Consider the following 57,671-nt stretch of genomic DNA (forward strand, 5'->3'; position numbering starts at 1 on the left):
TGCATGAATTGGCCGATGGCTTCGTCGTCGTTGTTGTCGGCCAGCGGCTGCTGCAGGCGCTGGCATTCCTCCCTCAGGTTGCTGTGCAACTCCTCCAGCAAACGCCTGATCAGGCTCGGATCGGCGCCGGCCAGGCCCTCCAGATGGCTCAGGTCAAAGCCCGGGGGGGTGCCGGGCCGCAGTCGTTGGGGCTGTGCCGCTTGCCCGGCGAGGGCTTCGCGCAGGCGGGCCAGGGTCACGGGTTTGATCATCAGCTCGTTCATGCCGGCGTCGTGGCAACGTTGGTTTTCTCCGGTCAGGGCGCTGGCGGTGTAGCCGATGATCGGGCGCGGCACCAGGCCCAGGACCTGCTCGCGCTGGCGAATGGTCCGGGCCAGGGTGTAGCCGTCCATGCCGGGCATGTTGCAGTCGCTGATCAGCAGGTCGAAGGGCTCGCGCTCCCAGGCCTCCAGGGCCGCCGCGCCGCTGCAGACGAAGGTCGCGCGGTGGCCAAGACTGGCCAGTTGCTGCTGCAACACCAGGCCGTTGGTCGAGACATCGTCCACGATCAGCACCTTCAGCGCCTGGCTCAAGGCTTGCGGCAGATGGTGCTGTGGATCGCTACCCAGCGCCGGCGCCGGCTGCCAGGTCAGGGGCAGTTCGACACTGACCTGGCAGCCCTGGTTGGGCTGGCTGTCGAGCCAGATCCGGCCCCCCATCAATTGCACCAGCTGGCTGCAAATGTTCAGCCCCAGCCCGGAGCCGCCATACAGGTGCGCGACCTCGGCATGGGCCTGCATGTAGGGTTCGAAGATCCGTGGCTGGATGGCCTTGGAGATACCGATGCCAGTGTCGCTGACCTGCAGGGTCAATAAACTCTTGTCGCCCCCCAGGTCCAGCTCTTCGACGCTGAGCCGGATCTGGCCGCGGGCGGTGAACTTCAACGCGTTGCCCAACAGGTTTTGCAGCACCTGGCGCAGGCGCATGGGGTCCAGCCAGTAGTGGCGCTGGGGCGTCAGGCCGGAGCAGTCGAGGCTCAGGGCCAGGCCGCTCTGCCGGGCCTGGGCGGCAAACAGATCGAGGCAGTCTTGCAGCAGCGGCGCCAGGGCCACCGGCTGCGGCGCCAATTGCATCTGTCCGCTCTCGATCTTGTCGAGGTCGAGGATATTGCCGATCAGGTCGATCATCGAATGGGCCGACTGTTGGGCGATCCGCAGGTTTTCCGACGGTGCCCGTTCGCTCCGGCTTTCCAGTTCCAGCAGGCCGACCAGGGCATTGAGCGGGGTGCGCAGTTCGTGGCTCATGGTGGCCAGGAACTCGCCCTTGGCGGCGCTGGCATCGACCGCGGTCTGTTGCGCCTCGCGCAGTTTGAGTTCCAGGTCCTTGCGTTCACTGATGTCGATCCAGCCGCCGAGCAGGCCCTGCAACTTGCCGCGCGCGCTGTAGAACGGCACCAGCCAATGGTAGATATGCCGCCGCTCGCCGTTGACCTCGATGCAACCGTCGAAAAACTGCGGCTGACGGTTGTCCAGCAGCAGCCGGTACTGCTCTTCCAGATTCAGCGCCAGGCTGTGGGGCGCCATGCCCTGCTGCTGCGGGGTGGTGCCTTGCAGCTGTTCCAGGGCGCTGCCGAAGAAGCTTTCGTAGGCGCGGTTGCAGGTGCTCAGGCGCAACTCCAGGTCGCGCACGTACAGCGGCGTCGGCAAGCCGTTGAGCAGGGAGAACTGGAAGGCCAACTGGTCGCTCAGCTGATGCTGGGCGGCACGCCGTTGGCGCACCTGGACCTTGAGCCGCCAGTTCCACAGCAGCGACAGCAGGACCACCACCAGCGCCAGGACCACGGCGTGCCAGAAGCCATCCGGCAGTTGCTCCCAGGGTGCGTGATCGGCCTGGGGGCTGGTCAGCAGCTTGACCCGGCCATTGAGCTCGCCGGCCACCGACCCGAGCAACTTATCGAGAATGCCGCGCAGCTCGGGGGCGCTGGGGCTGATGGCGAACACTTGGGGCAGGGACATGGCCTGGATCGTCTGCCCGGCCCGCAGGTCGCGTCCGCTCAGCCACGGCTGGCGTCCACGGGTGCAGAGCGCGGTGTACAGGGTGGCGTCGACCTTGCCGCTTTCCACCAGGGCCAGAGCCTGCTCGGTGGTTTGGGTGCGCACCACCTGGACGCGCGGGTAGCGGGTCTGCAACCAGCTGTCCAGGGGGTGATTGAACGGCAAGGCCAGGCGGCGGCCGACCATGGCCTCCAGGGAGCTCGGCGAACTGGCGTCGCGGCGAATCACGAAGGTCCAGGCCTGGGCGCCGAAGGGTTCGCTGAAGGCCAGGGTCTGCCGGCGTTCGGCGGTGGCCGGCAGGCTGGTGGCCAACTGCGCGCGGCCGCCTTGCAGCAGTTGCTGGTCGGCGGCGGGCGACTGGCTGGCGAGCACTTCCAGTTGCAGGGGGTAGACGTCGCCCAGGCCCCGCAGAATCTCCATGCCCAGGCCGATCCACTGGCCCTCGTTATCGCGATAGAAGTAGGGCGGTTGCTCGCTGGCAATCAGGGTCAGGGTTGGATGCTGGTGCAGCCACTCACGCTCTTTGGGGGTCAGGGCAAAGGCGTCCGCCGGGGCGAACAGCCGGGTGGACTGGGTACGCTGCTCGATGATCTCGCGATTGCGCGCCTCGGAGATGCTTTCCAGGGTCACGTTGATCAGGGTAATCAGGTCGTGCTCGTTTTCCCGGGCGGCGAAGGAGAAACCTTCGCTGCTCAGGTGCGCGGCGAACTTGTTTTGCAGCTTCATCTCGGGCAGGGCAAGCATGTGGAAATTGGCCCGTACCTTGTCGCCGATAAACGCGTCGACTTCGCCCTCCGCCAGGCGCCGCAGGCCTTCGGCGGTGTTCGCAACCGTGCTCAGCTTGGCGTGCGGGTAGGCCTGGAGCACGGTGGCCAAGTCCATGTAGTCGGCGAGCAGCAGGACCCGCTTGCCTTCCAGGTCGGGAGGCAGGCTGTTGTCGGCACTGCGGCCGACGATGATCGGTGCATTGGTCAGGTACGGGCGGCTGAGTATCAGCCTGGCATGTTGGCGTTCAAAGTCGGTGACCCGGGTCAGCAGGTCGATTTCCCCGGATTTGAGCCCGTCTATGGCTGCCGCCACGCTGGCGTAGGACACCTCCTCGATCGACAGGTCGAGAAAGTCCCCGACCAGTTGCAGGTAGTCCTCGGTGATGGCGCGCAGGGCCAGGTTGGCGCTGCCTTCGCGCACATTCTCGGGTGGCGTGATGCGCGCCACGCGCAGGGTTTTGCTCGGCAGTGACTGACGCATGGCGTTGAGCTGGGCCAGGCTGGCCGGGGTCGGCTCGGGCGCGTCGGCCAGGGCGTTGTTGGGGCCTGTCAGAGCACACAGGCCAAGCAGGCACAGGGCGATCAGGGACCGCAGCAAACGATGCATGGCAGTCGCCTTCACGTCAGGCCGTTTTCCTGGATGTAGAGGTAGAGCGCGGCGTTGGTGTCCAGCCCCAGCTTGCGCATGGCGCTGATCTTCTGGGTGCTGATGGTTTGCTTGCTGCGGTTCAGGTGCAAGGCGATTTCGCCGATGGTCAGGCCGCTGCCATACAGGCGCAGGACCTCGACTTCCCGTGGCGAGAGTTCTTCCAATTGCAGCAGCGGTTTGCCGTGCTCGGCCTCGCCCAGGTCCAGCAGTTGCCTGAACACGGGCGAAAGAAAGGGCGCCGAGGCACTGGCGCCAATAGCCTTGGGCAAGTCATTGAGCAGCCCGCGCTTGCTCACCAGGCCCTGGATCCCGAGCTTGAGCACCGAGCCGATCAGGGCCGGGTTGTTGAGCATGGTGACCACCACTATCGCCAGCTGCGGGTAGCGACGGCGCAGTTGCTGGATCAGGCGCAGGCCATCGACCTGCTCGCTGCCGGGCATCATCAGGTCGGTGATCAGCAGGTCGCAGGATTGCCGACCGAGGAGTTCGAAAAGCCCGCCGACGTCCTGCGCCTCGCCCACGATCGACAGCTTGGGGTTATCGCTCAACAGGGCGCGCATGCCGATCAGTGTGATGGGGTGATCATCGACGATCACGGTTTGGATTGGCATCGGGTCGGGTCTCTTTTGATTCAGGGGAGAGGGGGGCTTGCTGGCCTGGCAATAGGGCTCCGTTCACCGCTTGTCAGGGGGTGTGTTGTCTGGGGGGTAGCGAGGGGCGGCGATTCTATAGAGAAAAACCTGTCATCTGCCTGAACGCGGGGTGCCTTTTTTGTAAAGAAGTGTTGGTTTCCGATGGCCGGATATGCAGCTCGAAGCGTGAGCGGGGCTGAGGTTTTAGTACTTGGCCGATAGGCCTCGGACCGTTGTTTTTGCACCATGGCGCCCTTAATCCGGTGCGCCCGGTCGCCGATTCGACCAGCCGTGCCCCGAGCCCGTCGCGGGGTCTTTTGCAGCGCCCCGCGTCTTCAGGAAAGCCCGTCATGAACCACCTCCCGGCCCGCCGTCGTTACGCTGCGCTGCTGTGCGCCACCCTGTGTTCCCCGGCCTTGGCCGAAGAGGCGCTGGTCCTGCCCGATCAGGTCGTCAGTGCCGATGAGGCGCCCCTCAGCCCGGGGCTGGAACTGGACCGCCTGAGCAGCACCGGTTCGCGGCTGGGCCTTGACCTGCGTTCGACCCCGGCCTCGGTCAGCGTGGTCACCCGCGAGCAGATCGAGCGCCGCGGCGCCCGCACCACTGGTGAGATGCTCGACAGCGTGCCCGGGCTCAATGCGTCGGCACCGCCAGGCATGGGCAATGCCGTGAGCTGGCGCGGCTTTGGCGGCGGCCAGGTGAGCCAGTTGTTCAACGGTATCGGCCTGCATTACGACAGCATCACCGCACGCCCGGTGGACGGCTGGATCTACGACCGGGTCGAAGCCATTGGCGGGGCCTCGGGTTTTCTCAATGGCGCCGGGGCGGTGGGTGGCTCGCTCAATTACATCTCCAAACAACCGCTGCGCGGCCACGACTTCAACCAGGCTCGGCTGCGCCAGGGCTCGGATCACAGCGGTGAAACCGCCCTGGGCTTCAACCACGGCCTGGGAGAAAACCACGTCGCGCGCCTGGACTTCAGCCACAGCCAGGGCCGGGGCTATGCCGACCGCGAGCGGCGCGAGGCCTTTACCAGCGCCTTCTCCCTGCTCAGCGATATCAGCGCGCAGTTCAGCCACACCCTGGCCCTGGAGTATCAGGAAGAACGGGTCGACAACCCCTACTGGGGCACGCCGGTGCTCAATGGCACTGGCCGCACGATGAAGATCGACCGCCGCGACCGCCTGCGCAATTTCAATGTCGACGACAGCCTGTACCAGCAGCGCGTGCAGTGGTTGCGCTCGCTCAGCGAATACCGCTTCGACGAGGCCACCGAGCTGCGCAACACCCTCTACCGCTACCAGGCCACGCGGCAGTTTCAGAACCTGGAAAACTACCGCTACAACGCCGACAACAGCGCGGTGATCCGTTCCGGCGCGCTGTTGCAGCGCCATGAGCAACAGGTCATCGGCAACCGTTTCGAGCTGCACCGCGAACAGCCGTTGTTCGACCTCGACAGCCGCTGGCTGCTGGGGCTGGACTACAGCCATAACGTACAGATGCGCCTGCCGCGTTCGCTGCCCGGCGTGGTGGACCAGGTGGATCCGGGGGATTTCGACCCGGGCAGTTTCTGGGACATCCCCGGCATGCAGCGTGGATTCCACAAGGACCGGCGCAACCAGGTGGACACCCGGGGGCTGTTTTTCGAGCACCACCTGCAACTGACCGAGCGTCTGTCGCTGCTCACCGGCCTGCGCCATGAGCGCATCGAGTTGCAGGTCGACAACTACCGCGCGGTGAGCGCGAGCAACCCGGCCTATTTCAGCCGTGATTACGCTGCCAGTACCGGTCGCGCCGGGTTGGTCTACCAGCTGACCCCGCACGCCAACGTCTATGTGCAATACAGCACTGCCGCCGATCCGCCGGCCGGGATGCTGGCCACCGCGACCCTGGGTCAGGTCGAGGATTTCGACCTGACCCGAGGCCGGCAATTGGAGGTCGGCGCCAAGTTCGACTTTCTTCAGGGGCGTGGCGCCGGCACCGTGGCCCTGTACCAGATCGAGCGCAAGAACCTGGCCACCGCCGACCCGCTCAATCCCGGGCAAAGCCTGGCAGTCGGCCAGCAATCGAGCCGTGGCCTGGAACTGGCCGGCTCGCTGCGCGTGACCCCGCAATGGCTGGTGGAAGGCAACCTGGCCTACACCGAGGCCTGGTACGACGATTTCAGCGAGCGGGTCGATGGCGTGAGTGTGCCGCGCAAGGGGCACACACCGGGCAACACCCCGCGTCAGGTGGCCAACCTGTGGCTGACCTGGGACCTGGACCCGGCCTGGCAACTCGGTTTCGACGGCCGCCATGTGGCCCAGGTGTATGCCGATGCGGCCAACGAGCGGCGGGTCCCGGGTTACCAGGTGTTCGGGGCATTTGCCGGTTACCGCCTGAGCGCCGATACCCGCCTGACGGCACGGGTGCGCAACCTGACAGACGCAATTTATGCCGAGCGCGCCAATGGCACGCAGCTGTACCTGGGAGCCCCGCGCAGCGTTGAGCTGGCGTTGGACACGCGGTTCTGAGGCGCGAATGAAACGTTATCTGTACCTGTGGCACCGTTGGTTGGGGATTGGCCTGTGCCTGCTGCTGGCGCTGTGGTTTTTCTCCGGGGTGGTGATGCTGTATGTCGGTTACCCCAAACTCACCCCCGCCGAGCACCTGGCGCGGCTGCCGCCTTTGTCGGCTCAAGGCTGCTGCGTCGACCTGAGCGTGGCGTTGCAGGCGGCGCAGCGCGAGCAGGCACCGAGCAGTATTCGCCTCAGCAGCCTGGCCGGCCGCCCGCATTACCTGCTGGGCTACCGTGATGCCGGCAGCGTCGCGGTGGATGCCCGAACCGGCCAGCGGGTCGTGCCGAACCTGGGGCTGCTGGTCGCCAGTGCCGAGCAATTCGACCCGGCGCCGGCGCTGTATCTGGGCGCGGTCTGGGAGGACGCCTGGAGCCACTCCCGAGCCCTGGACTCCGAGCGACCGCTGCACCGCATCCAGTTGCAGGATCGCGACGCCAGCCTGCTGTACCTCTCCGGGCAGACCGGCGCGGTGGTGCGCGTGGCCACCGGCAACGAACGCCTGTGGAATTGGGTCGGGGCTTGGCTGCACTGGCTGTATCCGCTGCGCGGCGGGGTGCTGGATGGCGCCTGGGGTTGGGTGGTGACCAGCCTGGCGTTCGCCGCCAGCCTGATGTGCCTCTCCGGGATGCTGGTCGGCGTGCTGCGCTGGCGTTTTACCAAGCCTTATCGCAGCGGTTCGCGCACCCCCTACAAGGGCATCGCCCGCTGGCACCATGTGCTTGGCCTGGTGTTTGGCAGCCTGGCCTTGACCTGGGTCTTCAGCGGCTGGTTGTCGATGAACCCGTGGCGGGTGTTCGAGCATCCGCAAGCCTTGTCGGGTGCGGCTTATCAAGGCGGTCCGCTGTTGCCCGAGGCGTTTGCGCCGGACACCGCCCAAGCCCTGGCGCGCTTCAAGGCCGACGGTTTTGCGCCGAGGGAGATCGAGTGGCGCCGGATCGGCGGCCAGGGTTATCTACTGGCCCGCGACGGCGCCGGCGGGGTGCGTCTGCTCGATGGCAGCGGCCGCTTGCGCCTGTCGATGGAGCCGCAGGAACTGGCCCGCGCCGCCTCGGCGATGTGGCCGGCCGGCAGCGTGCAGGTCGAGACCCTGCACGGCTACGACGCCTACTACTACGGCCGCGCCGAGCACAGCATGCTCGGTCACCTGGACAAACCCTTGCCGGCCCTGCGCCTGCGTTTTGATGACCCGGCCAGCACCTGGCTGCACCTGGACCCGCGCAGCGGCGCGGTGATCGAACAGCTGGACGAGCGTCGCCGGGTCTATCGCTGGCTGTTCAACCTGCTGCACAGCTGGGACTGGTTGCCGCTGCTGGAGCGTCGGCCGCTGTGGGACGGCGTGCTGATCAGCGCCAGCCTCGGCGGCCTGTTGCTCAGCCTGAGCGGCACCTGGCTCGGTTGGCGTCGGTTGCGACCGCGCAAACCTTCGGCCAGGCGCCTGGCGGCGAAGCGCCAATAAGGGGATGCCCGTTACTCAAGCAGGGGCGCTGTGCCGTGGCGAGGGCGCTTGCTCTCGCATGGCCGGGCACCGCGCCAGTGCGAAGCGGCCCCCAAAACAGGACTGCTATGCAGTCCGGCGCGTGCAAGCTCCCTCGCCACAGGTACTAGGCGCCTGGGGGACTAGAACGTCTGCCCCAGGTTCAGGTACAGCGCCTTCTGCTCGTCGTCGTTGACGCCGTAGCTGAAATTCAAAGGCCCCAGGGGGGTATCGAAGCCGAGGAAAATACTCGCCGCATTGATGTAGCCGCTGTCGAATTGATTGTCATTGTTCCAGGCCCGGCCTCGTTCCAGGGAGCCCCCGATGTACAGCGGGAAGTCCAGCGGCAGGTAGGCCCGAGGCGTCAGGCGGCGGTAATAGACGGCCCGCGCCAGGCTGATGTTCTGTCCGGAAAGGGCGTCCTGGCGAAAGCCTGAAAGCTGGCGCGCGCCGCCCAGCACAAAGCTCGACGACACCACGTCGGCCCGGTCCAGGGTCCGGCCATAGCGGCCGCCGAGGATGAAGGTGTTGGGGCCGCTGCTGAGCGCCTTGTCCAGTTTGAATTCCCATTGTCGGTAGCGTTTGTCCGAGCCCAGGTTGGGTTCGAACTGGCGCAGCGAGAGGCCGATGTCTTCGCCGCTGTGGGGGAAGTAGACGTTGTCCAGGGAGTCGAAAGAGTACTTGAGCTGGTAGTAGCCCTCGCTGAAGTTTTCGCTGGGCAGGTCCTGCTCACCGATGCGCACCTTGGCCTTGCCCCAGGCCTCGCCGACACCGAAGCGGATCTCGCCGCTGTTGCCGATCTGCCGCCCCAGGTTGAGGCCGAAGCCGTAGCGTTCCAGGCGGTATTCGGCGATCGGGTCGTTGTCCAGCACCGACTCGATGTTCTGTGATTCGGCGGCGATGTACGGGGCGACGAAGTAGCGCGAACCCACGTCCAGCGGTTGGTAGAACTCGCTGTACAGCTCTTGTTGATCGCCGAACTGCAAGCGCGTCAGCCATTCCGCCCCGAGGCTGTTGATGCCGTTGACCCGGTAGCTGGCGCCGATATTGAAGGCGCTGTCGCCGCGCAGGTCATCGGACAGGTTCAGCCCCAGGCGCAGGTAATCGGTGCCGTTGCGTTTGCCGCGAGCAGTGATCACCAGGGTGTTGTCCGCGTCCTTGTGCACCACCCGGTAATGCACCTGCTCGAAGTAGTCCAGGCCGTACAGGGTGCCCATGTCGGTTTGCAGGCGGCCCAGGTCCAGGGGCTCGCCGATGTGCTGGCGAATGTAATAGCGGATCACGTCATCGCTGACCTTGGAGTCGTTCTCGACCTTGATCGCGCTGATGATCGGTGTGCGCTGGCTCGGCGCCCGGGCCGCGGTCAGTTCGGCATCCACGGTTGTGGTCGGGCGCAGGCGGGCCAGGCGCGCATCGAGGATGCGGGTGGCGCGGTAGCCGGCATCGATCATGTCCTGGGCGCGGCCGAAATCGGTCACGCCATAGCTCGACAGGGGCGGCTGGATCAGGATGTCGTCCGGGTGCAGGGCGGCCAGCTGTTCTTCGGAGTTGCGCCGGGTCATCAGGGTGATCGACTGGGTCAGCACGTCGACCACGGTGGTCAATTGCTTGCGCGAGCGCAGCGGCGAGCCGATGTCGACCACGATGGCGATGTCGACCCCCATGTCCCGGGCCACGTCCAGCGGGATGTTGTCGGTCATGCCGCCGTCTACCAGCAGGCGGCCGTCGATCTCCACCGGAGCGAACACCGCCGGGATCGACATGCTGGCGCGAATCACCTGGGGCAGGTGGCCTTTGCTGAACACCACTTTCTCGCCACTGGCGATATCGGTGGCCACCGCGCGAAACGGAATCGGCAGTTTGTCGAAGTCGCGGGTGTCGCTGACGTGGGCGAACTTGCTCTCCAGCAGCAAGGCCAGGTTCTGGCCCTGAATCACCCCCAGGGGCAGGCCGAGGCTGCCGTCGTCACGGAAGCTGAGCTTCTGCTTGACTAGGAAGTCGCGGTCATCCTGCTTGCGGCGAAAGGGCACGTCCTCGCGCGGCGGGGCATCGGACAGGGCTTGCTGCCAGTCGATGCCCAGGGCAAGTTTTTCCAGCTCGTCGATCTTGTAGCCCGAGGCGTACAGCCCGCCGATCACCGCCCCCATGCTGGTGCCGGCAATCGCGTCGATGCGGATGCCTTGCTCCTCCAATGCCTTGAGCACGCCGATATGGGCCAGGCCCCGGGCGGCGCCCCCCGACAGCACCAGGCCGATGGTGGGACGGGGGATTTCTGCGGCCTGGGCCATCAATGGCAACAGGCACAGCAACAGGCAGGACAACAGGCGGCGCATCACGGCTCTCGGGGCGGCGGAAAAAGGCGGCTATTATAGCGGCCGAAACCCAGGAGTCCGCCGAACCATGACTGAACGTAAACCCGAAGTGCTCATCACCTATTGCACCCAATGCCAGTGGCTGTTGCGCGCCGCCTGGCTGGCCCAGGAACTGCTGAGCACGTTCAGCGACGACCTGGGGCGCGTGGCCCTGGAACCGGCCACCGGCGGCGCCTTTCGCATCACCTGCGATGGCGTGCAGATCTGGGAGCGCAAGGCCGATGGCGGCTTCCCCGAGGCCAAGGTGCTCAAGCAGCGGCTGCGGGACCAGATCGACCCGCAGCGCGACCTGGGCCATAACGACCGCACTCAGAACCCGCCTACGGTCTAGTTCCTGTACCAAAAACAGCGGCGCGTCGAGCATGGGGCGTCAGTGAGAGGGGGCATGCTCGTTACTAGCCTTGCGAGTTGAAGCAGCGCCCAGTTGGCTGGAGACCACGATGGCGACAATGATCAAGGCCCCGCCGAGCAACATGCGCAGGGTCGGGGTTTCGCCGAACAGCAACCAGGCCACGCTGATCCCGTAGACCGGCTCCAGGGCGAATACCACCGCCGCTGTGCGAGCCTTGATCACCGCCAGGCTGGCGACGAACAGGCTGTGGGCCAGGCCGGTGCAGAACACCCCGAGCAGGGCCAGCCACAGCCAGTCCAGTGGCCGCACCTCGCCCAGTCCCGGCGCCGCCACCGGCAGCAGGCAGGCGGCGACCACCAGGTTCTGGCACAGGGCGGCCTGGACCGCCGGAATACGCCCGGAACTGACCCGGTTGTTCAACGACAGCAGGGCGAACAACAACCCCGAGGCCAGAGCCCACAGCAGGCCGGTGGTGGCCTCGCTGGCCAGGTCGAAGTCCGGCGTGACCAGCACCAGACCGATGCTCACCAGCAGCACCAGCACCATCTCGTTGAGGCGGATGCGCTCGCGAAAGATCAGGCCTTCGAGGATCACGGTGAACGCCGGAAAGCTGGCGAAACCCAGGGTCGCGATGGCCACCCCGGCCACCTTTACCGCGATGAAGAAACTCACCCAGTGCCCGGCCAGCAGCAGGCCGCTGAGCAGCAGGCGCGAGCAGTCGCCGCGGGTCAATGGCTGCCAGCGGGTGTTGCTGGCCAGGCGTGCAAAACAGGCCAGGGCCAGGACGGCGAAAGCGGCGCGGCCAAACACGATAATCGCCGGCGAGGCGGCGGCCAGTTTGCCGAACACCCCGGTCAGGCCGAACATCAGGGCGCCGATATGCAGGGCACCGAGGGCGGTACGCGGAGTCATTTCAATCCTTAAACAATAGAGCCGGGCCCTCTGGCGGGCGCTGCGGCAGGGCAGCAGTTTACGGGCGTGGCCGATGCGCTGTCTGTCGCGGGGCTCGCGTCTTTTGTCGAGGAACTAGCGCGGCTCCGTGGCGCGCCGCAACTTGCCGGGGCTGGTGCCGTATTCGCGCAGGATGGCAGCGGCAAACGCGCTCTGTGAGCTGTAGCCCACCCGCTGGGCGATTTCACCGATGGCCAGGGGCGAGTCGCGCAACAGGTTGACCGCCATGTGCAGGCGGCGGCTGCGGATGTAGTCCATCGGCGTCTGCCCGCATTCGGCAACGAATCGCGCATGCAGGCGTGCGCTGGACAGGCCGGCGAGCCGTGCCAGATCGGCGACTTGCAGCGGGTGGGCGGCGTGCTGGTCGATGTGGGCATTCAAGGCGGCATAGGGCAGGCGCCGACCGCCACCGACCGGCAGCGCGCTGTTGAGGCTGGCCAGCAACAGCACCGCCCCTTGCTGGGCAATCAGCGGATCGGCCACCGGGCTGGCGGCCAGCCAGTCGACCAGTTGGCTCTGGGCCGGGGCCAGCAGCAGGCGCCCGGGGGTGTCGAGCAAGCGCCGGCTGGCCTCGGCGTGTTCCCCCAGCGATTGCATGACCCAGTGCTCGCTTGGCACGTCGAGCACCAGGCAGTGGCTGCCGTCGGGGCTGCCGCAGGCATGGTGGGCGCCGGCCGGCACCACCACGAAACTCTGCTGGCCGACCTGGCTGCCCTGGCCGTCGACTTCGAAGTCGAGCCGGCCCGACAGGCCGAACACCAGTTGGGCATGGTCATGGCTGTGGACGATCAGGTCGTGGCTGTAGTGGCGCAGGGTGAGGATCGGTCGCATCCCGGTCTCCTTGGCAGAGGCGGCAGTCTACACCGGGGGCCGTTGCGCGCGGGCTGTCATCGGACGGTCGTATTTGTGTCATGGGCTATTAATCGCCACGGAGCAAGCTCGCAAAAACAGCAGGAGAGTGCCCATGACCAGCGCCGAACTCGTCAAACCCAGTCGTAAGCAGCGGGTACGAACTTTATGGATCTCCGATGTGCACCTGGGCACCCGGGATTGCCAGGCCGAGCATCTGTCGCAGTTTCTCAAGGGCTATCAGGCCGACCGCATCTACCTGGTGGGCGACATCATCGACGGCTGGAAAATGCGCGGCGGCATGTATTGGCCCCAGGCCCACACCAATGTGATCCGCCGGCTGCTGACCATGAGCAAACGCGGGACCGAGGTGATCTACGTCACCGGCAACCACGATGAATTCCTGCGCCGCTACTCCAAGCTGATCCTGGGCAATATCCAACTGGTGGACGAGGCGCTGCACACCACCGCCGATGGTCGGCGCCTGCTGGTGATCCACGGTGACCAGTTCGATGTGATCACCCGCTACCACCGCTGGCTGGCCTTTCTCGGCGACTCGGCCTACGAATTTACCCTGACCCTCAACCGCTGGCTCAACCACTGGCGCGCCCGTTATGGCTATGGCTACTGGTCGCTGTCGGCCTACCTCAAGCACAAGGTGAAGACCGCGGTCAGCTTTATCAGCGACTTTGAACAAGCCATCGCCCATGAATGCGTCAAGCGCGGCTTGCAGGGTGTGGTCTGCGGGCACATTCACCATGCCGAGATCCGCAAGGTCGGCGAGGTGGACTACCTCAACTGCGGCGATTGGGTGGAGTCATGCACGGCGCTGATCGAGCATTGGGACGGCACCATCGAGCTGTATCGCCTGGCCGATGCCCAGGCGCGTGAAGCCCAGCTCAAGGCCGAACAGCAGAAGGTGGCGGAGCCGGCATGAGCTCCGCTGGCGCGGTTCAGGCCGCGTGGTGTTCTTGCATGGCGGCCTTGTAGATCGAGTTTTTCGGCTGGGCGAACAGGCGCTCGAGCATGGGTTCGAAGAAGCTCAGGGGCAGGCTGTCGTAGTCCGGGTCGAAGGCGGCGGCATCGTACTTGGCGCAGAACTCGGCGGTGCGCTGGTACTGCGGGTGGTCCTTGAATTGTTCCCGCAGGTGTCGGTCCATGCCCAGGTGATGGAAGAAGTAGTAGCCCTGGAAAATCCCGTGCTGCTGCACCATCCACAGGTTTTCCGGGCTGACGAAGGGCTTGAGAATGGCGGCGGCGATATCCGGGTGGTTGTAGCTGCCCAGGGTGTCGCCGATATCGTGGAGCAGGGCGCAGACCACGTACTCCTCATCCTGGCCATCGCGCCAGGCGCGGCTGGCGGTCTGCAGGGAGTGGCTCAGGCGATCCACCGGGAAGCCGCCGAAGTCGCCTTCGAGCAGCCGCAGGTGGGTGACGATGCGCGATGCCAGCTGCCGGGCATAGGCGCTGAAGTCGGCGGCGATGATCGCCCAGTCCTGCTCGGTTCCATCCTGCATATGGGTAAAACGGGCGTGATCGCTCATGGCCATCTTCTTGTTGTGGATGATGGTTCGAGTCTATGCCCTGTGATTGCCCGCGCAGTGGCTGTGGGAGACGGCTTGCTGACCAGGCGAGCCGCGTGGCCCGCAGGGGAGTCTGGACTAGAAGGGCACCTTGCCGAGGATCATGTCGCGGTACATGACGAAATCCCCCAGCAGACTGTAGAAGGGGTGCTGGAAGGTGGCGGGGCGGTTGTTTTCGAAGAAGAAGTGCCCGATCCAGGCAAAGCTGTAGCCCGCCACCGGCAGCGCCAGAAGCAGCAGCCAGGCACCTTTGCCAATGGCCAGGGCCAGGATGAAGATCACCAGGCTGGTGCCGATAAAATGCAGGCGGCGGCAGGTACTGTTGCCGTGTTCGCTCAGGTAGTACGGATAGAATTCGGCAAAGCTGTTGAATCGCTTGATGTTTTCCACGCCTACGACCTCGCTGGTAGTTGTTCTGATAATGGGATGTGCCGCGGGGAGCTTATTTGAGTCTAGAGTCATCAATGGATGTAGCCAGTGACAATGGGCGCCACTTTAGTATCCTTGCAAATCTGGCCGTAGCATGCGGCTCACCATGTAAGAAAACGCCATGAGCGAACGAACGACTTCTGCAAGCTGGGCGATGGGAATTGTCAAAGCGCTGGAGATGGACGGCCTCGACTGCCGTGCATTGTTCAAGCAGCTGGGCCTCGACTATGGATCGCTGGACGACCCTGATGCACGTTTTCCCCAGGACTCGATGACCCGCCTGTGGCAGCGCGCGGTCGAGCTGTCGGGCAACCCGGCGATCGGCCTGAACATGGGCAAGGTGGTGCGCCCGGCGTCGTTTCATGTGGCCGGTTATGCCTTGATGTCCAGTCGCACCCTGGCCGAGGGTTTCGAGCGATTGGTGCGCTATCAACGCATCATTGCCGAAAGCGCTGATTTGAGTTTTCGACTTTTACCTGAAGGCTATGCACTGATTCTGACCGTGCATGGCGATCATCTGCCGCCGACCCGGCAAAGTGCCGAAGCCTCCCTGGCCTGCGCCCTGGCCCTGTGCGGCTGGCTGACCGGGCGCACCTTGCAGCCGCGCAAGGTGTTGGTCCAGGGCGCTCCGCCTGCGGACCTGGAGCCCTATAAACACGCTTTTCATGCGCCGCTGGTGTTCAACGCGCCCTACGATGCGCTGATATTCGAGCGGGGCGACATGGAAGCGCCGCTGCCGACAGCCAATGAGGCCATGGCCCTGTTGCACGATCGCTTTGCCGGCGAATACCTGGCGCGGTTTTCCGAAAGCCGGGTAACCCACAAGGCGCGCCAGGTGTTGTGCCGACTGCTGCCCCAGGGCGAACCGAAGCGCGAGATGGTGGCCCAGACCCTGCACCTGTCCCAGCGCACCCTGCAACGGCGGCTGCAGGAAGAGGGCACCAGCTTCCAGACCCTGCTCGATGACACCCGCCGTGAGTTGGCCGAACAGTACCTGGCCCAGCCAAGCATGACCTTGCTGGAGATCGCCTATTTGCTGGGGTTTGCCGATCCGAGCAACTTCTTCCGCGCGTTCCGCCGCTGGTTCGATGCCACGCCCGGCGAATATCGGGCGCGGCTGTTGCAGGATTCAGCCTTGGTCAGTGACGCCAGAACGCCGGAATACACAGCACGAACACCGTAATGATTTCCAGGCGCCCGAGCAGCATGCCCAGGGACAGGATCCACTTCGCTGCGTCCGGCAGGGTCGAGAAGTTGCCGGCCGGGCCGATGGTCTCGCCCAGTCCCGGGCCGACGCCGGACACCGTACTGGCGGCACCGGTCAGGGCCGTCATCCAGTCCACCCCGAGCAGGGACAGGGCCAGGGCGATCATGCAGATGGTGATGGCGAAGAAAAACGAGAAGGTCAGGATCGAACGCACGATCTCCTCGTCGAGGCGATGGCCGTTGTATTTCTGCTTGATCACCGCGCGCGGGTGAATCAGCTGGTTAAGGTTGGCCTTGAGCAGGATATAGGCCACCTGGAAGCGGAAGATCTTGATCCCGCCTGCCGTTGAGCCGGAGCAGCCGCCGACAAACCCCAGGTAAAAGAACAGCATCAGCGAGAAGTTGCCCCACAGGCTGTAGTCGCCCAGGGCAAAACCGGTAGTGGTGACCACCGAGGTCACGTTCAACGCCACGTGGCGCAGGGCATCCAGCCAGTGCAGGTTGGTGGTCCACCAGTACCAGGTGCCGAGTACCAGCCAGGTGACCAGCAGCAGGCCGAGCAGGCCTTGTACTTGCTGGTCCTTGAGCAGCGCCCGGCGGTTGCCACGCAAAGTGGCGACATACAGGGTGAACGGCAGGCTGCCCAGAATCATCACCACCACCGCCACCCAATGCACCGCCGGTTGTTTCCAGTGGGCCAGGGATTCGTCGGACGTGGAGAAACCACCGGTGGAAATAGCCGACATCGCGTGGTTGATGGCGTCGAACGGGGTCATCCCGGCCCACCAGAAGGCCAGGCTGCCGAGGATAGTGATACCGACATAAGCCGCCACAATCAGCCGCGCCACCATGTGCGAGCGGGGCATGACTTTCTCCGAGCGGTCCGAAGACTCGGTCTGGAACAGGCGCATGCCCCCGATGCGCAGCAGTGGCAGGATCGCCACCGCCATGCCGATAAAGCCGATGCCGCCAAGCCAGTGCAGCAGCGAGCGCCACATCAGAATGCCTGGGGACATGGTGTCCAGGCCGCTGAGCACTGTGGAACCGGTGGCGGTGATGCCGGACATGCTTTCAAAAAACGAATCGGTATAGCTGATGTGCTGGGTCAGCAGAAACGGCAGGGCGGCGAAGATGCACACCACCAGCCAGCTCGATACGGTCAGCAGGTACATGTCGCGCGGACGCAGGTGCACATGCTCCGGGCGCCCGGGGATCACCAGCGCCAGGCCGGCGATAAAGGTGATCATGCTGGCCCAGAGGAACGACGGCAGATCGCCCGTGCGCTCGAAAATCACCAGGGTTGCCATCGGGATGACCATGGCGATGGCCAGGGTGATCAGGAAGATGCCGATGATGAAACCAATGATCCGTAAGGTCGGCAACGCCATGAAGTCCGCTCGGGCTGATAACTGAAGGGCGCCCATTCTACCTGCGGGGCGGGGCATGTAAACCGGGGCCCCCTCGGCGTTTGCCCGTGGGGCGCGGTTGCGGCCTGTCGCCAAACGTCAACTGCCCCTAGAATGGCCGGACATTTTTTGCAGGAGGTGGCCGATGGAGGCTCTCGACGTTTTGCTCAACCGTGTTTCCGTACCGCGCCTGCTCGACCCGGCGCCGGATGCCGCCCAGCGTGAAGCGCTGTTCGCCGCGGCTCTGCGTGCTCCGGATCATGGCCAATTGCGGCCGTGGCGGTTTCTGACGGTCGAAGGCGCGGCTCGCGAGCAGATGGGCGAGTTGCTGGCCGAAGCCGTGCAATTGCAGGGCGGCGAGGTGACCCAGGCGGCCCTGGACAAGGCCCGTGCCATGCCGTTGCGTGCGCCGCTGGTGGTTGTGGTGGTGGCCCGTTTGCAGGAGCACTTCAAAGTGCCCAAGAGCGAGCAACTGCTGGCTGCCGGTTGTGCCGCCCACGGTATTTTGCTGGCGGCCTACGCTCAGGGCATCGGTGCCGTATGGCGTACCGGAGAGCTGTCCTATTCGGCCCATGTCGCCAAGGGCCTGGGCCTGGGTGAAGGCGAGGAGATCATTGCCTTCCTGTACCTGGGCACGCCGCAGAACGAACCCCGCGTGGCGCCCAAGGTCGACACGGCGGAGTTTGTCAGCGCCTGGTCGGGCCAGGGCTGACTCAAGCAATGGGGCTAAATGCCGCTGATCGCTGAACGGGCCCCTGCCACTCCAGGCAGGGGCCCGTTGCATTCAGTACTAGGCCACCGCCCCCGGTTCCAGTGGCAACTCCAGGCTGGCAATAAAACCGCCTTCCGGGTGATTGGCCAGGATCAGGCTGCCGCCGTGGCGCTCCGCCGCGCGACGCGCAATCGCCAAGCCCAGCCCATGGCCCGCCGCCGTTTGCCCGGGGGCGCGATAGAACGGCTCGCCCAGTTGCCCCAGGTGTTCGGCCTCCACGCCAGGGCCATGATCACGCACGCTGAGTACGATCTTTTCTCCCTGGCGCAACGCCAATACCTCGATCGATTGGCCGTCCGGGTTGAACCGCTGGGCATTGCGCAGCAGGTTGTCCATGGCGCGCTCGATCATGGTCGGCCAGCCTTTGAGCAGTAGGCCGGGTTCGGCTTCGATGCGCACGCTTTGCTCGGGGCAGGCAAGTTGGGCATCTTTCTGCAGGTTGCCGAGCAAGGCGTTGAGGTCCACGTCTTCAGCACTGGCGTTGTCGGCGTCGACCCGCGCCAGGACCAGGATTTCACTGATCAGGGCTTCCAGGCGGTCGCATTCCCGGGTCAATCGCGGCCACAGCCGTTCGCGTTCCGCAGGCTCGGCGCGTTCGGCCAGGGCCAGGGCGATGCGCAGCCGGGCCAGGGGCGAGCGCAGTTCGTGGGAGACATCCCGCAGCAACTGGCGCTGGCTGCCGATCAGGCTTTGCAGGCGCGAGCCCATGCGGTTGAAATCGTTGGCCAGCACGCCGAACTCGTCACGCCTAGCAGCCAGCCGGGCCAGGCTGTTCTGCTGGTAGGTGGCCTGGCCCAGGTCATGCACCGCAACCCGCAGGCGGCTCAGGGGGCGAGTGATGGACAGGGTCACCAACAGGCTAAACAACGTCAGTACCACCAGGGCGATGGCCAGGGCGCTCAAGGGCCACATCAGGCTGTCGCGGTGCCAGGCGTCGAGCTCAGGGTGCGGGATACGGTAAATCAGCAGGTAGGTGTCGCCAGTCTTGGGGCTGGTGTATTCGTCGGTCAGGCGGCGCCACGGCAAATGCCGATCATCGCTGTTCTGGCGCGCCTCGAAGGCCGCTGCACGCTTGGGGAAGGTGCCGCGTACCACCGGATCACCGCTGTCATTGAGCACCTGCACGTCGATATGGTACTGGCGCTTGCGCTGCTGCAGGATCTCCTGGGCGGCATCCTCGCCCTGGGCTTCGTAGCTTTGCGTCCACTCCTGGGCCAGAGTGTTGAGGCCCGGATGACGGCTGAGAATCCAGGCGTCCTGATTCAACATGTGACCAAGCAGGATCGACAGCCCTGCAACCAGGGCGATGGCCAGCCAGAAGCTGGCCAGGATGCGCCAGAACAATGAACGCACAGGAAATCCTCAAACAGGAAAAGCCCAGTGGGGGGGCCACTGGGCTGGGGAAACGCTAACGCATTATTGCGCTTTTTGCGGTTGCTGCGCTTTCCAGGCCTTGAACTCGGCCCATTCGGCGCGACGCTCAGCCTGTTTCTTCTGGATCGCGTCGAACTCTTTCTGCTGATCCGGCTTGAGCACCGCCCGGATGTCCGCTTCGGTTTTCTGTTTCTTGGCGGCGATCTCGTCCTTCATGGCCTTCTGGTCGGCTGGGGACAGTTTCTCCAGGTACTTCTCGACCAGTTGCTTGCGTTCGTGCATCTGCTCACCCATCAGCTTGCCAATCTGCTGGCGCTGTTCACGGCTCAGATCCAGCTGGCTGAAAGGGCCTTTGCCGCGCATGTGCTCGCTGTGGCGTGGGCCGTCCATCGGCCCCATCGGGCCTGCGCCTTCAGGCATGGCCATGGCCACGGTCGGCAGGGCAGCGGCGAACATCAGAGCGATAAGGGTCTTGCGCATGGTGTGTCTCCTTGTCTCATTCCCGGTCAGTTCCGGATGAGTTCAGGTTACGCAGATCAAGGTCAGCGGCAGTCAGCGAAGGGTAAAGCTTGGGTAAAGACGAAAATCCCCCGGCCTGACAATTCTCCACCGGAGATGAACGCCTGTGGCCGCTGCCGATAGGCTCGGGCCGGGTTCGGCCGCGGCCTTCATGGGCGCCCCGGCGGACGATGGGAGTGGGGGAAGCGGGCCTATCGGCTGCAGCGCGTGCGCGACGTCGCCCGCCAGCGCACGGTCTTACAGGCTGTAGTAGTAGCCGCGACTGCGCAGGGCGACGATCCGCGGGCGGCCGTCGGGGTAGGGGCCGATCTTTTTACGCAGGTTGCTGACGTGCATGTCCAGGCTGCGGTCGTACAGGGTCAGCTTGCGGCCCAGGGCGATCTGCGCCAGTTCCTGTTTATCCAGCGGTTCGCCGGGCTGCTTGAGCAGGGCTTCGAGCAGGCGGCTTTCGGAGACGGTGAGGGTGATGTCCTGCTGATCGATGCTGACCACGCCCCGGATCGGGCTGAAGCACAGGTCGCCCAGTTCCATCTGGCTCGACACCGCGGCCGGATGGCTGCGACGCAACACGGCGCGCAGGCGGGCGGTGAGCTCGCGCGGGTCGCACGGTTTGGCCAGATAGTCGTCGGCGCCCAGTTCCAGGCCGAGGATGCGATCCAGCGGTTCGCCGCGAGCCGACAGCATCAGCACCGGCAGGTCAGGGTGATCGTTGCGCAGTTGTTTGAGCAACTCCAGGCCGCTGCCGTCGGGCAGCATCACGTCCAGCACCACGGCAGCCGGTGCACTGTCGGCCAGGGCGCGGCGGGCGCTCTGGCCATCGTGGCAGGCCCGAACCTGGAAACCTTCCTGGCTCAGCCAACTGGTCAGGAGCTCGCACAGCTCCTGGTCGTCATCAATCAGTAACAGGTCGCTCATTCATCACTCAATTTAGCCATTGTCGACGCTTTCGATGCCCACCACTGGCGAAGATACCGCAGAGCAGGGCCAATAGTGCCACTCCTGCGCCTGTCACGAACCATTGCTGCTGATCGGTCAGCAGGCGTGGTACCGGGCTGGCCTGGGCTTCCTTGAGTTGCAGCTTGAGGCGCTGGTTCTCCTGGCGCAAGCGGGCGAGCTGGGCACTTTCGCGTTCGGCATCGGCATTTTGCAGTTGTTTGCTCAACTCATCACGCAGCCGCTCGCTTTCTTTCAAGCGTTGCTGCAACTCGGTGATCTGGCTGCCGGCACTCAGGGACAGAGGCGTGGAGCGGCCCGAGTCCTGGGTTTCTTCAGCATGGGCAACGGCCCCGATCGATAACATGACCAACAGCAGACACAACGTACCTTGGCGCATCGGAACTCCTGATTCCAATCGAGTGTTGGGCAGGTTGTCGGCCGTTAAACGAGAATAATGAGCGATTGAGAACGCGATGAACCGACAAGGTTCATCGCGTGGAAGAGGATTTACGGCAGGACTTGCTTGAACGGCTTGACCGAAACACTGGCGTAGACGCCTGCCGCGATGTACGGGTCGGCATCGGCCCAGGCCTGGGCGGCGCTCAACGAGTCGAATTGAGCGACGATCAGGCTGCCGGTGAAACCGGCGGCACCCGGGTCATTGCTGTCGACGGCCGGGTGCGGCCCGGCCAGGACCACGCGGCCTTCAGCCTTGAGCTGCTGCAGCCGTTCCAGATGCGCCGGGCGGGCGGCCAGGCGGTTCTCCAGGGAGTTGGCGACGTCTGTGGCAATGATTGCGTAAAGCATGTCAGTCCTCGGTTTTCGGCGTGGTGGGTTCGGTGTCATGCATATGGCGCGACAGGTAGATGCCCTGGGCGACCAGGAACAGCAGGGTCATGCCCAGGCTGCCGAACACCTTGAAATCGACCCAGATGCTCTGGAAGGTGAAGGCGACGAACAGGTTGGCGGCGCCGCAGAACAGGAAAAAGCCGATCCAGGCGATGTTCAGTCGGGTCCAGACCGGGTCCGGCAGGGTCAGCGCGTGGCCCATGATGCGTTTGATCAGCAGGCGGTCACCGATGAAATGGCTGCCGATAAAGGCCAGTGCGAACAGCCAGTTGACCACCGGGGCTTTCCACTTGAGGAAGGTTTCGCTGTGGAAGGCCAGGGTCAGGCTGCCGAAGACCAGGCAGGCTACCAGGGTCAGCCATTGGCTTTTTTCCAGTTTGCGCTGGGAGATGAACAAGGCTCCGTAGACCACCAGGGAGCTGATGATTAGCATCGCCGTGGCGCTGTAGATGCCGCCCAGGGTCACTTGTTGACCGGCAATGTCGACCACGCGGGGATCGATTTTGTAGACGATGAAAAACAGGAACAGCGGGATGAAGTCGATGAATTGTTTCACAGTGGCAGCCAGAAGCAGGATGTGGCGGCATAATAACAAACATCCATGGTAGCGAAAGCGCCAGCTGACTTGAGGTTGAACAGTCCCGTGAATGTTGATTTGCACTGCCACAGCACGGCCTCCGACGGCGCTCTTGCGCCTGCGGTACTGGTTGCGCGTGCGTTTGAAAAAGGCGTGCGAGTCCTGGCCCTGACCGACCACGACACCCTGGAAGGGCTCGATGAGGCCCGTCGCGCGGCGGTCGAACTGGGTATGCAACTGGTCAACGGCGTTGAATTGTCCTGCACCTGGGGCGGCGCGACCATCCATGTCCTGGGTTACGGCTTTGATGTCAACGCCCCCGCGCTGGTCGAGGCCATTGCCAAATTGCACGATGGGCGCTGGCTGCGGTCAGAAGAAATAAGCCGCAAACTCGCGCTCAAAGGCATGCCGGACGCCCTGGAAGGGGCCCGGGCCATCCAGCAGGAGTTGGGCGACAGCGGCAATGCCCCGGCGCGGCCGCACTTTGCCGACTACCTGGTGCGTGCCGGCTACGTCAAGGATCGCGCCGAAGCGTTTCGCAAGTGGCTGGGGGCCGGCAAACTGGGGGACGTCAAGCAGCATTGGCCGACCCTGGAAGACACCGTCGGCACCCTGCGTGCAGCGGGTGCCTGGGTTAGTCTGGCGCACCCCTGGCATTACGATTTCACCCGCAGCAAGCGTCGGCGCCTGATTGCCGACTATATTCAAGCGGGTGGCCACGCTATCGAAGTGGTCAATGGCCATCAGCCTGCGGAACAAGTGGGCAGCCTGGCGATTCTTGCGCGTGAGTTCGGTCTGCTGGTCAGTGCCGGCAGTGATTTCCATGGTCCTGGAGGCTGGTCCGAAATAGGCGAGTACCGCCCGGTTCCGGAGGATCTGCCGCCGCTTTGGTGTCGATTCAAACATGACCCAATTATTGCCGCCTGAACAGGTAGAGACAGTGAGTCAATTTTTCCAGATACATCCGGAGAACCCACAACCGCGCCTGATCAAACAGGCGGTTGAAATCATCCGTGCCGGCGGGGTGGTGATCTACCCCACCGATTCGTCGTATGCCGTCGGTTGCCAAATGGGCGACAAGGGCGCCATCGAGCGGGTGCGACGCTTGCGTCAATTGGACGATAAGCACAACTTCGCGCTGATCTGCAGCGACCTGTCGCAATTGGGTCTGTTCGCCAAGATCGACACCGGCACGTTCCGCCTGCTCAAGGCCTATGTGCCGGGGCCTTACACCTTCATTCTCAACGCCACTCGCGAAGTGCCGCGGCTGTTGCTGCACCCCAAGCGGCGCACCATCGGCCTGCGGGTGCCGCGCAACCCGATTGCCCTGGCCCTGCTGGCCGAACTCGGCGAGCCGCTGATGAGCGTCAGCCTGATCATGCCCGGCGAAAGCGAGGCGTTGAACGATCCTTATGAAATGCGCCAGTTGCTCGAACATCAGGTGGACCTAATCATCGATGGCGGTTTCGGCAGCACCGAATCGTCGACGGTGATCAACCTGGCCGATGGCGAGCCGGAAGTGATCCGCATCGGTTGCGGCGACCCTGCGCCGTTCATGGCCGAGGCCTAGATGTCCGCAGTACAAACCGTCGACGACCAGGCAGGCGCCCAGCAAGAACTGCCCTTCGCCATGGTCTATGGCCAGGCGGTGCTGGAAATGCCCCTGGACCTGTACATCCCGCCGGACGCCCTGGAGGTCTTTCTCGAGGCCTTTGAGGGACCGCTGGACCTGCTGCTGTACCTGATCCGTAAACAGAACATCAACATCCTCGATATCCCGGTGGCGGAAATTACCCGCCAGTATATGGGTTATGTCGAGCTGATGCAGTCGGTGCGCCTGGAGTTGGCCGCCGAGTACCTGGTGATGGCGGCCATGCTGGCCGAGATCAAGTCGCGGATGCTGCTGCCGCGCTCTGCCGAGATCGAAGAGGAAGAAGACGATCCGCGCGCCGAGCTGATCCGTCGCCTGCAGGAGTACGAGCGCTTCAAGGCTGCCGCCGAAGGCATCGATAACCTGAGCCGGGTCGGTCGCGACGTGGTCGTGCCCAAGCTGGACGCCCCCGAGGCCCGAGCCCGCAAGCTGCTGCCGGACGTGAGCCTGGAAGAGTTGCTGATGTCCATGGCCGAGGTGCTGCGCCGGGGCGACATGTTCGAGAGCCACCAGGTCAGCCGCGAAGCGCTGTCGACCCGCGAGCGCATGAGTGATGTGCTGGAGCGGCTCAAGGGCGGCGGTTTCGTGCCCTTCGTCGAGCTGTTCACCGCCGAGGAAGGGCGCCTGGGGGTCGTGGTGACCTTTATGGCGATCCTCGAACTGGTCAAGGAATCCCTGGTCGAGCTGGTGCAGAATGAGCCCTTTGCGGCGATCCATGTGCGGGCGCGAGCCGAATAACGAGCTGAAACAATGAATCTGACTGAACCCCGCGAGCTGGCGCCGCTGCTTGAAGCCTTTCTGTTGGCCTCGGGAAAGCCCCAATCCCTGGATCGCCTGTTCGAACTCTTCGAAGAGGGTGAGCGGCCGGAGCCGGCCGTGTTCAAAAAGGCGCTGACGCTGCTGGCCAAGTCCTGCGACGGCCGGGCCTTTGAACTCAAGGAAGTGGCCTCCGGTTATCGGTTGCAGATCCGCGAGAAATTCAGCCCCTGGGTCGGGCGACTTTGGGAGGAGCGCCCGCAGCGTTACTCGCGGGCCATGCTCGAAACCATGGCACTGATCGCCTACCGCCAGCCGATTACCCGGGGCGAAATCGAGGATGTGCGTGGGGTTGCGGTCAACAGCCATATCGTCAAGACCTTGCTTGAGCGTGAGTGGATCCGTGTCGTCGGCTACCGTGATGTACCGGGCAAGCCGGCGATGTTTGCCACCACCAAGGTGTTTCTCGACCACTTCAACCTGAAAAACCTCGACGACCTGCCACCCCTGGCGGAGTTGCGCGAGATGGAAGTCGAGCCGGTGCTCGAGTTCGACGACGCCCCAGTGCCGGAAAACCTGCAGGCCCTGGCCGATGCCAGTGCCGAACCGGAGGAGCCCAAGGAAGAAACCAGTTTCCACACCTTGCTGCTGGAGCTGGATTCGATGGAGGAGGGGATCAAGACCGATTTCGATGACCTGCTGCGCGATGGCGCCCCGGATTCCTCCGAGTTCAGCGTCGAGAGCGGGCTTGCGCCCGAGCCCGATGTGCCGGTCGAGGTGGCTGTTGAAGTTGTCGTCGAGGTCGAGGCGGTGCTTGAGGTCGAACCTGACGCCAGCCTGGAAGTCGAAACCGATGACGATGTGCTGGGCGTGGCAGAGGCGCGCGCCAAGTTGCTGGCCGCCGTGGCGGCCCTGGAGCCACTGGCCCCCAGCCTGAGTGATGAAGAAGCCGAGGCCCTGGCCTTGGCCGAAGCTATCGAGAATGAAAGACGCTTGCTGGAAGACTGATCCTTTTCTGGGGTCGGGCTGCCGGCCATCGCGATTACTGGAGAAGGCCCATGAGCTCCACCAAAGACCCCTGCATCAGTGTCTGCAAGTTCAGCGACGATATCTGCATCGGTTGTGGGCGCAGCAAGCGCGAGATCAAGGCCTGGAAGAAGCTCGATAAGGTCGACAAGCGCAGCGTCCTGGCCGAGGCCGAGCTGCGCCTGTTGGCCCTGGGCGCCACCGGTCGGCGGAAAAAGTAGCCCCTCGCGACATATCAACTAGTCTGTGATGCGCAACCGGCGCCATGAGCGTATGATTCGCGACCCTTTGGCGATCCCTTCGCCACAAGACCTGTTTTTACACGTTTCAGGCCACTCACCGCCTGAATCGACACACCGGGAGGTGCCCAGATGAGTGACAACGACCAGAAAGACAGCCAGGAAATCGGCCCAGCAGGCGAAAAACTGCAGAAAGTCCTCGCCCGTATCGGCGTTGGCTCGCGCCGCGACGTAGAGTCCTGGATCAGCCAGGGCCGGATCAAGGTCAATGGCAAAGACGCCACCCTTGGCCTGCGCGTCGACCTGCATGACGCCATTTCCATCGATGGCAAGGTGATCAAGCGCGAAGAGGCCGCCGAATCGGTGCGCCGCGTGATCATGTACAACAAACCCGACGGCGAGATCTGCACCCGTGACGACCCTGAAGGCCGTCCAACCGTGTTCGACAAGCTGCCGCGCCCGAAAGAGGGCCGCTGGATCAACATCGGTCGCCTGGACATCAACACCACGGGCTTGCTGATGTTCACCACCGACGGTGAGTTGGCTAACCGCCTGATGCACCCTTCCTACGAAATGGACCGTGAATACGCGGTACGTGTGCGTGGCGAAGTCGACGACGAGATGATCGAACGCCTGAAAGCCGGTGTTGTGCTCGAAGACGGCCCGGCCAAGTTCACCGACATCAAGCAGGCGCCAGGGGGTGAAGGGTTCAACCACTGGTACCACTGCGTGGTGATGGAAGGCCGTAACCGTGAAGTGCGTCGCCTGTGGGAATCCCAGGGCCTGGTGGTGAGCCGCCTGAAACGTGTGCGTTTCGGTCCGGTGTTCCTCAATTCCGATCTGCCGATGGGCCGCTGGCGTGAAATGACTCAGTACGAGGTGGATATCCTCAGTGCCGAGGTTGGCCTGACGCCGGTGGCTATGCCGCAGTTGAACGCCAAGAGCAAGGACAAGCTGGAACGCATGCAGCGTAAATCCTCGCGCCCGGTGGGCAAGAGCGAGCGCGTGCGCACCCTGCGTCCTGCTGCCGGTGCTCCAGCCGCAGGCGGCGCCCGTCCCGCGCGTGAGCCGCACATCGAAGGCGAGCGCCCAGGGCGCAAGCCGGCAGCGCGTCAGGATGGCGAGCGCGGACCACGCACTCCACGTCCGGCGGCCGGTCGTGGTGAGTCGGGTCGTGGCACGCCCGTGGCCGACCGTCCAAGCGACACCAAGCGTCCGGCCAAGCCGGCGCCGAAGTCCAAGCGTCCGGGCATTGTCCTGGTCGACCGCGATGCGCCATCGGGCAAGCGTCGGGGCGCACCAGCCGGTTCCGGCCAGCGTCCGGGCTTTGGTCGTCGCAAGCCGGAGTGAGGCAGGCCTAAGCCGCAAGGCTAAAAGCTGCAAGTGAAAAGCGCCAACCTCAGGGTTGGCGTTTTTTTTTGCCTGGCAGTGCAGAGGGGCGCTGATGTCGCAGTGTCTGGCAGCAGGGGATCAGGGGTGTACAATGCGCGGCGTTTTAACTGTGACCCAACTGCGTATCCGCGCATTTTGCGTCTGATCTACTGGTGCCGACGCGGTTCGAAGGCTTGTCTTCCGCCGCTGGCTACCAGCTCGACGAGCAATACATTCAGGGCTATCCGCCTTGTTCATTCCGCCGCGTCACAAGCGTGGTGGGTTCGATTTCGTCACAGATAAAAACAAACAGGTGACGTATGACCGTTAAACAAACGCTGAACTCCTGGTGCCTGCGCTGGGGTTTGATCTGCGCTGCTTAGCCAACGCCTTGCAGCAACGCCTATCGAACATCATCAAACCTTGCGTGAGACCTTTTCAATGAGTGGACAGAACTCGCATTCAGGCGAGCTGAAACGCGGCCTGAAAAATCGCCATATTCAACTGATCGCCCTGGGTGGCGCGATCGGTACCGGCTTGTTCCTCGGATCCGCCGGCGTGCTCAAATCCGCCGGCCCGTCGATGATCCTCGGCTACGCCATCTGCGGCTTTATCGCCTTCATGATCATGCGCCAGTTGGGCGAGATGATCGTCGAGGAGCCGGTTGCCGGCTCTTTCAGCCACTTCGCCCATAAATACTGGGGCGGCTTCGCCGGTTTCCTGTCGGGCTGGAACTGCTGGATCCTGTACATCCTGGTGGGCATGTCGGAGCTGACCGCGGTCGGCAAGTACGTGCACTACTGGTGGCCGCACGTGCCGACCTGGGCTTCGGCTGCGGTGTTCTTCGTGCTGATCAACGCGATCAACCTGGCCAACGTCAAAGTCTTCGGCGAGGCCGAGTTCTGGTTCGCCATTATCAAAGTGGTGGCGATTGTCGGCATGATCGCCCTGGGCAGCTACCTGCTGGTCAGCGGCCACGGTGGCCCGCAAGCCTCGGTGAGCAACCTGTGGGAACACGGCGGCTTTTTCCCCAATGGCGTCAGCGGCCTGGTCATGGCCATGGCGATCATCATGTTTTCCTTTGGTGGCCTGGAGATGCTCGGCTTTACCGCAGCGGAAGCCGACCAGCCGAAAACCGTGATTCCCAAGGCAATCAATCAGGTGATCTACCGGATCCTGATTTTCTACATCGGTGCCCTGGTGGTGCTGCTGTCCCTGACCCCTTGGGACAGCCTGCTGGTGAGCCTCAATGCCTCCGGCGATGCCTACAGTGGCAGCCCGTTCGTCCAGGTGTTCTCGATGCTGGGCAGCGATACGGCGGCGCACATCCTCAACTTCGTGGTCCTGACTGCGGCCTTGTCGGTGTACAACAGCGGCACCTACTGCAACAGCCGCATGTTGTTGGGCATGGCCGAGCAGGGCGATGCGCCCAAGGCTCTGGCCAAGATCGACAAGCGCGGCGTACCGGTGCGTTCGATCCTGGCCTCGGCCCTGGTGACTTTCGTCGCCGTGGTGCTCAACTACCTGATTCCGCAGCACGCGCTGGAGCTGTTGATATCGCTGGTGGTCGCGACCCTGGTGATCAACTGGGCGATGATCAGCTACTCGCACTTCAAGTTCCGCCAGCACATGAACCGCACCGGGCAGACCTCACTGTTCAAGGCGCTGTGGTACCCCTACGGCAACTTCGTCTGCCTGGCGTTCGTGGTGTTTATCCTCGGCATCATGCTGCTGATTCCGGGAATCCAGATCTCGGTGTACGCGATTCCGGTGTGGCTGGTCTTTATGTGGGTCTGCTACCTGATCAAAGGCAAGCGCAGTGAACAACCAGCTGTGCAAACCCTGAGTTCGTCGATCAAGTAAGCCCTTGAATGGCTCTGAAAAACCCGGCCCTGGCCGGGTTTTTCGTTTCTGGGAGTGGGCTTGTGGACGCCCGGCGGTCTTGGCTGGCGTTTGCCGGCGAGCCTGCGGCGATACAAATGGGTATCCTGTGGGCCCTGAACGCGGATGGTTTTTCATGCTGGTGATTTCCAACAACGTGCATCTGCCGGATGCCGAGATCGAGTTGACGGCGATTCGTGCCCAGGGCGCGGGTGGGCAGAACGTCAACAAGGTCTCCAGTGCCGTGCACCTGCGCTTTGATATTCCGGCCTCGTCCCTGCCGCCGTTCTACAAGGAGCGGCTGCTGGCGCTGCGTGACAGTCGCATCACCAGTGACGGTGTGATCGTGATCAAGGCCCAGCAGTACCGAACCCAGGAGCAGAACCGCGCCGATGCCCTGGAGCGCTTGACCGAGTTGATCCTCAGCGCGACCAAGGTGGAAAAGAAGCGCCGCCCGACCAAGCCGACCCTGGGCTCGAAAAAGCGCCGCCTGGAATCCAAGTCCAAGCGCGGCGACATCAAGGCCGGCCGCGGCCGGGTGGACTTCTAGCGGCCCGCGCGTTCCTGGCGGTACTTCGGCGCCTGACGGTACAGATAGACGCTGAGGATCAGGCCGCTGCAGGCAGCAATGGCGGCGAACAGAAAGATCGAGGCAAAACCGAAACCGGCGGCAATCGCCCCGGCCAGCGGCCCGGTGATGCCCAGGGACAGGTCGATGAACAGCGAGTAGGCACCCACCGCCGCCCCGCGACTGGAGGCCGGCACCAGGTTGACCGCCTCGACCCCCAGCGCCGGGAATACCAGGGAGAAGCCAAAACCGCTCAGCGCCGCTCCGGCCAGGGCCCAGTGGGCATCCGGTGCCAGCCACAGCAGCAAGAGCCCCAGGGTTTCCACCGACAGGCAGGCAATCGCCACCCTAAAGCCCCCCAGGCGGTTGATCAGGTTGCCGAACAACAGGCGCGCACCGATAAAGCTGGCGCCGAACAGGCTCAGGCACAGCACCGCGTTCGACCAGTGCTGAGTGGCGTAGTAAAGGGTGATAAAGGTGGCGATGGTGCCAAAGCCGATCGAGCCCAGGGCCAGGCCGCACCCGTGGGGCAATACCCGGCCCAGCACATGCATGAACGGCAGGCGTTCGCCGACCACGATCGGCGCCGCGACTTTCGGCCAGGCCAGGGCCAGGCCGAGCAGGGCCAGGAGAATGATGCTGACCCCCATGCTCCACAAGCCCAGCTGCCCCACCAGAAACACGCCGAACGGTGCACCGATAGCCAGGGCGCCATAGCTGGCAATGCCGTTCCAGGAAATGACCTTGGCCGTGTTCTGCGCACCGACCCGACCGATGCCCCAGCCAATGGCGCCGGAACCCACCAGGCTCTCCGCGCTGCCCAGCACCAGGCGGCCCACCAGCAGGCAGGCCAGGCTCAGGCCCGGCAGTGTGTGCAGCCAGGCCGAAAGCAGCATGAACACGCCGCTCAGGCCACAGCCGGCCAGGCCGACCATCACTGCGCGCTTGCTGCCGAGGTTGTCGATCATGCGTCCGGCATAGGGCCGGCTGAGGAGGGTGGCCAGGTATTGCACGCTGATCACCAGCCCGGCGATCACGGCGCCAAAGCCCAGGTCGCTGTGCACGTAACCGGGCAAGACGGCCAGGGGGATGCCGATGTTGAGGTAACCGATAAAGGTGAAAAGGACGATGGAAACGACTTGCAGCGTGACCGCCATGGGTCGCTGGGTATCTGGCATGGGTAAAGGTCCACTGGCACGGCAGGATAGATAGGCTGCTTATGATACCGATGCTTGCAGGGATGCAGGGGGAGAAATCGACGTGGCGTAGCGATGTTTCTACGGCAGGGGTGGCATCAGCGTGTTGCCGGGGCCAGCAATTGAGTGGTCACCAGGGCCGCGAGGGCGTTTTCCTGGGTGCCGAAGCGCGCCAGCAGGGCGGCCTGTTTTTCCGGGGAGAGGCGGTTCCAGACATCGATCATCTTCTCGGCGGTGCCGAGCAGCACGCTGGCCTGGGTGTCGCTGAAGGAGTCGGTCATGGTTCGGGGCTCGCGGGGCGGGGGATTCAGGCTGTGTGGAAAGCGCATCAGTTTGCGCTTTCCACACGGTCTGGGCAGTGCTCTTTAGTCTTTGCTGTCGGCCTTGCGGCTTTCGGCTTCTTTCACTTCAGGTTTTTGCGCACTGGCTTGTTGCGGGGTTGTCTGCTCAGTTTCGTGCAGGCTTGGGAAGGGGAGATTAGGAATCTCATGCATGTTCGTTGCTCCTCGCAAGGTCTGTTTTTTAAATCGCTGGGTAGATCCGCGCTTTTAAAAAGCTTGGGCAGGATACAGCAGTGCAAATGACAAAAAGATGTTTATTGCGCCTTTGGAGATGAAAGGGATTTCATCAAGGCTCGATTCCGGCTTGGGGCGGGAGCTGTCGGTGGCCTTTGGGAAAGGTCATTCCGCCAGCACCTGCCGGTTCGGGGCAGGCACTGGAGGGTGACGAGGATCAGGCCTTGCAGACCTTGGCGATGGCGTCGGCCAGCAGGTCGAGACGGGTGGCATCGATGCCAGCGACGTTGGCCCGGCCGGAGCTGACCATGTACACGCTGTGGTGGTCGCGCAGTTCCTTGACCTGGGCTGGCGACAGCCCGGTGTAGGAAAACATCCCGCGCTGCACGCCGATATGGGCAAAGCGCTCGGCCAACCCGTGGGGTTGCAGGGCTTCGACCAGTCCGGCACGCAACTGGGCGATGCGTTGGCGCATGGCTTCCACTTCGTCGGCCCACAGGCTTTTCAGCTCGGGGTCGCCGAGGATGGTCGCCACCACCGCCGCGCCGTGATCCGGTGGGGTGGACCACAGGTTGCGCGCGATATTGGCCAGCTGGCTGCGAATGTCCGTGAGTTTTTCCGCATTCTTGGCACAGACGATCAGCGCGCCGGTGCGGTCGGAGTACAGGCCGAAGTTCTTCGAGCAGGAACTGGTAATCAGCAGTTCCGGCAGCTCGGAGGCCATCAGCCGTACAGCCCACGCATCCTGTTCCAGGCCGTCGCCAAAGCCCTGGTAGGCGAAGTCGATCAGGGGCAGCAGCTCGCGAGCGCGTACCACTTCCAGCACCCGGCGCCAGTCGTCATGGGACAGGTCGAAGCCGGTCGGGTTGTGGCAGCAGGCATGCAGCAGCACCACGTCGCCCTTGGGAGCCTGCTTCAGGGTGGCGAGCATCGCCTCCACGTCCAGGCGGTTGTCGCTGCCGACATAGGGGTAATGACTGACCTTGAGCCCGGCGGTGGCGTAGATGGTTTCGTGGATCGGCCAGGTCGGGTTGCTCAGCCAGATGCCGCGGCCGGGCAGGCATTGGGCGATAAAATCGGCCGACAGCCGCAGGGCACCCGTGCCGCCCGGGGTCTGGGTAACCCCCGCGCGTTGCTCGGCGATCAGCTTGGAATCGGCACCCAGCACCAGTTCATTGACCAGCTTGCCGAAGGCCGCGTTGCCGTGGCCGCCGATGTAGGTCTTGGTGGTCTGGCGCTCGACCAGGCGCTGCTCGGCCAGTTTTACCGACTGCGGGATCGGCGTCAGGCCCTGGGAGTCCTTGTAGACCCCCACGCCGAGGTCGAACTTGCGCGGGTTGCTGTCCGAGGCGTAGGCCTCCATCAGGCCGAGAATCGGGTCGCCGGGTACGCGGCCGATGGCGTCGAAGTGCATTACTTGCGTCCTTCTGCGGTCTGGGCCACTTCGTCGGTGCGTGCGGCCATGATGAAGTCGTTGCGGTGCAGGCCCTTAATGGAATGGCTCCACCAGGTCACGGTGACTTTGCCCCACTCGGTGAGCAGGCCTGGGTGGTGACCTTCGGCTTCGGAAATTTCACCCATGGCATTGGTGAAAGCCAGGGCAAATTTGAAGTTTTTGAACAGGAAGACTTTTTCCAGCTGCATCACGCCGTCGCGTACTTCGATGTTCCAGTCGGGGATCTGCTTGATCAGTACCGGCAGTTCTTCGTCACTGACTTGGGGGGCATCGGCACGGCAGGCTTCGCAATGGGCTTGGTTCAGAGCGGTCATGGTGTGTTCCTGAAATCGATTCTTGTTGGAAATTACTATCTTTCGCGGCACGTCGCGAGTGTGATCTGCTCAGGCCGCCTTGGGCTTGGGCGTGAACTTGGGTGGATGCAGGCCCAACTGCATGCCCTGGTGGACCATGGCCATGATGTCTTCATGGGCCAGGTCGAACAGGCGCTCAAGGCTTGGCAGGACGAAATACAAGGGCTGCAGGATATCGATGCGATAAGGCGTGCGCATCGCTTCCAGGGGATTGAAGGCCTGGTGTTCGGGCTCGTTGGAGAGGCTGTAGACAGTTTCCTTGGGCGACGAAAGAATCCCGCCGCCATAGATGCGTTTGCCGTGGGGGGTGTCGACCAGGCCGAACTCGATGGTCATCCAGTACAGACGCGCCAGGTATACCCGTTCTTCCTTGGTCGCCTGCAGGCCGAGCTTGCCGTAGGTGTGGGTGAATTCGGCGAACCAGGGGTTGGTCAGCAAGGGGCAGTGGCCAAAGATCTCGTGGAAGATATCCGGCTCTTGCAGGTAGTCCAGTTCTTCGCGGGTGCGAATAAACGTGGCTACGGGAAACTGCTTGCTGGCGAGCAATTCAAAAAAGGTCTGGAAGGGGATCAGCGCCGGAACCCGGGCCACCTGCCAACCGGTGGTTTCACCGAGTACCTTGTTGATTTCGCCCAACTGCGGGATGCGGTCGTGGGGCAGGCCGAGCTTTTCGATGCCGTCCAGGTATTCCTGGCACGCGCGACCTTCAAGCACTTTGAGTTGGCGGGTGATCAGGGTGTTCCACACCGCATGTTCTTCGGCCGGGTAGTCGATAAAACCGTGCGCGTCGGGCTCGCGGGCCACGTACTGCGTCTGCTTCATGCTGCTCTCCTGCAAGGGGCTGCGTTCTTGTTATGTATGACGCTAGAGATACTCCAAGGTGCCGGAGCATGCAGCAGGTCGCCGGCGCCTAGCAGGCGCTTTTTAATCAAGAATCGTAAAGTATTCGTTACGAATTGACCTATGTGGCGTAATCATGGCGTTTTCTTGAGTTGATAACGGCGATCACTGTCACATAATCTTTACGTCTATTTGCGCCGCGTCTGAAAAAGTCGGCGCTGCGGGCCGCTGGTTTTGGCGCTCATGCCTCTCTTTACCTGTTTCGGGTCTTTTATATGCGGATCAAAGTCCACTGCCAGAATCGCATCGGCATCCTGCGCGACATTCTCAACCTGCTGGTGGAGTACGGGATCAACGTGGCCCGGGGCGAGGTGGGCGGGGAGCACGGCAATGCGATCTACCTGCACTGCCCGAACCTGATCAATCTGCAGTTCCAGGCCTTGCGCCCCAAGTTCGAGTCCATTACCGGGGTGTTCGGGGTTAAGCGGGTGGGGCTGATGCCCAGCGAGCGCCGGCATATGGAGCTCAACGCCTTGCTCGGTGCCTTGGAGTTCCCGGTGCTGTCGATTGATATGGGCGGTTCGATCGTGGCCGCCAACCGCGCGGCGGCGCAGTTGCTCGGGGTGCGGGTGGACGAGGTGCCGGGGATCCCGCTGTCGCGGTACGCCGAGGATTTTGATTTGCCGGAGCTGGTACGGGCCAGCAAGTCGCGAATCAACGGCCTGCGGGTCAAGGTCAAGGGGGATGTATTTCTGGCGGATATCGCGCCCCTGCAATCGGAGCATGACGACAGCGAGGCGCTGGCGGGCGCGGTCCTGACCCTGCACCGCGCGGATCGGGTCGGTGAGCGCATCTATAACGTGCGCAAGCAGGAGCTGCGAGGCTTTGACAGTATCTTCCAGAGCTCCAAGGTCATGGCGGCGGTGGTGCGCGAGGCGCGGCGCATGGCGCCGCTGGATGCGCCACTGTTGATCGAAGGCGAGACCGGCACCGGCAAGGAGTTGCTGGCCCGAGCCTGCCACCTGGCCAGCCCCCGTGGGCAGTCGCCGCTGATGGCGCTCAATTGCGCCGGGTTGCCGGAGTCGATGGCCGAGACCGAGCTGTTCGGCTACGGCCCGGGTGCGTTTGAGGGCGCGCGGGCTGAAGGCAAGCTCGGGCTGCTGGAACTGACCGCCGGTGGCACGCTGTTTCTGGATGGGGTCGGGGAGATGAGCCCGCGGCTGCAGGTCAAGCTGTTGCGCTTTTTGCAGGATGGCTGCTTCCGCCGAGTAGGCAGTGATGAGGAGGTGTACCTGGATGTGCGGGTGATCTGCGCGACCCAGGTCGATCTTTCGGAGCTCTGCGCGCGCGGCGAGTTTCGCCAGGACCTTTACCATCGGCTCAATGTGTTGTCCCTGCATATCCCGCCGTTGCGCGAATGCCTCGACGGTCTGGCACCGCTGGTGGAGCACTTTCTTGACCAGGCCAGCCGGCAGATCGGCTGCCCGTTGCCGACCCTGGCCCCGCCCGCCATGGAGCGGCTCAGCCACTACCATTGGCCGGGCAATGTGCGGCAGTTGGAGAACGTGTTGTTCCAGGCGGTTTCGTTATGTGATGGGGCGTTGGTCAAAGCCGAGCATATTCGCTTGCCGGACTATGGCGTGCGTCAGCCGCTTGGCGATTTTTCCCTGGAGGGCAGCCTGGAGGATATCGTTGGGCGCTTTGAAAAGACGGTGCTTGAGCGCCTGTATGCCGAGCATCCGAGCAGCCGCCTGCTGGGCAAGCGCCTGGGGGTTTCCCACACCACCATCGCCAATAAATTGCGTGATCATCAGCTCGGCAAAACCCCTGTCGACCGGTAGCCGATGTGGATAGGTTTGGGACGAGTTCGGATGCTGGACTCGGGCGGGTTCTGGAGTGATGCCTGGAGAGCTGCGGCGTTGCGCATGGCAGCGGCTACACGTGTAGCGGTGAGTGCCGTAATACCTCGGGTGCAACTGTGTATCCAGGCCGTTACTTGCCGTTAGCGGCATAAGACCGCCGTTTTTCCGTCTCTCGCCGCGCTCCGAATTTCCTCCCCGCCCCGCCAAAGCCTTGCTCCGCCTGGGGATTGATCGCTCTAAAAAAAGTTGGTGCGCTTATTGCTTAAGGCTCATCAGTACAGCGGTGGGCGGCAAACGTCCGGCAGACAGAGGAAAGACTGTGGACAAGTACCTTTACGTGGCAATGACCGGCGCCAGCCAGAATGCTCTGGCGCAAAAGGCTCATGCCAACAATCTGGCGAACATCTCCACCAACGGTTTTCAGCGCGACCTGGAACAGGCGCGTTCGATGCCGGTGTTCGGTGACAGCTTTCCGGCGCGCGCCTTTGCCATGTCGGAACGTCCTGGCACCGACTTCACGCCTGGCTCCCTGGTGGAAACCGGTCGCGAGCTGGATGTGGCCGTCAGTGGCAATGGCTGGATTGCCGTGCAGAACCCGGGTGGCGGTGAAAGCTACGTGCGCACCGGCAGCCTGAATGTTGACGCCCTGGGTGTGTTGCGGGCGGGCAACGGCATGGCGGTGATGGGCAATGGCGGTCCGATCGCCGTGCCGCCCGAGCAGAAGATCGAAATCGGCCAGGACGGCACCATCAGCATCCGCGCCATGGGCGAAGGCCCGCGGGTGATGGCCGAAGTCGACCGCATCAAGCTGGTCAACCCGGATTTGAAAAGCATGACCAAGGGTCTCGACGGCTCGATCCAGACCAAGGACGGCCAGGCCGCGCCGGCCGATGCCAATGTGCAGTTGGTGTCGGGTTTCCTGGAGTCGAGCAACGTCAATGCCGTTGAAGAAATGACTTCGGTCCTGGCGTTGGCCAAGCAGTTCGAATTGCACATCAAGATGATGAATTCCGCGAAAGAAGACGACCAGGCCATGGCTCGGGTCTTGCAGATCAGCTAATCACCAGTACGTAGCGCCGTAAAACAGGCGCACGAGGAGAATCGAATGCTTCCGGCTCTATGGGTTGCCAAAACCGGTCTGTCCGCCCAGGACACCAACCTGACCGTTATTTCCAACAACCTGGCGAACGTCTCGACCACGGGTTTCAAACGTGATCGCGCCGAGTTCCAGGACCTGCTGTATCAGATCAAGCGTCAGCCTGGTTCGCAGTCGACCCAGGACAGCGAGCTGCCATCGGGCCTGCAAGTCGGTACCGGTGTGCGCATCGTCGGCACCCAGAAGAACTTCACTGCCGGCAGCCTGCAGACCACCGAGCAGCCGCTCGACCTGGCGGTCAACGGTCGTGGTTTCTTCCAGATCCTGCAGCCGGACGGCACCACGTCCTACACCCGTGACGGTACCTTTCACCTGGACTCCAATGGCCAGATCGTCACCGCCAACGGCTTCACCCTGGAGCCTGCGGTTGTGGTTCCCAACGATGCCCAGACCTTCACCGTAGGCCAGGACGGCACGGTTTCCATCACCGTGGCCGGCAACCCGGCTTCGCAAGTGATCGGCAACCTGCAAACTGCCGACTTCATCAACCCGGCCGGTCTGCAAGCCGTGGGCAACAACCTGTTCCTGGAAACCGCCGCCAGCGGCGCGCCGCAGATCGGTACCCCGGGCCTCAACGGTTTCGGCACCACGCTGCAGAACACCCTGGAAACATCCAACGTCAGCACCGTTGAAGAGATGGTCAACATGATCACCACTCAACGTGCCTACGAGATGAACTCCAAGGTGATTTCCACCGCCGACCAGATGCTCTCGTTCGTAACGCAGAATCTGTAATCAGTCTTCGAGGCGGCCTTGAACGGCGCGCCTGCAACACCGTGAGGTAGGGTCATGAATCGGTTTGTGTGTGTTCTAACGCTGAGTGGGATCACTGTGCTCGCGGGCTGTGTCAGCCCGCCGCCGAAACCCAATGACCCGTACTACGCGCCGGTGTTGCCGCGCACGCCGTTGCCTGCAGCCGCCAATAACGGCTCGATCTACCAGGCCGGCTTCGAGCAGAACCTTTATGGCGACCGCAAGGCGTTCCGGGTCGGTGACATCATCACCATCACCCTCAACGAGCGGACCCAGGCCAGCAAAGGGGCCAACTCGGCGCTGACCAAGACCAGCAACAACAGCATCGGCCTGAGTTCGCTGTTCGGCGCCGTGCCCAATACCAACAACCCGCTGGGCGATGGCGACCTGACCTTGAATGCCGGATACAGCGGCAACCGCGCCACCAAGGGCGACAGCAAGGCCGCCCAGAGCAACAGCCTGACCGGTTCGATCACGGTCACCGTGGCCGACGTGCTGCCCAACGGCATCATCGCCGTGCGCGGCGAGAAGTGGATGACCCTCAATACCGGCGATGAGCTGGTACGGATTGCCGGGCTGGTACGGGCCGACGATATCGCCACCGACAACACCGTGTCCTCGACTCGGGTCGCCGATGCGCGCATTACCTATTCGGGCACCGGTTCGTTTGCCGATGCGAACCAGCCGGGCTGGTTCGACCGTTTCTTCCTAAGCCCGCTGTTCCCTTTCTAGGTGATGAAAAATCAAATGCTGAATTTCAAGCACCTGATGGCGGCCGTGTTGTTGCTGTCCACATCCCTTGGCGTACAGGCCGAGCGGTTGAAGGACATCGCCAGTATTTCCGGCGTGCGTTCCAACCAATTGATCGGCTACGGTCTGGTGGTCGGGCTTAACGGTACGGGCGACCAGACCACCCAGACGCCGTTCACCCTGCAGACCTTCAACAACATGCTGTCGCAGTTCGGCATCAAGGTGCCGGCCGGTTCCGGCAACGTGCAGTTGAAAAACGTCGCGGCGGTGTCGATCAGCGCTGACCTGCCGGCGTTCGCCAAGCCGGGGCAGGTGGTGGACATCACCGTGTCCTCCATCGGCAACTCCAAGAGCCTGCGCGGCGGCACCTTGCTGCTGACGCCGCTCAAGGGTATCGACGGCAACGTCTACGCCATCGCCCAGGGCAACCTGGTAGTGGGCGGTTTTGATGCCGAGGGGCGCGACGGTTCGAAGATCACCGTCAACGTTCCGTCGGCCGGTCGCATCCCGGGCGGGGCCTCGGTCGAGCGTGCGGTGCCGAGCGGTTTCAATCAGGGCAACAGCCTGACCTTGAACCTCAATCGCTCCGACTTCACCACCGCCAAGCGCATCGTCGACAAGATCAATGACATGCTCGGCCCTGGCGTGGCCCAAGCCATCGATGGCGGTTCGATCCGGGTGACCGCGCCGCTCGATCCAAGCCAGCGCGTGGACTACCTGTCGATTCTCGAGAACCTGGAAGTCGATCCGGGGCAGGCGGTGGCCAAAGTCATCATCAACTCCCGCACCGGCACCATCGTGATCGGCCAGAACGTCAAGGTTTCGCCGGCCGCCGTGACCCACGGCAGTCTCACCGTGACCATCACCGAAGACCCGATCGTCAGCCAGCCGGGCCCGCTGTCCAATGGGCAGACGGCCGTCGTGCCGCGCTCGCGGGTCAACGCCCAGCAAGAAGCCAAGCCGATGTTCAAATTCGGCCCGGGCACCACCCTGGACGAGATCGTGCGGGCGGTGAATCAGGTCGGCGCAGCGCCGGGTGACTTGATGGCGATCCTTGAAGCGTTGAAACAGGCTGGCGCGTTGCAAGCCGACCTGATTGTGATTTGAGGTAGGCGAGCATGGATATTCGCAAGAGCGGCCTGGTGGGCAGCGGTGATTCGGGGTCGTATTCGGACCTCAACCGGCTTAACCAATTCAAGGTCGGCGACAAGAACAGTGACGCCAACATGCGCAAGGTGGCGCAGGAGTTCGAGTCGCTGTTCCTCGGGGAAATGCTCAAGTCCATGCGCTCGGCCACCGAAGCCCTGGGCAAGGACAACCCGCTCAATACGCCAGCGGCCAAGCAGTACCAGGAAATGTACGACCAGCAACTGGCGGTTTCCCTGTCGCGCAATGGCGGCGGTATCGGCCTGGCCGATGTGCTGATGCGCCAGATGTCGAAGAATAAACCGGTGGTTCCGGGCACAGCGGCTGCCGTGCCGGGGGCCACTGCCGACGCCAAGGCGACGCCCACCGCCATTGCCGCGGGCACCACCGCCATCGGCGGGCCGCTGACCCGGGTCAACGGCCAGCGTCCGCTGTGGGCCTCGCGCGCCGTCGATCCGCACACCTCGGGGACCGTGCACAACGATATGGCCTTGCTCAATCAGCGGCGGATCTCGCTGCCGAGCAAGCTGACCGATCGCTTGTTGGCGGGCATCGTGCCTTCTGCTACCGGCACCGATGCCTCCGGCAAAAACGCCGCGCCAGGGCGCACTACAGCCGCCACTGACGCTGTGATCAAGGGTGACTGGCAAAGTGCGCAGACCTTCGCCGCGCCCCGTGGACGGATGCAGATCTACGGTCGCGCCGTGGCCCAGCCGCCCTTGGCGCCGGCCAAGAGCGCCTTCAGTTCATCCGATGATTTCGTCGCCACCATGCTGCCGATGGCAGAGCAGGCGGCCAAGCGCATTGGTGTCGATCCGCGCTACCTGGTGGCCCAGGCCGCGCTGGAAACTGGCTGGGGCAAGTCGGTCATGCGCCAGCAGGATGGCTCCAGCAGCCACAACCTGTTCGGCATCAAGGCCGGCAGCAGTTGGAAGGGTGATCAGGCACGAGCGATCACCAGCGAATTCAGAAATGGCGAGATGGTCAAGGAGACGGCAGCGTTCCGTTCCTACGATTCCTATCAGGACAGTTTCCATGACCTGGTGACCTTGTTGCAGAGCAACAATCGCTATCAAGAAGTGCTGAAGTCGGCCGATAAGCCTGAACAGTTTGTACGCGAGTTGCAAAAAGCCGGGTATGCAACCGACCCGGATTACGCAAGCAAGATTTCGCAGATTGCCAAGCAGATGAAGAGCTACGAGAACTACGCTGCGGCGGGCGCTTCCACGAATTTATAAGGTCTGAACCATGAGTTTGCTCAATATCGGGATGTCGGGGCTGTCAGCCAGCCAATCGTCGTTGATGACTACGGGTAACAACATCGCCAACGCCGATACCGCCGGCTATTCGCGCCAGCAAACCGTGCAGGGCACCAAGGCCTCCATCCAGTACGGCACGGTGTATATCGGCACCGGTACCACCCTGGCCGACGTGCGCCGCGTCTACAACAGCTACCTTGACGCGCAACTGCAGACCAAGACCTCGCTCAACAGCGACTCGGCCGCCTACCTGGGCCAGGTCACGCCGCTCGACAGCCTGCTCTCCGACAGTGGCACGGGCCTCAATGGCGCTCTGACCAAATTCTTCGCCTCGGTGCAGAACGTCAACTCCAAGCCGGGTGACGATGCATCGCGCCAACTGCTGCTCAGCGATGCCCAGGCTCTGAGCAACCGTTTCAACTCGATGTCCACCCAGTTGAACGAGCAGAACACCACCATCAACGGCAACCTGTCGAGCATGGCGGACCAGGTCAACAAGCTGGCCAGTACCGTGGCCCAGTTGAACCAGCGCATCACCGAGATCTCCAGCTCCGGCGGCATGCCGAATGACCTGCTGGATTCGCGCAACGAAACCGTGCGCCAGCTTTCCAGCCTCACCGGCGCTCAGGTCATGGAGCGCGACGGCAACCTGGATATCTACCTGGGCAGCGGCCAGCCGCTGGTCATGGGCGGCACCGTCAGCACCCTGGAAGTGGTGCCGAGCAAGGACGATCCGTCGCGTTCGGCGATTCAGCTCAATCGTGGCGCCAGCACCATCGACATCACCTCGATCATGACCGGTGGCGAGATCGGCGGCCTGTTGCGTTATCGCAGCACGGTGCTGGACCCGGCCATGAATGAACTGGGGCGCGTGGCCTTGGTGGTCGCCGACCAGATGAACACCATCCAGGCCCAGGGCATCGACAAGAACGGTGAATTCGGCTCGAACATTTTCAGCAGCATCAACAGTGCCTCCCAGGTTGCCCAGCGCAGTGTCGCCTCGACCTCCAACGTTGGCGCGGGCACCTTCAATGTCAACATTGAAGACACCGGCAAGCTGTCGATCAGCGATTACAAGGTGACCTTCACCAGCGCCACCGACTACACCGTGCAGCGCCTGTCCGATGGCAGCTCCGCAGGCTCGTTCAGCACTACGGCCACCACGCCGCCGGTGATCGATGGCTTCTCCCTGAAGTTCACCGCTACCAGCGCGACTGCCGGCGACACCTTCAAGCTGACCCCGACCCGTAACGCCGCGACCAGCATCAAGACCGAGATGACCGACTCCAAGCGCCTGGCCATTGCCGCGCCGCTGGGTGCCGCCATCGCCTCGGGCAGCAGTGGCACGCTGTCGATCCCGGCCAGCGGTCAGCCGACCCTGAAAACCTCGCTGGATATCTACGACACGGCGGCTACCCAGGCGATCCAGAACGGCCTGAAGACATCGACTCCGGTCAAGCTGGTCTTCGGCACTGCCGGCGGCACGACCCAGACTTACCAGTTGCTCGACGCTGGCGGCCACGAGATCAGCAACGGCACCATCGTGCCCGGCCAGAGCAACACCTTGAGCCTGAGCATTCCGCTGGTCGACGCCAGCGGCAACGCGATCATGGATTCGGGCACGCCGCCGGTGCAGCGCACCGCCGCGTTCGAGATGACCGTCGCAGGCTCTCCAGCCTCGGCTGCCGGGATCAATATTTCCCTCAGCCAGCCAGGCACCCTGGACAACCGCAACGGCACGACCCTGGCCGGCTTGCAGACGGCGCAAACCGTCGATACCGGCAGTGCCAGTAAAGGTATTTCCCTGACTGATGCCTACGGCAAGCTGGTCGAAGGTGTGGGCGCCAAGGCCGCCCAGGGCAAGCTCGACAACGCCGCGACCTCGGCCATCCTGGCCAACGCCAAGGGCGCCCGGGATTCGCTGTCGGGGGTCGATCTCGATGAGGAAACCGGCAACCTGGTCAAGTACCAGCAGTACTACACCGCGTCTTCGCAGATCATCAAGGCTGCGCAGGAAATCTTCAGCACACTGATCAACAGTCTTTAAGGAGTCGTAGCCCATGCGCATTTCTACCGCCCAGTTTTACGAGTCCACCGCTGCCAACTACCAGAAGAACTTCGCCAACGTCGTTAAAAGCAGCGAAGAGGCCAGCAGCCTGGTGCGCGTCAACACCGCCGCCGATGATCCGGTCGGTGCCTCGCGTCTGCTGCAACTGGGGCAGCAAGCCTCGATGCTGGATCAGTACAAGACCAATAGCGACACGATCAAGGCGACCTTGGGTCAGGCCGAGTCGGTGATGACCAGCATCAACAACGTGCTGCAACGCGCCAAGGAATTGGCCATCGGTGCTGGCAGCGATGGTTACACCGATGCCGACCGCCAGGCCAACGCGTCGGAGCTTGGGCAGATCGAAGAGCAGCTGTTGAGCCTGATGAACAGCCAGGACGAAAACGGCAAATACATTTTCTCCGGTTCCAAGGGCGATGTTGCGCCGTTCTCGCGTAATAGCGACGGCACCTACAGCTACAACGGTGACCAGGTGACCCTGGACCTGCCGGTCGGCGACAGCATGTCGATGGCCACCAACAGCACTGGTTGGGAAGTGTTCCAGCAGGCGATCAACACCAGCCGCAGCCAAGTGACTTCCACTGCGCCGGTGCCGGGCTCCGCGCAGGACAAGAGCCAAGTCACACTGTCCAACGGCCAGGTAACGTCGGGCGTGACCTACAACAACAAGTTCCGCAGCGGTGAGCCGTACAAAGTTGAAATTGTTGGCGGCAACCAGCTGAAAATCACTGACGCCAACAACCTTGATGTAACGGCCGATGCCAGTCAGGCAGGCGCCTTTGATCCGACCAAAAAAGGCACGCAGACCGTCAGCTTTCGCGGCATTGATCTGAACCTGACTCTCAATCTGGCCACCGGTGATGATCCGGTCGCGGACCTGCCGAATTACAAGTTCGAACTGACGTCCAAGCCGGATTCGTTCAACGTTGCTCGTAGCCCGGGCAACCCGACTGATACCCAGGTAACCGGCACCAAGGTGACCGATCCCGTCGCTTATCACGCCAGTTTTCCAAGCGGCTCGGCGATCCTGAAGTTCACCAGTTCCACTGACTTCGAGCTGTACGCCGCGCCCTTGACCTCAAGCAGCAAGCCGGTATCCAGCGGCACCGTGGTGGGCAACAAGGCCACCGCATCCGGTGTCGAGTTCACCCTGGACAGCACCGCACCGGCCGCGGGCAATCAGTACAGCGTGGCGGTCAACACCCACGAGACCCAGAACATCCTGGACACCGTGAGCCAACTGAAAAACGCACTCAACACTCCGACTATCGGCAACGCCGTTGCAGCCCAGAAGCAACTCGCCGACCTGGCTTCGGGCATGGCCAACCTGGCCAGCGGAACCGACCAGTTGGCCGCCGGCCTGAGTTCGGTGGGTGGTCGCGGCCAGGCGTTGGATACTCAGGTCGATACCAACCAGGCGTTGGTGCTGGCCAATGCCCAGACGCAATCGGGAATCCGCGATTCCGACCCGGCTGCTGTCATGACCCGCCTGACCCTGCAGCAAACGATGTTGCAGGCATCGCAGTTGGCATTCAGCAAGATTGCCCAGCTGGGGTTGTTCAACAAAGTCTGATGCAGTGCAGGGGTTGCGATTGACTGCGCAACCCCTGGTCTTTTCCCTTTTTCGGTTCAAGACGTTCTGCTCTCGCATGAGTTGACGCCTTCAGCTCGAGAGCCCCGCGTGTGAAACCAACTCCTCTTGTCAGCATCGCCATCCCTGCGTTCAACCCACGTTTCTTCCGCGTGGCGCTGCAAAGCGCACTCGACCAGACCTACGAAAACCTTGAAATTGTTGTTTGCGATGATTGCCGTACGGGCGAGATCGAGCAGATTGTCGATTCGCTAAGCGCCGGTTCGAATGTTCTCGTGCGTTATCTGTATAACCCGCTCCGCTTGGGGTTCCAACAGAACATCCTGCGTTGCTTCAACGAGAGCCGTGGCGAGTACATCAAGTTTTTGTGTGACGATGATCAGCTAGTGGTGAGTACCATCAGCCAGCAGGCAGTAGTCTTGCGCGACCATTCAGACGTGCTATTGGTGGTGAGCAAGCGGCGCTTGGTTGACGCTGATGATTATGTCTTGCCAATTCGCATGGAAAACGTTGGCCTTACCCAGTTTGATGGGTTGTTCAAAGGTGAGGACCTGCTCGCCAGTTTTGAGAAAACGCCACGCAACATCTTGGGTGGGTTCAGCTGCGCGCTGATGCGTCGCACCGATATCTCTGCGCTGCTACCTGCCTTGGCACAGCCAGAAGCCGGATTTATCGCACTGCTTGATTTTGCCCTGTTCGTTTGCCTGCTACGACGCGGCAATCTGGTGCAGCTCAGTGCGATTGGTGGTATTGAGCGACTGTACCCGGAGCGCCTGAGCAAACGTCCTGAGGTTGTTTCGGCGGCCATTGTCGAATGGACGTGGCTGGCACAGATGCTTGCACAGCGCAGCGGCGAGACGGCTCCGGCCGTCGACTGGGTACGCTATGTAGCGCTGGACGAAATCGGCGTTTCGCAGGAGCGTAATTGGCAGGAGCTCAATCTTTATACGGTCATGGCAGCACGCCAGGCGATCATGTTGGTCCAGGTTGGCACGGACACCGAGAGCTATGCGGACCTCTACCAGCAGTGGATTGAATGCCGACAGTTCACCCCGTCCCGCAAGCATGTATTGTCCCGCCAGATCGCACGCTGGGCCCATCGCCCGGTCATTGTTCCGATCATCATCGACGCCGAAAATGACGGCTACGACCTTAATTGCACCCTCAGGAGTATTGGCGCCCAAAGCTATGGCTGCGAGTCGGTGCTGGTGTTGTCAAACAGCACGGATGAGCTGGAGCCCAAGGCTCGACGGCTGCCCCTGCACGGCGACTGGCCGCAGCAACTTAATCAATTGTTAGCTGGGCTACCTGACGTCGACTGGTTCTATTTGTTGCGTGCCGGCGACCGGCTGACGGAGTCTGCGATGTTGGTCCTGGCCGACCGGATTGTTGGAGCGCCAGGAGCCAGTTGTATCTACAGCGATGAAGGTGCGCTGGTGGATGACAAGTCTGCAGAGCCGATCTTCAAGCCTGACTTCAATCTTGACCTGATGCGCGGCTACCCCTACGTGGGTCGTGCCCTGGCCTTTGAGCGCAAGCGTTTCCTGGCGCTGGACGGCTTTGATTCGTCACTGGGAGAGTTGGCGCCGCATGACCTGATCTGGCGTCTGGTCGAGACCGATGGACCCCATGCCATCGGACACATTGCTGAAGTACAGGTCGAGTCGGTGTTTAGTTTCGCCCAATGGCTGTCGCTGCCTGAAGTGATTGAGCAAAATGCCCAGCTGACCACCGCTCATTTGCAACGAATCGGTCTCGAGCATGTTCTGCATCCTGGACCAGTGCTGAAACTGGTGTCTCGGATCGAGTACCTTCATCAGGATCGACCACTGGTGTCGATCATCATTGTCGTCACCGACGATCTGAGTGCGCTGCAGCGCTGTATCAATAGTCTGGTCAGCACCACTGCCTATAGCCGCTACGAGATCATCATCGTCGACAATGCCAGCGGAACCGTAGAAATGCGCGATTGGCTTCAGGCCATGGCTGAGCTGGGTAGTGAGACATTGCGCATATTCCTGCGTTCCGAGGGCGGCAGCGACGCGTCGATCAAAAATATTGCGGTGCAGCAGGCACGAGGCGAGTACCTGTTGTTACTCAGCCCCTATTGCGTACTGCATGACGAGCGTTGGCTGGATGAATTGCTTAATCATGGGCAGCGGCCGGAGGTTGGTATCGTTGGGCCACGTACCCTGAACCTGCAAGGCGATGTGATCGATGCAGGCCTGGTATTGGGCCTGAACGGTCTGGCGGGCAGGGCATTTATCAATGAGGCGGTGACCTCTGGCGGCTACATGCAGCGATTGCAGGTAGTACAGAACTGGAGCGCGGTCAGCGGTCACTGCATGCTGGTCCGCAAGCAGGTGTTCGACAGTGTCGACGGGCTTGACGAGGCGATCAGCACGCCGGGCATCAATGCCCTGGATTTTTGTCTGCGTGTGGGTAAGGAGGGCTACCTGATCGTCACCACGCCTTACGCCAATGTAGTGCTGGCACCTCCATCACAGTCTCGAAGCAAAGATGGGCGCAAGCAGCTTGAGCTGGAGCAGGAGGCGTTCTACCAGCGTTGGTTGCCGAAAATAGCCAATGATCCTGCTTACAATCACAACTTGAATCTCAGTGGTCACAGTTTTGGTTTGGCACCAGGTGCGCGTACCGGATGGAACCCTTTGTGTACGCGTACGGTGCCGACGATTCTCGGATTGGCCATGAACAGCTCGGCAATCGGGCACTACCGCATCAGCCAGCCGTTGTTCGAGTTGCAGGCGGCCGGGCGAATTGTCGGCCGCGTTGCGTATGACATGCCGTCGATCATTGATATCGAACGACAATCGCCGGATGTCATCATTCTTCAAGGGCGTTATAACACCAGCAAATTCAACGACATCGCTCAGGTTAAAAACTACTCCCAGGCGTTGCGGATTTATGAGCTCGATGATTACGTAGTCAGAATTCCGGAAAGGAATGAACACATCCGTAACATGCCCGACAACATCGAGGCGTTGATGCGTCAAGGGGTTGCCATGTGTGATCGGGTGGTAGTTTCGACCCCTGCGCTGGCAAATGCCCTGTCTGACATGCATCACGATATACGCGTGGTGCCGAATATGTTGGCCCCATCCCTGTGGACTCATATCACCAGTCAGCGCCGAACGTCACGCAAGCCGCGTGTAGGCTGGGGGGGCGGCACCAGCCACCGTGGCGACCTGGAACTTATCGCCGAGGTGGTCCGTGAATTGGCGCAAGAGGTCGAATGGGTGTTTTTTGGTATGTGCCCCGATCTGCTGCGCCCCTATATCCACGAGTTCCATCCGGGTGTCAGCCTCTCGGAGTACCCGGCGAAGCTTGCGAGCCTGAACCTGGATCTTGCTTTGGCGCCGCTGGAATTTCATATCTTCAATGACTGCAAAAGCAACTTGCGGTTGCTCGAATACGGCGTCTGCGGCTTTCCGGTGATCTGTTCCGACACCGAGGCCTATCGCGGGCACCTGCCTTGCACAAGGATCCAGAGCAACAGTACCGGTGAGTGGCTACAAGCGATTCGCATGCACCTCTCGGATCCGGATGCGAGTTACCGCATGGGCGATGAATTGCGCGAAGTGGTCTTGCGCGATTTCATGTTGCGTGGCGATAACCTGCAGTACTGGGCCGATGGTTGGCTACCCGATTGATGTGCCGCATTGGTGAGTTATCAACAGAACGTTCTGCCGCTGATTCGGCTACCCGCTCGTTATAGGAATTGATATGCAAAGTAACTTCTCAAATGGATCCGCTGCTCCGTTGAGCGAGCGGTTTACCCTGGTGCTGCTGGTCCGCGGCCAATCCCGCGGCTTGCGTCGGGCATTGCGCTATTACAGCGCCTGGCCTAGCGCTGTGTTGGTTGTCGACTCGGCGCTTGAAGCCGATGCGGGTATCGCCGCAAGTTTTGCCGGTGTGCAGTACCTGCATCTCCCCGCGCCACGTGCCGAACATTTCAGCCTTCGGGTTCGCCAGGTCATCGAACAGATCACCACGCCCTATATGGCGGTGGCCGAAGCCGACAGCTTCCTGTTACCGCTGGCGTTGGATGAGTCACTGGCGTTTCTTGAAGCCCATGCCGACTACGGTGTTTGCCAGGGATATAGTCTGGCGTACGAAGCCCATGCCAACCGCGTCGATTATTACCTGCGCGACCGCAAGGGCTGCGAAGACTATGATGATGAATCGGCTGCGGCGCGACTGGCCGCGCTTGCTATTCATCGGCCTTCGTTGGCCAACGGCGTGACTCGAACCGACATTTTGCAACGCTGGTACGCATCGCTGGCGCCAGACTTCAATCCGGCCCTTCATGAAAATAGCTATTCCTATGGGCTGACGGCTGGTGCCAAGGTGCGCGTGCTGCCCATTGCCTATGCCGTACATGAATGCCGTAGCATGACCTTCGGTGCCGTCAGCGAGAAGCTGGTTGAGTCGATCTGGGACTCGCACCTTGGAGAACCTGTCCGCCGTTTCGAGCCGACGCAATACGTCGAGTTGCCGTTCTACAACCAAGCGTTTTTTGACGTACTCAGCGCCATCGAGTTCCAGCTGCACGCGGTGCCTACCGGCCGCCTGCAACTGGAAGAGCTTGAAGCGTCGATGCTCAAGCAGCGAGAGCTGGGTCGTGTTCATCGTAATTCCAGTGCCGAGCCGCTCAATGAGCGCTTGCTGCATGCCTTCGAGCTCTACGCTTTCAATCAGGAGCTGGTGGAGCAACTGGCTCGATCGCTGCTGGCCGAGGGCAAAAAAGAACAGGCGCAAAAGCTTTTGGCATGGGGCGAGCGCGTGGCTGGCGCGACGCTTGAAGATAACGCCAGGTTGTTCGATGCCACGCGCTCCGGGCTGCTGCTGAACTGGTTGCAAGCGCGCGATCCAAGTGCCAAACAAGCACAGGAAGTTGCCCAGCATCTGGCGCGTAATGCCGGAGGGCCGACGTTTGGCATCCTGCTGCTCGACCTGCAAGCCGATATCTTCAAGTTGCAAGCGACCTTCGACAGTGTGATGAACAGCTATTGCCGGGCGTTCAAGATCATCGTGTTCACCACGGGCGATCTACCGGCCGAAACCACTCTGCAAAACACGCTGCACTTCGTCAAAGTCAACGAAAGCAACTACGTCGACAAGATCAACCAGGTGGTGAGCCAGAGCGACTGCGACTGGGTGGTAATGGCGGAGGCGGGTGACGAACTGACGCCAAGCGGCCTGTATCAGGCGAGTCTCGAGTTGCTGGCTGCGCCGCAGTGCCGCGCCGTAGCGATGGATGAATTCCATCGTCAGGCCGACGGTACCTTGTCCGATGTGTTCCGCCCGGGATTCAACCTTGATCTGCTGCAAAGCATTCCGTCGCTGATGGCTCGGCACTGGCTGGTACGCCGTGAGCTGGTGGTCGGAGTGGGTGGGTACTCGCGGGAATTCAAAAATGCCCTGGAATTCGACCTGCTGTTGCGTCTGATCGAGCAGGGCGGGTTGGAGGGACTGGCACATTTGGATGAGCCGTTGCTGATTTGCCAGGCTCCGGATGCGGAGGCCGACGCCGATGAGCGCAAAGCCTTGTTGCGACACTTGGCAACTCGGGGTTATCAGGCCGATGTCAGCAGCTTGCTTGCGGGCACGCACAAGATCGATTATCGGTTCACTGAACGGCCAATGGTTTCGATCATCCTCCATGGCGTGCAGGATTTTGAGGCATTGCAGCGCTGCATCCTCAGCGTGCTGCAACGCACTCGTTACCAGCGCTATGAAGTGCTGATCGGGCAAGACTTGACCTACTCGGAGTTGCTGAGCAATTGGCTGGAGGAGCTTGGCCCGCAGGCTCGGCGTGTCCGGCTGTTCGCCGCCGAGTCTGGCATGTCCAGCGCAACATTGATCAACACCGCCAGCCAGCAGGCTAACGGCGAATACCTCGTGGCCCTGTCGGCTGACAGTGAAGTGGTCAACGTCAACTGGATCGAATCCTTGCTCAATCAGGTGCAGCGTCCTGAAGTGGGTGTGGTCGGGGCCAGGTTGATCGATCGCGAAGGCACGGTGACCCAGGCTGGGTTGATCCTGGGCGACGAGGTGGGGGCTTACTCGCCTTTTGTCGGTGCGTCGAAGAATTCCGCGGGTTACATGTACCGGCTGGTGGTGGAGCAGAACTGCTCGGCGGTGTCCTTTGCCTGCCTGATGATTTCCAAGCAACTGTTCGACGCTGCCGATGGCATTGACGATGAGCTGTTTGCCCAGGCCTATGGTGATGTGGATTTGTGCCTGCGACTTGGCCAGGCTGGATATCTGACGGTTTGGACGCCTCATGTGCTGGTTATTCAGCCGGGTATGTTGGCGCAGTCGCCCACGGCACTTGAGGCATTGCGGGAGAAGTGGTCCCAGGCGTTGCAGCAGGATCGCTTCCATAACCGCAATCTGCTGAGTAAGGGGGCGGGCTTTGCCCTGGGGCCGGTGGCCGCGATTCCCTGGTCGGCGTTGATTGCTCAGTCCAAAAGCTGACGCTTCAAGGGTTTGCAGCCGGTAAAGGCCCACCTCGCGGTGGGCCTTTTGCATTTTGGTTACTGGCTAAAACCCGCACCGTCTGGCGCTCAGGCTCATTTTTTGATGGCACCAATATTGCTTTCCTGTGGGTGCGACCTATTAACAGGCGCATGCGCCGAATTATTGGCGTCCTTGACGTTGCGGTAGCCGTTCAATGAAGTCGATATTATTCACACTTGAGACAAGCACATGAAGGCAGTAATTCTGGCGGAGGGGTTAGGGACTCGTATCACTAAGCAGTCGCCCCTTAAGCCTAAGCCAATGATTGAAATTGGTTGCAAGCCAATCATCTGGCACATCATGAAAATCTACTCTCAGTTGAAAGTTGTCTATAAAAAAACGTCTTTTGTAAGAGCGCAGTTGTATTTTTGTGGCTGGAGAGTAGGTGAGTGTATTTCTCCTCATTCCACTCTTTTCCATTCCTTTGAGATGTTTGGCGGTACTGAACGAATCGGATCGGCACGCTGATGCGCGCCTACATCCTTTGCGGCGGTTTCGGCACTCGTCTGAGCACAGTGCTCCAGGGCTCGCAAAAAGCGGTGGTCGATATTCACGGGCGGCCATTCCTGGCCCTGGTGCTGGCGCAGTTGAAGCTGGCGGGTATCAGTGACGCAGTATTGTGCGCGCATTATCGTGCTGATCAGTTGGCAGAGCTGCTGCCTGTGCTGGCGGCTGAGTCCGGTGTCGCTCTGCAACTGGCAGTCGAAGAACAACCGATGGGCACTGGTGGGGCTGTATTGCAGGCGTTGCGTGAAGTGCCACCGGATGGCCGTTATCTGGTGCTTAATGCAGATACCTGGCTAGATTATTCGGCCTACCGCCTGGCAATGAGCGCTGCGGAAGATGTGCTGGTTGGGGTCAAGGTCGAGGACCGTTCGCGTTACGGTAGCCTGATTTGCTCGGACAATTTGCAGTTGCTGGCGTTGAACGAGAAAGGCGTTTCCGGGCCTGGCTTGGTGAACGCTGGCGTCTACGGTTTTGCTGTCGATTCGCTGGACTGCTTTACATTGCAGGCGTGTTCGATGGAACGGGATATCTTGCCGCAGTTGATTGTGCGCCAGTTGATGCAGGTTGGTGAGTATTCAGGGCCGTTCATTGATATCGGTACGCCGGACTCGTTAAGTGCCTTCAAATCCGGTTTTCAAGAGGTCCCGAACGAATGAATCAGTTGGTAAAAAACCAGACGATTTATACCCGCCAGACTATTCTCGACGCTGTTGAATGTATTGAGTCGGGAGCGTTGCAAATCGTTTTCGTTGTGGACGATGAGCAGCGCTTGGCTGGCGTTCTGACCAATGGTGATTTACGCCGCTACCTGCTGCAAGGTGGCGCGACGACAGTGCCGGTCACCGAATGCATGAACACCGATTACCGCTCGGTGAAGCTCGGCGCGGCGCGCGAGGAAATGCTCAAGATTTTCGATCTGAGCTATAACGCAATACCGGTCGTCGATGTCGATGGCTTTCTGGTCGATGTGGTCACACCCGCGCGTCTTGCGGCCAATCAGGAAGTGCCGGTGCTGGCACGAGCCCGTGCACCGGTGCGTATGAGCTTCAGCGGGGGCGGTTCCGACCTCACGTATTACTTCGTGGAAAACCCCGCCGCGGTGCTCAGTTGCACGGTCGGCCTGTACTCCCATGCCACGTTGATTCCACGTACCGACAGCGTCATTCAGATCTTCTCGGAAGACCTCGGTACCGAGGAGCATTACGATTCCATTGCCGACTTGCTGGCGCATGGCAACAAAGGTTTGCTAGCGACCATCGTCTCGGTGATCCAGCCCACCTATGGGCTGGACCTGTACATCCGTTCCGACTTTCCCGTGGGCTCCGGGCTCGGCGGTTCTTCGGCGGTCACCACTGCGGTCATCGCTGCATTCAACGAATTGCGCCGCGATCGCTGGAGCACCTATGAAGTGGCTGAACTGGCATTCCAGGCCGAACGCCTGTGTTTCGGCATTGCGGGCGGCTGGCAGGATCAGTATGCGTCGGCCTTCGGCGGCTTCAATCTGATCGAGTTCAAGGAAGGTCGAAACCTGGTGCATCCCATTCGCCTGGAAGACTCGATCTGCAACGAGCTTGAAGAGTGCCTGGTGCTCTGTGATACGCGCATTTCCCACGACTCCGGCAAGCTGCATGAGCAACAACGCGAAGAGATGATCAGCAAAGATGCTCAAGGTCTGCTGATCACGGAAAGCGTGGCGCTGTGTCGTCATATGCACCACCACTTGATTCGCGGCGAGCTGCACGATTTTGGCCGTTGCCTGCATCAGGGCTGGATGCTCAAGCGACAGTTTTCTTGCGCCGTCAGCGATGGCGTGCTCGACAAGATTTACGACAGCGCGCTGGCCGCAGGCGCGCTTGGTGGCAAATTACTTGGCGCCGGAGGCGGGGGCTTCTTCCTGTTCTTCGTGCAGCCCCAGCACCGCCAGGCCGTGACTGCCAAAGTCCGCGAGCTTGGCTGCAGAACCACTGATTTCCGTTTCGAATCCAACGGTGTCACTTCCTGGCGGACCAAAATTCAATGAATACGCAAACCTTCAGCATCGATGGCGTTGTCGTCGGTGGTGACCACACTTTTGTCATCGCCGAAGTGGGCAACAACCACAATGGTTCGGTAGAGCTGGCCAAACAACTGGTGGATGCCTCGATCGAATCCGGCGCCGATTGCGTGAAGTTTCAACTGCGCAACCGTGAGGCGCTCTATCGCCGCAAAGCCGATGGTTCGCGCGCAGAGGATCTGGGCGTCGAGTACATCCAGGATTTGCTCGACAAGGTCGAATTGAGCGTCGATGAACACCTGCAAATTCGTCGGTACTGCGCGGAAAAAGGCATCAGCTATATTTGCACACCGTGGGATGAGCCCAGCGTTGAGGTGCTCGCCGATTTCGACGTGCCGGCACTGAAAATCGCTTCGGCCGACCTGTGCAATCCGTACCTGATCGCCAAGGCTGCACAGCTGGGCAAGCCGCTGATCCTGTCCACTGGCATGTCGCTTGAGCACGAAATCGTCCGCGCGATCGAGCAGTTGAACGGCTTGGGCGTGCCCTTCGCGCTGCTGCATTGCAATAGCACTTACCCGGCGCCGGAAACCGACATCCAGCTCGGTTATCTGGCGCGCCTGCGCGAGCTGCACGGCCTGATCGGTTACTCCGGCCACGAGCGTGGCACCGCGATCAGCATTGCCGCTGTTGCCTTGGGTGCCAAGCTGATCGAGCGTCACATCACCCTCGACCGCGGCATGGAAGGACCGGACCACCTCGCTAGCCTCGAGCCGGAGGAATTCCGTCAACTGGTCGAAGGCATTCGTCAGGTCGAGAAGGCATTGCCGTGGACCGGACCCGGTCGTCACGCCAGCCAGGGCGAATTGCTCAACCGCGAGAACCTCGGTAAGAGCGTGATCGCCGCCCGGGCCATCGAGCCCGGTGAAGTGTTCGAACAAAGCATGCTGCGCGTGGCCAGCCCGGGCCAGGGTTTGCCGCCGTATCGCTTGACCGATCTGCTCGGAAAAAAGGCCGGTCGCGCCATCCCGCAAGGTGACTTCCTGTTCGACAGCGACCTGTCTGAGCAAGCCGAAGTGCGTCGTGAATTCGCCATGCCGATTCTGTGGGGCGTGCCGGTGCGGTATCACGATTTCCTGCAATACGAGCAGTGGATCAAACCGGACCTGTTCGAGTTCCATTTGTCCTACCGCGACCTGAGCGTGGCGCCCCAGGCGTATCTGCGCCAGGTCGAGTGTTCGCGCCTGGTGGTGCATGCCCCGGAGCTGTTCGAGAATAGCGAGTTGCTGGACCTGGTGGCCGATGACCTGGACTACCGCCAGCGCTCGATCGCCAACCTGCAACGGGTGGTCGACGCCACCCTGCAAATCGCCGAGTTTTTCCCGAACGCCGACTCGCTGCTGATCGTCGCCAACATCGGCGGTTTCTCCGCAGACGAGCCGTTCCCGATCAGTCAGCGTGCCGAGTTGTACCGCCGCTTCCAGGAGTCCTGCGCCCAGGTCGACTTCGGTCGCACCGAGCTGATCCCGCAAAACATGGCGCCGTTCCCGTGGCACTTCGGCGGTCAGCGTCACCAGAACATTTTCATGATGCCGCAGGAGCTGGCCGAACAGGCTAAAGCCCTGAACCTGCGCCTGTGCCTCGATCTCTCGCACCTGCAAATGGCCTGCTTCCACTTTGAACTGGATTTCCAGGCAGCGCTGAAACTGCTGCTGCCGTACTCCGCGCACTTACACGTGGCCGACGCCAAAGGCAGCAACGGCGAGGGCGTGCTGATGGGCACCGGTGATGTGGACTGGCCGGCGACCTGGGCGCAGCTCAAGGGGTACCCGCAGGTGAGCTTTATTCCCGAAGTGTGGCAAGGCCACAAGGATCACGGTGCCGGGTTCTGGTCGGCACTGGATTTTCTGAATCAATTGAATTAAGCCGAGCGCTCGGCGAACTGGGGTTTGAACGATGGGTACCAAAATGCGTGTAGCTGACTACATCATGAATCGACTGGCGGAGTTGGGCATCCAACAGGTGTATTTCCTGCCAGGTGGCGGTGCCATGCATTTGAACGATGCCCTGGGACGTCATCCCGACCTGGAGCCAATCCTCTGCCTGCACGAGCAGGCCGCCGGGATCGCTGCCGAAGCGGCAGGCAAACTCACGGGCGGCCCCAGCGCCTGCATGACCACATGCGGGCCGGGCGCCACCAATGCCGTGACCGCGACCCTCGGTGCCTGGCTGGATTCCACGCCGGTGTTCTTTATTTCCGGCCAGGTCAAAACCGCCGATTTGAAGGAAGGTACCGGTTTGCGCATGTTGGGTGTGCAGGAAGCGGATATCGTGACCATCGTGTCGTCGATCACCAAGCGCGCGGTGACGTTGACCGATCCTGAAGCGGTCGCTGAAGTTTTCGATGAGTTGGAATATGCAGCCTTGAACGGTCGCCGCGGACCCGTCTGGCTCGACGTGCCACTTGACGTGCAAGCCGCACAAGTCGACCCGTCGACATTGCGTCGTGCCAAGCTGCCAGCGCCTATTGCCGCACCGGACATCAGTTCGGCGGTCGCCCGGACCCTTGAGCTGCTCAAGTCCGCCAAGCGTCCAGGCATCATCGCCGGCAGTGGCATTCGCATGGCTGGCGCTATCGATGCCTTCAACGCGTTGATCGAAGACGCTGGCGTGCCGATCATGCCGACCTGGCTGGCCATGGATGTGATAGAGGACGATCATCCTCTGTACGGCGGGCGTCCGGGCTCTATCGCTCCGCGCTGGTCGAACTTCACGCTGCAGAACTGCGACTTGCTGATCGTGCTGGGTTCGCGCCTGGACATGGCGCTGACGGCGTACAACCATGCGCATTTCGCTCCGCATGCGAAGAAGGTCGTGGTCGATATCGATGCAGCGGAAATCGCTAAATTGCAGATGCCGATCGAGGTTCCGGTGGTGGCTGACGTGAAGCCATTCATCGAGGCTCTGGTTGCTGGCATCGCGGCGAACCCTCTGCCGGAATACTCCGCATGGCTCGCGCAGATCGCTGACTGGCGCCAACGTTATCCGCTGCTGCAACCCGAGCATGCCGATGACACCCTGGGTGTGAGCATGTACCACTTCACTGACCGGCTGTCCGAGCTGCTCGGTGAGGGCGATGTCATTGCACCTTGCAGTTCGGGGTTCGCCGCTGAGTTGTTCCTGCTGAGTCTGCGGATCAAGAAACACCAGCGCTGCTTCCACAACCGCGGAACAGGTTCCATGGGCTTCGGTGTGCCATCGGCCATCGGTGCCTGCCTGGCCTCGGGGCGTCGGCAGACGATCTGCGTGGAGGGCGATGGTGGCCTGCAGATGAATGTGCAAGAGCTTGCGACCTTGGCTGCACAGCGCTTGCCGGTAAAGTGCTTTGTGGTCAATAACCAGGGTTACGCGTCCATTCGCACCTCCCAGAACGCGCACTTCAAACTGCTGGTGGGGGCCGACGCCGAAAGTGGCCTGCAATTGCCGAACCTGCGTCAATTGGCCGAAGCGTATGGTGTTGGCTATGCCTTGATCGAGGGGCATGCCGACCTCGATGCACGTCTGCGCGAAGTGCTCGACCGCGAGGGGCCGGTGGTCTGCGAAGTGATGGTGCAAGTGGAAGAGCCGCGCATTCCGCGAGTGATGACCCGTATCAACGCCCAAGGCAAGCCTGAATCCGGTGCCCTGGAAGATCTGTATCCCTTCCTTCCGCGGGACGAGTTCGCCAAGAACTGGCCGCTGGACGCGCAATGAGCACGAACATGAAAGTACTTGATACCTTCCGGCTGGATGGCCAGGTGGCGCTGGTCACCGGTGCGTCTCGCGGGATCGGCGCGGCCATCGCCAATGGCCTGGGCGAGGCTGGTGCCATCGTCTACGGCATTGGCCGTTCGGCTGAAACGC

General features: G+C 62.2%; 49 protein-coding genes and 1 pseudogene (2 of these 50 running past the window's edge). 30 read left to right on the top strand and 20 right to left on the bottom strand.

Annotated features, from left to right (window positions below; all coding sequences use genetic code 11):
- On the bottom strand, positions 1 to 3,407 hold the 5' portion of the coding sequence (locus JFU57_RS15835; protein ID WP_207202200.1) for an ATP-binding protein. 184 nt of this gene lie to the left of the window's left edge; 3,407 of the gene's 3,591 nt are visible here — the first part of the coding sequence; the start codon lies at positions 3,405 to 3,407; its stop codon lies off the left edge, out of view.
- 11 nt (positions 3,408 to 3,418) lie between these two features.
- The gene (locus JFU57_RS15840) at positions 3,419 to 4,060 is read right to left on the bottom strand and encodes a response regulator (RefSeq protein WP_078473930.1); all 642 of its coding nucleotides are present in this window, start codon (positions 4,058 to 4,060) and stop codon (positions 3,419 to 3,421) included.
- Positions 4,061 to 4,431: 371 nt separating this feature from the next.
- On the opposite strand from JFU57_RS15840, the gene JFU57_RS15845 reads away from it, so the two are divergent.
- Positions 4,432 to 6,594, top strand: a complete 2,163-nt coding sequence (locus JFU57_RS15845) for a TonB-dependent receptor (RefSeq protein ID WP_201129992.1) — start codon at positions 4,432 to 4,434, stop codon at positions 6,592 to 6,594.
- Between the two features lie 7 nt (positions 6,595 to 6,601).
- Positions 6,602 to 8,095: a PepSY domain-containing protein gene (locus JFU57_RS15850; protein ID WP_201129994.1), complete on the top strand. Its 1,494-nt coding sequence runs from the start codon at positions 6,602 to 6,604 to the stop codon at positions 8,093 to 8,095.
- Positions 8,096 to 8,256: 161 nt separating this feature from the next.
- On the opposite strand, the gene JFU57_RS15855 is transcribed toward JFU57_RS15850, so the two are convergent.
- Positions 8,257 to 10,446: a patatin-like phospholipase family protein gene (locus JFU57_RS15855; protein WP_078470948.1), complete on the bottom strand. Its 2,190-nt coding sequence runs from the start codon at positions 10,444 to 10,446 to the stop codon at positions 8,257 to 8,259.
- A gap of 67 nt (positions 10,447 to 10,513) precedes the next feature.
- Between JFU57_RS15855 and JFU57_RS15860 the strand changes: the two genes are divergently transcribed.
- Positions 10,514 to 10,816 carry a SelT/SelW/SelH family protein gene (locus JFU57_RS15860; RefSeq protein WP_201129995.1) on the top strand — a complete coding sequence of 101 codons (303 nt, stop codon included), beginning with the start codon at positions 10,514 to 10,516 and terminating at the stop codon, positions 10,814 to 10,816.
- Between the two features lie 39 nt (positions 10,817 to 10,855).
- On the opposite strand, the gene JFU57_RS15865 is transcribed toward JFU57_RS15860, so the two are convergent.
- Together JFU57_RS15865 and JFU57_RS15870 are read right to left on the bottom strand one after the other, a co-directional pair.
- Entirely contained in the window at positions 10,856 to 11,749 is an 894-nt protein-coding gene (locus tag JFU57_RS15865) for a DMT family transporter (RefSeq protein ID WP_201129997.1), read from the bottom strand.
- Positions 11,750 to 11,863: 114 nt separating this feature from the next.
- Complete coding sequence (locus JFU57_RS15870) at positions 11,864 to 12,619, bottom strand: AraC family transcriptional regulator (RefSeq protein WP_078470951.1); 756 nt, start codon at positions 12,617 to 12,619, stop codon at positions 11,864 to 11,866.
- A 133-nt stretch (positions 12,620 to 12,752) separates the two neighbouring features.
- On the opposite strand from JFU57_RS15870, the gene JFU57_RS15875 reads away from it, so the two are divergent.
- Positions 12,753 to 13,574, top strand: a complete 822-nt coding sequence (locus tag JFU57_RS15875) for a UDP-2,3-diacylglucosamine diphosphatase (RefSeq protein WP_201129999.1) — start codon at positions 12,753 to 12,755, stop codon at positions 13,572 to 13,574.
- Positions 13,575 to 13,590: 16 nt separating this feature from the next.
- Here JFU57_RS15875 and JFU57_RS15880 read toward each other — a convergent pair whose 3' ends face one another.
- The gene (locus JFU57_RS15880; RefSeq protein WP_078470953.1) at positions 13,591 to 14,181 is read right to left on the bottom strand and encodes an HD domain-containing protein; all 591 of its coding nucleotides are present in this window, start codon (positions 14,179 to 14,181) and stop codon (positions 13,591 to 13,593) included.
- 117 nt (positions 14,182 to 14,298) lie between these two features.
- On the bottom strand, positions 14,299 to 14,610 hold the full coding sequence (locus JFU57_RS15885; protein WP_078470954.1) for a DUF962 domain-containing protein: 312 nt from the start codon (positions 14,608 to 14,610) through the stop codon (positions 14,299 to 14,301).
- 160 nt (positions 14,611 to 14,770) lie between these two features.
- Between JFU57_RS15885 and JFU57_RS15890 the strand changes: the two genes are divergently transcribed.
- On the top strand, positions 14,771 to 15,832 hold the full coding sequence (locus JFU57_RS15890; RefSeq protein ID WP_078470955.1) for an AraC family transcriptional regulator: 1,062 nt from the start codon (positions 14,771 to 14,773) through the stop codon (positions 15,830 to 15,832).
- On the opposite strand, the gene JFU57_RS15895 is transcribed toward JFU57_RS15890, so the two are convergent.
- Entirely contained in the window at positions 15,789 to 17,243 is a 1,455-nt protein-coding gene (locus JFU57_RS15895) for a TrkH family potassium uptake protein (RefSeq protein WP_020299339.1), read from the bottom strand. The two genes, JFU57_RS15890 and JFU57_RS15895, sit on opposite strands and share 44 nt — an antisense overlap.
- Before the next feature lie 163 nt (positions 17,244 to 17,406).
- On the opposite strand from JFU57_RS15895, the gene JFU57_RS15900 reads away from it, so the two are divergent.
- The gene (locus JFU57_RS15900; protein ID WP_078470956.1) at positions 17,407 to 17,973 is read left to right on the top strand and encodes a nitroreductase family protein; all 567 of its coding nucleotides are present in this window, start codon (positions 17,407 to 17,409) and stop codon (positions 17,971 to 17,973) included.
- 78 nt (positions 17,974 to 18,051) lie between these two features.
- Here the strand turns inward: JFU57_RS15900 and JFU57_RS15905 are convergent, their stop codons facing one another.
- From JFU57_RS15905 to JFU57_RS15930, 6 genes are all read right to left on the bottom strand, one after another.
- On the bottom strand, positions 18,052 to 19,386 hold the full coding sequence (locus JFU57_RS15905) for a sensor histidine kinase (RefSeq protein ID WP_078470957.1): 1,335 nt from the start codon (positions 19,384 to 19,386) through the stop codon (positions 18,052 to 18,054).
- 63 nt (positions 19,387 to 19,449) lie between these two features.
- Complete coding sequence (locus JFU57_RS15910; protein WP_020299336.1) at positions 19,450 to 19,887, bottom strand: hypothetical protein; 438 nt, start codon at positions 19,885 to 19,887, stop codon at positions 19,450 to 19,452.
- A gap of 276 nt (positions 19,888 to 20,163) precedes the next feature.
- Positions 20,164 to 20,841 (bottom strand): response regulator transcription factor, encoded by a 678-nt coding sequence (locus tag JFU57_RS15915; protein WP_020299335.1) that lies wholly within the window; start codon positions 20,839 to 20,841, stop codon positions 20,164 to 20,166.
- Between the two features lie 7 nt (positions 20,842 to 20,848).
- Positions 20,849 to 21,259, bottom strand: coding sequence for a translation initiation factor 2 (locus tag JFU57_RS15920; protein WP_078470958.1), 411 nt, complete (start codon positions 21,257 to 21,259; stop codon positions 20,849 to 20,851).
- Between the two features lie 110 nt (positions 21,260 to 21,369).
- A complete protein-coding gene (locus JFU57_RS15925) occupies positions 21,370 to 21,669 on the bottom strand; it encodes a YciI family protein (RefSeq protein ID WP_078470959.1) in 300 nt (99 codons plus the stop codon).
- Position 21,670: 1 nt separating this feature from the next.
- Positions 21,671 to 22,267: a septation protein A gene (locus JFU57_RS15930; RefSeq protein WP_020299332.1), complete on the bottom strand. Its 597-nt coding sequence runs from the start codon at positions 22,265 to 22,267 to the stop codon at positions 21,671 to 21,673.
- A gap of 87 nt (positions 22,268 to 22,354) precedes the next feature.
- Between JFU57_RS15930 and JFU57_RS15935 the strand changes: the two genes are divergently transcribed.
- The 8 genes from JFU57_RS15935 to arfB all read left to right on the top strand — a co-directional run bounded on the left by JFU57_RS15935 (position 22,355) and on the right by arfB (position 29,762).
- Complete coding sequence (locus JFU57_RS15935; RefSeq protein WP_020299331.1) at positions 22,355 to 23,215, top strand: PHP domain-containing protein; 861 nt, start codon at positions 22,355 to 22,357, stop codon at positions 23,213 to 23,215.
- A gap of 13 nt (positions 23,216 to 23,228) precedes the next feature.
- Complete coding sequence (locus JFU57_RS15940) at positions 23,229 to 23,858, top strand: L-threonylcarbamoyladenylate synthase (RefSeq protein ID WP_020299330.1); 630 nt, start codon at positions 23,229 to 23,231, stop codon at positions 23,856 to 23,858.
- Positions 23,859 to 23,978: 120 nt separating this feature from the next.
- On the top strand, positions 23,979 to 24,677 hold the full coding sequence (locus JFU57_RS15945) for a segregation and condensation protein A (protein ID WP_177326802.1): 699 nt from the start codon (positions 23,979 to 23,981) through the stop codon (positions 24,675 to 24,677).
- 12 nt (positions 24,678 to 24,689) lie between these two features.
- Complete coding sequence (scpB, locus tag JFU57_RS15950; protein ID WP_201130001.1) at positions 24,690 to 25,703, top strand: SMC-Scp complex subunit ScpB; 1,014 nt, start codon at positions 24,690 to 24,692, stop codon at positions 25,701 to 25,703.
- Between the two features lie 50 nt (positions 25,704 to 25,753).
- Entirely contained in the window at positions 25,754 to 25,942 is a 189-nt protein-coding gene (locus tag JFU57_RS15955) for a DUF1289 domain-containing protein (RefSeq protein ID WP_201130003.1), read from the top strand.
- A gap of 150 nt (positions 25,943 to 26,092) precedes the next feature.
- Complete coding sequence (gene rluB, locus JFU57_RS15960) at positions 26,093 to 27,310, top strand: 23S rRNA pseudouridine(2605) synthase RluB (protein WP_020299326.1); 1,218 nt, start codon at positions 26,093 to 26,095, stop codon at positions 27,308 to 27,310.
- Positions 27,311 to 27,772: 462 nt separating this feature from the next.
- Positions 27,773 to 29,194, top strand: coding sequence for an amino acid permease (locus JFU57_RS15965; RefSeq protein WP_201130004.1), 1,422 nt, complete (start codon positions 27,773 to 27,775; stop codon positions 29,192 to 29,194).
- 154 nt (positions 29,195 to 29,348) lie between these two features.
- Positions 29,349 to 29,762 carry an alternative ribosome rescue aminoacyl-tRNA hydrolase ArfB gene (gene arfB, locus JFU57_RS15970; protein ID WP_078470962.1) on the top strand — a complete coding sequence of 138 codons (414 nt, stop codon included), beginning with the start codon at positions 29,349 to 29,351 and terminating at the stop codon, positions 29,760 to 29,762.
- Here the strand turns inward: arfB and JFU57_RS15975 are convergent.
- The 6 genes from JFU57_RS15975 to phhA all read right to left on the bottom strand — a co-directional run bounded on the left by JFU57_RS15975 (position 29,759) and on the right by phhA (position 34,122).
- Complete coding sequence (locus tag JFU57_RS15975) at positions 29,759 to 30,958, bottom strand: MFS transporter (protein WP_078470963.1); 1,200 nt, start codon at positions 30,956 to 30,958, stop codon at positions 29,759 to 29,761. The genes arfB and JFU57_RS15975 overlap by 4 nt on opposite strands.
- Positions 30,959 to 31,074: 116 nt before the next feature.
- Positions 31,075 to 31,305, bottom strand: a complete 231-nt coding sequence (locus JFU57_RS15980) for a hypothetical protein (RefSeq protein WP_238596152.1) — start codon at positions 31,303 to 31,305, stop codon at positions 31,075 to 31,077.
- A 36-nt stretch (positions 31,306 to 31,341) separates the two neighbouring features.
- Entirely contained in the window at positions 31,342 to 31,470 is a 129-nt protein-coding gene (locus JFU57_RS33435) for a hypothetical protein (RefSeq protein WP_020299321.1), read from the bottom strand.
- Between the two features lie 238 nt (positions 31,471 to 31,708).
- Positions 31,709 to 32,905 (bottom strand): amino acid aminotransferase, encoded by a 1,197-nt coding sequence (locus JFU57_RS15985; RefSeq protein WP_201130005.1) that lies wholly within the window; start codon positions 32,903 to 32,905, stop codon positions 31,709 to 31,711.
- Positions 32,905 to 33,261 (bottom strand): 4a-hydroxytetrahydrobiopterin dehydratase, encoded by a 357-nt coding sequence (locus tag JFU57_RS15990; RefSeq protein ID WP_078470965.1) that lies wholly within the window; start codon positions 33,259 to 33,261, stop codon positions 32,905 to 32,907. The genes JFU57_RS15985 and JFU57_RS15990 overlap by 1 nt, the downstream gene beginning before the upstream one ends.
- A 69-nt stretch (positions 33,262 to 33,330) precedes the next feature.
- Entirely contained in the window at positions 33,331 to 34,122 is a 792-nt protein-coding gene (gene phhA, locus JFU57_RS15995; protein ID WP_078470966.1) for a phenylalanine 4-monooxygenase, read from the bottom strand.
- Positions 34,123 to 34,415: 293 nt separating this feature from the next.
- Between phhA and JFU57_RS16000 the strand changes: the two genes are divergently transcribed.
- From JFU57_RS16000 to JFU57_RS16075, 16 genes and pseudogenes are all read left to right on the top strand, one after another.
- Positions 34,416 to 35,981, top strand: a complete 1,566-nt coding sequence (locus JFU57_RS16000) for a sigma-54-dependent transcriptional regulator (RefSeq protein ID WP_078470967.1) — start codon at positions 34,416 to 34,418, stop codon at positions 35,979 to 35,981.
- 340 nt (positions 35,982 to 36,321) lie between these two features.
- Positions 36,322 to 37,062, top strand: a complete 741-nt coding sequence (locus JFU57_RS16005; protein WP_201130006.1) for a flagellar basal body rod protein FlgF — start codon at positions 36,322 to 36,324, stop codon at positions 37,060 to 37,062.
- Positions 37,063 to 37,107: 45 nt separating this feature from the next.
- Complete coding sequence (gene flgG / locus JFU57_RS16010; RefSeq protein WP_020299315.1) at positions 37,108 to 37,893, top strand: flagellar basal-body rod protein FlgG; 786 nt, start codon at positions 37,108 to 37,110, stop codon at positions 37,891 to 37,893.
- A gap of 54 nt (positions 37,894 to 37,947) precedes the next feature.
- Entirely contained in the window at positions 37,948 to 38,643 is a 696-nt protein-coding gene (gene flgH / locus JFU57_RS16015; protein WP_078470969.1) for a flagellar basal body L-ring protein FlgH, read from the top strand.
- A gap of 15 nt (positions 38,644 to 38,658) precedes the next feature.
- The gene (locus JFU57_RS16020; RefSeq protein WP_020299313.1) at positions 38,659 to 39,768 is read left to right on the top strand and encodes a flagellar basal body P-ring protein FlgI; all 1,110 of its coding nucleotides are present in this window, start codon (positions 38,659 to 38,661) and stop codon (positions 39,766 to 39,768) included.
- Between the two features lie 11 nt (positions 39,769 to 39,779).
- Positions 39,780 to 41,045 (top strand): flagellar assembly peptidoglycan hydrolase FlgJ, encoded by a 1,266-nt coding sequence (flgJ, locus tag JFU57_RS16025; RefSeq protein WP_078470971.1) that lies wholly within the window; start codon positions 39,780 to 39,782, stop codon positions 41,043 to 41,045.
- Between the two features lie 10 nt (positions 41,046 to 41,055).
- Positions 41,056 to 43,113, top strand: a complete 2,058-nt coding sequence (gene flgK / locus JFU57_RS16030) for a flagellar hook-associated protein FlgK (protein ID WP_078470972.1) — start codon at positions 41,056 to 41,058, stop codon at positions 43,111 to 43,113.
- 13 nt (positions 43,114 to 43,126) lie between these two features.
- Complete coding sequence (locus JFU57_RS16035) at positions 43,127 to 44,707, top strand: flagellar hook-associated protein 3 (RefSeq protein ID WP_201130007.1); 1,581 nt, start codon at positions 43,127 to 43,129, stop codon at positions 44,705 to 44,707.
- 110 nt (positions 44,708 to 44,817) lie between these two features.
- Positions 44,818 to 48,396 (top strand): glycosyltransferase, encoded by a 3,579-nt coding sequence (locus JFU57_RS16040; protein WP_201130008.1) that lies wholly within the window; start codon positions 44,818 to 44,820, stop codon positions 48,394 to 48,396.
- A 109-nt stretch (positions 48,397 to 48,505) separates the two neighbouring features.
- Positions 48,506 to 51,226 carry a TIGR00180 family glycosyltransferase gene (locus JFU57_RS16045; RefSeq protein ID WP_242487381.1) on the top strand — a complete coding sequence of 907 codons (2,721 nt, stop codon included), beginning with the start codon at positions 48,506 to 48,508 and terminating at the stop codon, positions 51,224 to 51,226.
- Between the two features lie 231 nt (positions 51,227 to 51,457).
- Positions 51,458 to 51,583, top strand: a pseudogene (locus JFU57_RS16050) (glucose-1-phosphate cytidylyltransferase); the annotation flags it as partial.
- A 152-nt stretch (positions 51,584 to 51,735) separates the two neighbouring features.
- Complete coding sequence (locus tag JFU57_RS16055) at positions 51,736 to 52,431, top strand: sugar phosphate nucleotidyltransferase (RefSeq protein WP_201130010.1); 696 nt, start codon at positions 51,736 to 51,738, stop codon at positions 52,429 to 52,431.
- Entirely contained in the window at positions 52,428 to 53,795 is a 1,368-nt protein-coding gene (locus tag JFU57_RS16060; RefSeq protein WP_201130012.1) for a GHMP family kinase ATP-binding protein, read from the top strand. Before JFU57_RS16055 ends, JFU57_RS16060 begins: the two co-directional genes overlap by 4 nt.
- Positions 53,792 to 55,693 carry an N-acetylneuraminate synthase family protein gene (locus tag JFU57_RS16065; protein WP_201130014.1) on the top strand — a complete coding sequence of 634 codons (1,902 nt, stop codon included), beginning with the start codon at positions 53,792 to 53,794 and terminating at the stop codon, positions 55,691 to 55,693. The genes JFU57_RS16060 and JFU57_RS16065 overlap by 4 nt, the downstream gene beginning before the upstream one ends.
- A gap of 31 nt (positions 55,694 to 55,724) precedes the next feature.
- Entirely contained in the window at positions 55,725 to 57,521 is a 1,797-nt protein-coding gene (locus JFU57_RS16070) for a thiamine pyrophosphate-binding protein (RefSeq protein WP_242489765.1), read from the top strand.
- Between the two features lie 8 nt (positions 57,522 to 57,529).
- Positions 57,530 to 57,671 carry the start of an SDR family NAD(P)-dependent oxidoreductase gene (locus tag JFU57_RS16075; RefSeq protein WP_201130018.1) on the top strand. The gene runs 605 nt beyond the window's last position, so the window shows 142 of its 747 coding nt (coding positions 1-142); it begins with the start codon at positions 57,530 to 57,532; the stop codon falls past the right edge of the window.

The organism is Pseudomonas sp. TH07 (assembly GCF_016651285.1).
Taxonomy (GTDB): Bacteria; Pseudomonadota; Gammaproteobacteria; order Pseudomonadales; family Pseudomonadaceae; genus Aquipseudomonas.

Bases quoted from the DNA above. Each gene is read 5' to 3' on its own strand.
- JFU57_RS15840 (WP_078473930.1), bottom strand. From the start codon at position 4,060: ATGCCAATCCAAACCGTGATCGTCGATGATCACCCCATCACACTGATC.
- JFU57_RS15870 (WP_078470951.1), bottom strand. From the start codon at position 12,619: ATGCGACCGATCCTCACCCTGCGCCACTACAGCCACGACCTGATCGTC.
- phhA (WP_078470966.1), bottom strand. From the start codon at position 34,122: ATGAAGCAGACGCAGTACGTGGCCCGCGAGCCCGACGCGCACGGTTTT.
- scpB (WP_201130001.1), top strand. From the start codon at position 24,690: ATGAATCTGACTGAACCCCGCGAGCTGGCGCCGCTGCTTGAAGCCTTT.
- flgJ (WP_078470971.1), top strand. From the start codon at position 39,780: ATGGATATTCGCAAGAGCGGCCTGGTGGGCAGCGGTGATTCGGGGTCG.
- flgK (WP_078470972.1), top strand. From the start codon at position 41,056: ATGAGTTTGCTCAATATCGGGATGTCGGGGCTGTCAGCCAGCCAATCG.
- JFU57_RS16000 (WP_078470967.1), top strand. From the start codon at position 34,416: ATGCGGATCAAAGTCCACTGCCAGAATCGCATCGGCATCCTGCGCGAC.
- JFU57_RS33435 (WP_020299321.1), bottom strand. From the start codon at position 31,470: ATGCATGAGATTCCTAATCTCCCCTTCCCAAGCCTGCACGAAACTGAG.
- JFU57_RS15920 (WP_078470958.1), bottom strand. From the start codon at position 21,259: ATGCGCCAAGGTACGTTGTGTCTGCTGTTGGTCATGTTATCGATCGGG.
- JFU57_RS15850 (WP_201129994.1), top strand. From the start codon at position 6,602: ATGAAACGTTATCTGTACCTGTGGCACCGTTGGTTGGGGATTGGCCTG.
- JFU57_RS16070 (WP_242489765.1), top strand. From the start codon at position 55,725: ATGGGTACCAAAATGCGTGTAGCTGACTACATCATGAATCGACTGGCG.
- rluB (WP_020299326.1), top strand. From the start codon at position 26,093: ATGAGTGACAACGACCAGAAAGACAGCCAGGAAATCGGCCCAGCAGGC.
- JFU57_RS15910 (WP_020299336.1), bottom strand. From the start codon at position 19,887: ATGCGCAAGACCCTTATCGCTCTGATGTTCGCCGCTGCCCTGCCGACC.
- JFU57_RS15990 (WP_078470965.1), bottom strand. From the start codon at position 33,261: ATGACCGCTCTGAACCAAGCCCATTGCGAAGCCTGCCGTGCCGATGCC.
- JFU57_RS16020 (WP_020299313.1), top strand. From the start codon at position 38,659: ATGCTGAATTTCAAGCACCTGATGGCGGCCGTGTTGTTGCTGTCCACA.
- JFU57_RS15980 (WP_238596152.1), bottom strand. From the start codon at position 31,305: ATGCGCTTTCCACACAGCCTGAATCCCCCGCCCCGCGAGCCCCGAACC.
- JFU57_RS16065 (WP_201130014.1), top strand. From the start codon at position 53,792: ATGAATACGCAAACCTTCAGCATCGATGGCGTTGTCGTCGGTGGTGAC.
- flgG (WP_020299315.1), top strand. From the start codon at position 37,108: ATGCTTCCGGCTCTATGGGTTGCCAAAACCGGTCTGTCCGCCCAGGAC.
- JFU57_RS15880 (WP_078470953.1), bottom strand. From the start codon at position 14,181: ATGAGCGATCACGCCCGTTTTACCCATATGCAGGATGGAACCGAGCAG.
- JFU57_RS15860 (WP_201129995.1), top strand. From the start codon at position 10,514: ATGACTGAACGTAAACCCGAAGTGCTCATCACCTATTGCACCCAATGC.
- JFU57_RS15915 (WP_020299335.1), bottom strand. From the start codon at position 20,841: ATGAGCGACCTGTTACTGATTGATGACGACCAGGAGCTGTGCGAGCTC.
- JFU57_RS15925 (WP_078470959.1), bottom strand. From the start codon at position 21,669: ATGCTTTACGCAATCATTGCCACAGACGTCGCCAACTCCCTGGAGAAC.
- arfB (WP_078470962.1), top strand. From the start codon at position 29,349: ATGCTGGTGATTTCCAACAACGTGCATCTGCCGGATGCCGAGATCGAG.
- JFU57_RS15890 (WP_078470955.1), top strand. From the start codon at position 14,771: ATGAGCGAACGAACGACTTCTGCAAGCTGGGCGATGGGAATTGTCAAA.
- JFU57_RS15985 (WP_201130005.1), bottom strand. From the start codon at position 32,905: ATGCACTTCGACGCCATCGGCCGCGTACCCGGCGACCCGATTCTCGGC.
- JFU57_RS16035 (WP_201130007.1), top strand. From the start codon at position 43,127: ATGCGCATTTCTACCGCCCAGTTTTACGAGTCCACCGCTGCCAACTAC.
- JFU57_RS15875 (WP_201129999.1), top strand. From the start codon at position 12,753: ATGACCAGCGCCGAACTCGTCAAACCCAGTCGTAAGCAGCGGGTACGA.
- JFU57_RS15965 (WP_201130004.1), top strand. From the start codon at position 27,773: ATGAGTGGACAGAACTCGCATTCAGGCGAGCTGAAACGCGGCCTGAAA.
- JFU57_RS16060 (WP_201130012.1), top strand. From the start codon at position 52,428: ATGAATCAGTTGGTAAAAAACCAGACGATTTATACCCGCCAGACTATT.
- JFU57_RS15865 (WP_201129997.1), bottom strand. From the start codon at position 11,749: ATGACTCCGCGTACCGCCCTCGGTGCCCTGCATATCGGCGCCCTGATG.
- JFU57_RS15955 (WP_201130003.1), top strand. From the start codon at position 25,754: ATGAGCTCCACCAAAGACCCCTGCATCAGTGTCTGCAAGTTCAGCGAC.
- JFU57_RS15975 (WP_078470963.1), bottom strand. From the start codon at position 30,958: ATGCCAGATACCCAGCGACCCATGGCGGTCACGCTGCAAGTCGTTTCC.
- JFU57_RS15855 (WP_078470948.1), bottom strand. From the start codon at position 10,446: ATGCGCCGCCTGTTGTCCTGCCTGTTGCTGTGCCTGTTGCCATTGATG.
- JFU57_RS15845 (WP_201129992.1), top strand. From the start codon at position 4,432: ATGAACCACCTCCCGGCCCGCCGTCGTTACGCTGCGCTGCTGTGCGCC.
- flgH (WP_078470969.1), top strand. From the start codon at position 37,948: ATGAATCGGTTTGTGTGTGTTCTAACGCTGAGTGGGATCACTGTGCTC.
- JFU57_RS15895 (WP_020299339.1), bottom strand. From the start codon at position 17,243: ATGGCGTTGCCGACCTTACGGATCATTGGTTTCATCATCGGCATCTTC.
- JFU57_RS15900 (WP_078470956.1), top strand. From the start codon at position 17,407: ATGGAGGCTCTCGACGTTTTGCTCAACCGTGTTTCCGTACCGCGCCTG.
- JFU57_RS16055 (WP_201130010.1), top strand. From the start codon at position 51,736: ATGCGCGCCTACATCCTTTGCGGCGGTTTCGGCACTCGTCTGAGCACA.